Consider the following 57671-nt stretch of genomic DNA (forward strand, 5'->3'; position numbering starts at 1 on the left):
TCGTTGCTGCGGCTGGGGGAGCGCCGCTACCGGCTGCTGCTGACGGGTCATCACATTCTGTGGGACGGCTGGTCGGTGCCGGTGCTGGTGGAGGAGCTGTTCCGGCTGTATGCGGCCGGGGGTGAGGGGGATGCGGGTCTGCCGGCGGTGACTCCGTACCGGGAGTATCTGGCGTGGCTGGGCCGGCAGGACCGGGAGGCGGCCGGGCAGGCGTGGGCCGCGGCGCTGGAAGGACTCGCCGAGCCGACCCTCGTCGCCCCCGACACCACCCACGATCACAGCCCCGTCCAGGACATGGTCCGTACGGAGATACCCAAGGAACTGGACGAGGCGCTGACGGCGACCGGGCGCCGGTACGGGGTGACGCTGAACACGGTGGTCCAGGGTGTGTGGGGGCTGCTGCTGGCGCGGCAGACCGGCCGGGAGGACGTGGTCTTCGGTGCCACGGTCTCGGGGCGTCCGCCGGAGCTGGAGGGCGTCGAGCGGATGCTCGGCCTGTTCATCAACACGCTGCCGGTACGCGTACGCCTGCGTCCGGAGGAGTCGGTGATCGGGCTGCTGAGGCGGCTCCAGGAGGAGCAGTCGGCGCTGATCCCGCACCACCACTACGGCCTGTCCGACATCCAGCGCAGGACCGGCTTCGGCACCCTCTTCGACACCACCACGGTGCTGACGAACTACCCCCTGGACCCATCGGTCCTCGACACGGTCCTCGGCGACCTCGAAGTGGTCGGCATCGACAACGAGGACGCCACCCACTACCCCCTGCGGATGGCCGTCGTGCCGGACGGGAGCAACCTCGGCCTGCGGTTGGGATACCTGCCGGACCTGTACACGCGCGAGGAGGCACAGAAGATGCTCGACCGCGTCCTGCACCTGCTGGAGACCCTGGCCGCGGACCCCGAGCGCTCGGTGAGCAGCATCGATCTCCTCACCCAGGAGGAGCGTCACCAACTCCTCGTGGAGTGGGGCGGTTACTGAACACGGCCTGGCACTTTCCTGCCACCGTCAGAAGTGGCCATGGATTTCTCTGGCGGCCCGCGGAATTGCGCTGAAAGAATCAATCACACGGCCGCACCACGAAGTTCCGCGAGGCAAGGGAACAAGAACCGGTGCGGTCTAAACGAGGGAACAAAAAGCCAACAAGAAAGGTACGTTGTGAAGGGCCTGAGACGACTGAAGCTCGTTCTGCTGATGCCGATTGTCGCCGTTCTGACCGCGATGGGGGCGACGACGGCGGTGGCCGCCTCGCCCATGACCGGTCACCAGGCCGGCCAGGTGGACGTGCTCGGTGAAGAGGGGGCGTCGGCCCGCCCGGAGAACACCTGGGGACCGTGATCCGCGGCGGCGCGTCGCTCCCCGGCGGGTCGTCAGCTGCGGAGCCAATTCCGCGCGACGGCCAGCACACCGGCCTGGAAGCGACTGCCCGCGTTCAGACGGGTCATCAGGCTGGCCGTCATGCGGCGCACGGTACGTACGGAGACAGCCAGCTTGCGGGCGATCATCTCGTCCGTGAAACCCCGGGCCAGGAGCTCCAGTACGGCACGCTCCTGGGCCGTGAGCCCGTGTGCGTCGCGCGCACGGTCCTCGCCCAGCGGTGAGGCCTGTTCCCATGTCCGCTCGAAGAGGGCCTGAAGGGCGCTGACCACGCCCAGGTCCTCGAGCGCGATCACGGCAGCGTCAGCGACCTGCGGATTCACGGGGACGATCGCCAAAGCGCGGTCATAGATGAGAAGTCGGGTCGGCAGGTGCGGCACCGTCCGCACCTGCCCGCCCTCCTGGGTCAGCCACTGGGCGTACTCCGTGGTGGCACCGTCGTTGCGGACACTGTCCAGGTACACGTAGCGCACTCGCACGCCCCGTTCCAGGACCGCGGAGTCGAGCGGCTTGGCCGCGTCCAGGCTCTCCGTCGGCTGGCCTCCCCCGGGGGCGAAGACGGCGACCTCGGACGTGCACGTCCCGGCCATGGTCCGGATCAGGGACTGGATGGCCTCCATGCCCTCCAGCCGCCGGGTCTGCCCGTGGTGGTCGGCCGCGTCGGTCTCGGCGTACTCGGCGAGCAGCTGGAAGATCACCTGACGGCTGGTGGCGATCTCCTTCTGGCGGCGCATCAGCTCCTCTTCCTGCCGGTCGAGGAACGAGATGAGGCTGCGTCTTATACGGGCGATCCTGCTTTTGGACGTCTCGTCTCCCGGACCCAGGGAAGCGAGGTGGATCAGTTTGTTGAAAGCTGCGGACACCCTTTCAGGAGGCCAGCCGAGAGTGTCGGAAAGAGCGGCCACGCTGAGATTCGGTTTTTCCAGCAGCACTTCGTAAACGAATTCTTCGTCCTGGCCCATTTCCAGGCTTTTCGACATGACGTTCCCCCTGTTGCTCTGGTCCCGCACGCGTCCGCGTGGCGTGCCGACCGGTTATTCTGCTCGACGCAGAGCGGGCAGAATGGGAATTACCTGGCCCCCTTCGGCTCGGCCGCCGTGCGTGGTGTGCCGCTCTCGGAGTCGGGCGGCAGCACCCAGCCGCGGTTCGCCGCCAGCACCCCCGCCTGGAAGCGGCTGCGGGCGCCGAGGCGGCTCATGAGCCCCGAGGTGAGGCGCCGGCCGGTGCGCACCGACACGCCGAGCTTGCGCGCGATCACCTCGTCGGTGTTGCCCGCGCAGAGCAGTTCGAGCAGGGTGCGCTCCTGGTCGGTGAACTCGTCCCGGTCGTCGTCCGTCGCGGAGCCCAGTGGCGTGGCCTGCTCCCAGACCTTGTCGAAGAGGGTCAGGAGAGCCGTGACGGCGCCCGTGCCCTGGATCGCCACGGCCTCCGCGTCCGGCTGTGCCGGGTCGATGGGCACGATGGCCGAGTAGCGGTCGAAGATGGTCACCGGGGGCGGCAGGTGCCGTGCCGTACGTACCTGTCCGCCCCGGGCGGTCAGCCGGTCGGCGTACCGGACGGTTGCCGCGTCGCGGCACGCCCCGTCGGGATAGACGCGGCGGACGTCGACCCTGCGGGCCAGCATCGTCGTGTCGAGCCGCTCGGCGGCCTCCAGACGCTCGGCCGACCGGCAGTCGTTGACCTCCAGCGTCGCGATCTCCACCTCGCAGGCCGCCGCGAACTGGTCGATCCTGTCCTGCACCGCCTCCGGGCCCGGCAGCCGTACGACGTCGGGGCGGTCCTCCGGAGCGCTGTACGCGGCGATCACCTGGGTGACCGCGGTACTGCTGGTGGCCACTCGTCTGCGGTGGTCGAGCAGGGCGGCCTCCTCGTCGAGGAGCAATGCGGCCAGGGCCAGTTCGGGCCGCACGAGGACCGGTCGGCCGGGGCTTTCCGGGGGCAGTTGCACGAGCGAGCGCCGGGTCAGACGGTCGATCGCGGCGGTGACTCTGCCGGTGGGCCAGCCCAGGTGCGCGGCGAGTTCGGTCACGCTCATATGGGCGTTCGTCAGCATGGCCCGGTACGCGGACTCCTCGTCCGGGTGTAAGCCGAGAGTGTTGGTGAACACCGGCGTCTCCAAACTGGCCCCGCGTGCTGGCCTTGTCGCTCACTGGTCTGCTGTGGGGGGCGTGCGTGACGGCGAGCGCCGGTGATTCCCCCTCCTGTGCCAGTTGTAGATCAATCGTGGATCAGTCGTAGATCTCTTGTGGATTGTAAAACAGTTAGTCTGATCATGTGACCTTAGATTTACAAATGCAACATTCCGTAAAATGATCCCTTAGAGAAATAAACTGCCCTTTTACGGGCCGGTCGATATGACGTCCGGGTCGGTGGCGGGAACGCGCCAGGCCAGGTCGGCGCCCACAGCGGCGGCAGCCCGGCCGAGTGCGGTGGCGGAAACGGGTGTGTCGACACAGAAGCCGGCCAGCGCGGTGGCCCCGGAGGCGTCCCGGGAGACCTGCATGGCGGCGATGTTGACGCCTTCCGCGGCGAACTCGCCGCCGATCACGCCGACAGACCCCGGGCGGTCCGGGTAACGCAGGAAGGAGAGGTCGCCCGACAGCGGCAGCTCCAGCTCGTGCCCGAGCGCCTCGACCAGCTTCTCCTGGAGGCGGACCCCGGCGAGTGTGCCGGTGACCGTGACGACGCGGCCGTCGGGGAAGATGCCCCGCAGGGTGACGGCGGAACGCTGGGTGCCGCCGTCCTGTGAGGTGGTGAGCCGCGAGGTCAGACCACGCTCCCTGGCGACCAGCGGGGCGTTCACATGACTCACCGCGCTCGTGGCGGTCCGTTCCAGCACGCCTTTGAGGGCGGCGAGTTCCAGCGCCCCGGCGGGCAGTCCGGCGATCTCGCCCTGCGGCAGGATCTCGAGCTGGACGGGGACTCCGTCGGCGGCTCGGGTGAAGACCTGGCCGAGCCGCTCGGTCAGCGGCAGCCACGGACCCAACGCCTCCGGCACCGGGCCGCCCTGGACGTTGACGGCGTCGGGCACGTGGCCGCCCGCGAGCGCGAGGCGTACCGAGCGGGCCGCGGCGACACCCGCCTTCTCCTGGGCCTCGTCGGTGGAAGCGCCCAAGTGGGGTGTGACCACCACGTTGTCGAGCGCGAACAGGGGCGAGTCGGTGCATGGCTCACTCGCGTACACGTCGAGTGCGGCGCCCGCGACGCGGCCCTCCTTGAGCGCCGCGTACAGCTCGTTCTCGTCCACGATGCCGCCGCGGGCCGCGTTCACGATGCGCACGGTCGGCTTCACCTTGCGCAGGGCGTCGAAACCGATCAGGCCCGTTGTCTCCGGGGTGCGCGGCAGATGGACGGTGAGGAAGTCGCACCGGGCGAGGACTTCGTCGAGGGAGAGCAGTCGCACCCCGGTGGCGGCCGCGTGGGCGGCGGACACGAACGGGTCGTAAGCCACCACGTCCATCCCGAAGGCGGCCATGCGCCGGGCGACGAGGCTGCCGATGCGGCCGAGGCCGACGACACCGAGGACCTTGCCGCTCAGCTCCACACCGGACCAACGGCCGCGCTGCCAGGAACCGTTCTTCAGCGCGGCGTCCGCCTGCGGGATGTTGCGCGCGGCGGCGAGCAGCAGACCTACGGCGAATTCCGCGGCGCTGGTCACGTTGGAGGCCGGTGCGTTGGCGACGAGGACACCGGCTTCGGTGGCGGCCGGGATGTCGACGTTGTCCAGGCCGACCCCGGCCCTGGCGATGACCTTCAGGCGAGGGGCGGCGGCGATCGCCTCCCGGTCCATCCGGGTGGCGCTGCGCACCAGCACGGCGTCGGCGTCCGAGAGGGCGGGCAGCAGGCCGGCGCGGTCGGAGCCGTCGACGTGGCGCACGTCGATGTCGGCGCCGAGGGCCTCGACGGTGGCCGGGGAGAGTTCCTCGGCGATCAGGACGACGGGATGACGGGTCACGGGATGACGGGTGACGGGATGACGGGTCACGGAAGCTGCCCTCTCTGCGAAGGCCGGGCGGGCCCGCCCGGCGGGAAGTCGGTACGAGACGCTCGCCGGGCGCGAGCGCACCACGGCGTGGTCCGAAGCCGGAACGGGGGCAGCGGGGCCAGGACCGGTGAGGTGGCGTACCGGCCCTGGCCCCGCTGAGGGGATGGAATCGGGGTGTGGTCAGTCCGACATGGCGACCAGGACCCGCCGCGGCCCGGTGAACGGGCGGCGGCCGTGCCCGACCAGCAGGTTGTCGATGACCAGCAGATCGCCCTCGTGCCAGTCGACGTCCACCGCGTGCTCCAGGCCCCGGTCGCGCACCTGGAGCACATACGCGTCCGGGATCGGGCTGCCGTCCGCGAAGGTCACGTACTGAGGCAGCTCGTCCGGCGGCATGATCTGGGCCAGGGCCTTGGCCGTCTCGTCACCGAGTGAGGCCGGGTGCCACTGGTCGGACTGGTTGAACCAGACCTCGGCCCCGGTGTGCGGGTGGCGGACGGTGGCGTGACGCACCTGGCTGATCTTCAGGCTGTTGTCCGGCCCCCAGCTCCAGTCGGCCTGCGCCTCTTTGAGGAAGGCGTCGACCTCGCCGCGGTCATCCGTCTCGAAGGTGTCCTGCCAGCTCTTGCCGAGCCCTCTGCCGCCGTGCAGGTTCTGCGTGTAGCGCACGCCGCCCGCGAAGGCCTCGCGCACCTCGTCGTCCAGGGACTCCAGCCACAGGGCCGCGTCCACGACCGGGGTGGCGCCGCCGGTCGCGGGCGCGACCGCGCAGTAGAAGGCGAGGCGGGTGGGCCACGCGTGGGCGTACGACATCTCGTTGTGCATCGAGATGGTGTACTCCTGCGGGTACTCCGTGGAGGTGTACACGTTCGAACCCACCTTGGTGCGCGGCGAGTTGCCGTGCACATAGGCGAGGCGGCGCGGCAGCAGGCGGTCGAGCACCGGGTCGAGGCCGTCGGCGGGCACCTTGAACCCGCGGAAGACCACGGCCTTCTCCCGGACGAGCAGTGCGTCCAGGCCTGCGGAGTCGTCGGCGGAGTCCAGATACTCGACGAGTGCCTCGGGGGTGGCCTCGGCGCCGATGTGACCCGGCGTCACCTCGAACGGCGCCCAGCCGTTGCGGTCGCTCATGGATCGGTTCCTCTCGTGTGGGGCGCGTGGATCAGCCGGTGGTCGGCGGGGCGAGCCGGGACAGGTAGGCGTTGTAGCGGAACACGACACCGTCGCCCTGGCTGGAAGCGGCATACAGCGAGCCGTCACTGCCGGTGGCCAGCTGGTCGACCGTGTTGCCCTTGGTGAGCGAGGTGTCGGCCTGCCAGGCGGTGCCGGTCCAGCGGTTCAGCTTCGGGTGGCTGCCGAACGACCTGACACCGACGTAGACCTGACCGCCGTAGGAGCTGAACGACACCGCGGCCTGGGGTGCGGCGGAGATGTCATGGCGCGTCCAGGTCTTTCCGTCCCAGTGGCTCATCTGCTCGCCGGAGTTGATCCACACGTCGTTCGGCCCGTTGCTGAACACCTCGCGCAGGGAGTCCATGTTGGAGGTCCCGGTGAGGGGCACCTCGCGCCAGGTGGTGCCGTCATAGTGCATGGCGAGTGGCTGGTCGTCGCCGTGTCCAACGGCCCAGATGTCGTTCTCGTTCCGTACATCGAGGGCGACCAGGTTGCCCTCCATATCAGCGAACTTGGTGGTCTTCCAGCTCTGGCCGTCCCAGTGGCTGACCGCGGGGACCCACTTGGTCGGGGCGCCGGCGACCCGGACACTGCCCGCGCCCCACACGCTGTTCCTGCCGACCGCCTCGGCGTCATAGAGTTCCAGGCTCTTGGGATCGGGGTTGAGGTTCGCGGACCACGTGCTGCCGTTGTAGTGGTGGATGCGGTTACTGCCGTTGGACGCCCACCTGGTGCCGATGACCCACAGGTCATCGGTGGCGGTGCCGGCCATGGTGTCGACCGCGGCCTCGGCGGGCGGGGTCAGCTCCTTGTACGTGGTGCCGGTCTTCTGCCACAGCCTCACGGTGGGCGTGCACTCGGAGGCGTCGAAGCAGATGCTCTCGCTCCTGGCGAAGAGGTTCTGGCCGCTGACGGGCAGGACCGAGACCTTCTGGGTGGTGATCGGCACGGTCAGCGATTCCCAGGACGTCGCGGCGCTCGCGGGCGACGCGACGAGTCCGACGCCGACAACCGCGGCCGCGGCCGCGGCGAGGACCGTGGCGGCGCGCCACTTGTGGAAGACGCTCTCGGTCATGTGTGCTCCCATGTCGTTTCCGGCGGAGTTGCGTACGGTCGTGATGTGTCGTGTCACGGCAGGAAGCCCTCGACTTCCACACCGAGTCCCTGGACGCGGGCGGCGGCGAGGACGGAATCGGCCAGGGCGATGTCCAGGACACCGAGCCCGAACGGCGCGTAGACGACCGTGCGGTCCCGCTCCGGGGTGAACGCGCCGTCGGCGCCTTCGTCGAGGAGCAGCCGACCGATCGTCGGATCGATGAACTCGCGGTGGCCCGCCGCCCGCACGGCCAGGTCGAGCGAGGTGCGCTCGCGGACCGCGTGATCGACGTCGTCGACGATGTTGTGCGCGTCGAGCAGTGACTCGGGCAGCAGGTCGCGCAGTGAGATGTGCAGCACGACCGTGCCCGGCACGGCCGCCTTCAGGTCCAGGTGAGGTTCGACGGCGGACGTGGCGATGGAGACCAGGCCGTGCGCCGCGAGCGCCCGCTCCGCGCTGTCGAGCACGACCACCTCGGCTCCCGGGAGCACCATGGCGGCCCGGGCGGCGAACTCGGTGGCCCGCCGCGGCGAACTGTCGTACAGCGACAGCGTCTTCAGACCGGGCAGTGCCGCCCGCACATGGCGCAGGATCTCCAGGTTGATGACTCCGCAGCCGATCAGCGCAAGGCCGTCCGGGCGACGGTCGCGGGTGAGCAGCTCGGCGGCGAGCGCGGCGCTGGCGGCGGTGCGCGTGGCGGAGATGAGCGAGCCCTCGACCAGGGCCTCGGGCCGGCCGGTCGCCAGCGAGTTGAGGATGATCGCTGCGCTGGCCCGCTCGATGCCCCGCTCGATGTTGGCCGGGAAGGACGCGATCCACTTCATGCCCGCGGCCGGCTGCTGCCCGCCCCGGTAGGCGGGCAGGCCGATGATGCGGTTGCGCGGCTGCCCGGGGAAGCGGAGGAACACGGAGTGCGGCACCGCGGTGTCGCCCTGCGCATGGATGCGATAGGTGTCGGCCACGGTCCGGATGTTGTCGAGTTCACGGCCGTCGAGGATCTGCGCGACCTCCGAGTGCCGCAGGATGAGCATGACGGGATTCAGTCCTTCCACAGGTGCGCGACGGCGCGGGAACACAGCCGGCGCCGACGCGTCGGAACGGAACGTGTCGAGGTCGAGAGCGCGATCACTGCCACGCGGCCCGGGAGGCGGAGACAGCCGGACCGGGGGTCTCCCTCAAGCACCGGAATTCCCCGCACGGATCACCGGGCACGACGGTCACCTCCCGCTCGATCCTGCGGGGAGCCCCTATCAAGGGCCTATACCGCCGGTATGCCGTCGTCTTCCGGCGCGGCGACCGTGAGGACGGTGCGGCGGCCGCCCCAGCTGTCCGGGACACCCCGCCCGCCAATGTCCTTCGAATATTGCTCCCGGATTGAACGGCTAGAGACGACCACGGTGGCCTTGTGGGAACAGCGGCGACGAGGTTTCTTGGCCGGCCGCAATTCCGGACTCGTCACATCACCACAAACTGGGGAGACTTGTGAGACGTACGAATGGTGCAACTCGCCTGCTGCTTTCGGCGGCACTGATGGCGACGGTGGTCGGTACCGCGGCGCCCACCGCCACCGCCGCTGCCAGCGCCACCGCCGCTGAACGGGCGGCCTGCGTGTGGACACCGGCCATCCTGCCGCTGCCCACCGGAGCGCTTACCGGGGACGTGGTCGCGACTGACGGAAGTGGTGGTTACGCGGGCACGATTTCGTACGGCGCGGATTCCGAAGAGGGCGGTCGCGCCGTGCTGTGGAAGAACGGAAAATTCACCGACTACGGCAACCTGGCCGATCCCGAATACCAGAACTGGATCACCGTCGACGGGGTGAACGACGCCGGGACGGTCGTCGGAGCCGCCTACCGGCAGGATGACGGATTGCCGACCGCCCTCCGCTCGCGCAACGGCAAGATGGAGCGCCTGCCCGAACTGCCCGGTGCCGACGCTTCCGTGGCGGAAGGCATCAACGACCACGGGGACATCGTCGGCGCCGTCGAGGCGACGGTCGACGGCGAGTGGTACTACCACCCGGTCATCTGGCCTGCCGACAAGCCCGGAACAGTGGTGAAGCTGACCGGTCTGCCCGACGGGGAGGCTTTTGCCACCGGTATCGACCAGGACGGCACCGTGCTGGTAGAGGTGGACAACGGCTTCGGCCGAGTGCCGTATCTGTGGAAGGACGGCGAGGCGCGCCCACTGTCCCTCCCCGATGGGGCTTATGACGTCATCGCGCGCGGAATATCGAACGGCCGTGTAATCGGCCAGGTCTCCTACGATTCGATGGAGTCGCGAAGCGTGCTGTGGGATCGCGACGGCAAACCGCGCGTCATGGCGCGGGGCGACGATGTCCAGGGCATCAACCGTGACGGTCAGATCGTCGGTCGCACTGATGATCCCAGCTGGCGGGAACACGGTGTGTGGCAGCTGACGACACTCGGTTCCACGTTGAGCTACGGCCCCAACCGCGGGCTCGAACTCGCTGTTTCCAGTGACGACGGCACGATCGCCGGCCGGAGCTGGACGTTCCCTGGCGGCCGCGACGAGCCGACCGTCTGGACCTGCCGCTGACTGACTTCGTAGGCCGCGCCCAGGTCCTCCTGGGCGCAGCCTCCCGGTCGGCTTCGGACGGGCGGGGCTGTCGGGTGAGTTGGTGCGGGCGGGTTCCAGTAGGCGCTGGTCGCCGCTGTACGCCTACCCCGGGAGACGGCCCCGTGCGCGCGATAGCGGAGCAGCGCAGCGTGCGGGGAGGCGTTGGACAACGTCGTGGTGAACCGTTGGCCAACGCCATATGATCACTGATCAATCAAAGACTCCCGGGGGGGGACGTCCATGCGCACAACCGCGCGCCTTGCCCTGCTCGGCACCAGCCTCGCGCTGGTCGCCACGGCAATCGGTGCCACTGCCGCCCAGGCGGAGGACGGTGGCACGGGCAACATCACGATCGACAAGGTCGTCGTCAACGGCGGCAAGCCGGTCGTGGTCGGTACGACAAAGGTGGTGTCCGCCAAAGTCTCCGTCACCGCGTCGGACGATTCGGGCATCGCCAAGACCACGTACATCAGCGCCTTCGGACCGACTCCCAACTACGCGCAAATCTGGGAGGATGACGGCGACATCACGTGCGTCAAGGCGAGCGCCACCACGTCGACCTGCACGGGCACGCTGACGTTCGACCCGCAGGCGTCGACCGGCTTCGTCGGCAACAGCGCGGCGGCCACCTGGAACCTCGGCACGCTGGTCTCCGCCAACGACTACGACTACTTCCACCGGGACGCGGCCACCAGGTTCAAGGTGCAGCGCTACTCGCGGCTCACCACCAACGCCTCGCCCGAGCCCGTCAAGAAGGGCAAGACCATCACGGTCACCGGTCTGCTGTCCCGGGCCAACTGGGACACCAACAAGTACATGGGGTACACCCAGCAGAAGGTGACACTCCAGTACCGCAAGAAGACCTCCAGCACGTACACCGACGTCAAGACGGTCACGTCGTCCTCGACGGGCTCCTTGAAAACGACGGTCACCGCGTCCGTGGACGGCTACTTCCGCTACAAGTTCGCCGGCACCTCGACCACTCCGGCCGTGACCTCCACCAGCGACTTCGTGGACGTCCGATAGCCACGTACTGCACGTACTGCACGGTCGATGTCGACGGCCATGTCGCGAACAATCAGCTCACCACGCCGGTTCGCCCCCACGGGGAGTACGTGCGCAGGACTGGACCTTTGCCGCACTGTCCGCCATGATGACGCCGCCATGACAAATCCGTCTCCTGGATGGTGACCGTGCGCGGATCCTTAGTCAGGGCTACGTTGGCCGCCGTCTTCCTGCTGGTGCCCCTGGCGCCCGCCCCCGCGGCCGCACAGGATCCGGCCCCCGAGACCGCCACTCCATCCGAAAAGTCCGCGTCTGCCGCGTCTGCCGCGTCTGCCGCGTCCGCTGCGGCCGACTGGACGGCACCGCTCAGCACGCGAGGCCGCTGGATCGTCGACGCGGACGGAGACCGCTTCAAGCTGCGGTCCGGCAACTGGCATGGTGCCAGCGGCACTTGGAACGGTTCAGGAAGCGCGGACGAGGACGCCAACCACCACGCGGGCGAGAACTCCGGCCGGATCCCGCTCGGCCTGGACCGCGCGCCCATGGCCGAGATCATCGCCGGTTTCCGGGAGATCGGGATCAACAGCATCCGGCTGCCCTTCTCCAACGAGATGATCCACGACAGCGTCCCCGTCAAGGACGACGCCGTAGCCGCCAACCCCTCCCTACGCGGCAAGACGCCACTCCAGGTATACGACGCCGTCGTCCGCGAACTCACCGCCGCCGGCCTCGCCGTGATCCTCAACAACCACACCAACATCACCCGCTGGTGCTGCGGAGTCGACGGCAACGAACGCTGGAACGCGAGCCGGTCCACCCAGACCTGGGAGAACGACTGGCTCTTCATGGCCCGCCGCTACAAGGACAACAAGCGCGTCGTCGGCGCCGACCTCTACAACGAGGTGCGCCGCGACATCTGGAACGACCCCAACTGGGGCATCGGTGACAACCACGACTGGTTCACCGCCTCGCAGCGCGTGGGCGACCGCATCCTGACGGAGGCCAACCGGGATCTGCTGATCATCGTCGAGGGCATCAACTGGACCGGCATCCCCGTCGACGGCCTGCCGCACGAGCGTCCCACCCTGGAACCCGTACGCCGCCTCTCGCACACGCTCGTCGACTCCGGCAAGCTCGTGTACTCCGCCCACTTCTACGACTACACCGGCCCCAACCACAGCGGCGCCACCGGAACGGGCGAGACCACCGACCCCCGCTACCGCGACCTGACCCCCACCGAACTGATCGACGTACTGAACCGCCAGGCGTTCTTCGTCACCGGCGAGCAGGACCGGCACTTCACCGCCCCCGTCTGGATCAGCGAGTTCGGTGTCGGGGGCCGCGCGGAGACCGGCGCCCGGCAGCGCGCCTGGTTCCAGAACTTCGTCGACCACCTGATCCGCACCGACGCCGACTTCGCGTACTGGCCACTCGTCGGCTGGCACGAGAACCGCACCGGCAACGGCTGGGCCCTGCTGCACTGGGACGCGGCGGGCAACCGTATGGGCCCGTACGACGGTGATGACTGGCGTGCCACCGCCTGGCGGCGGCTCATCGGGGCCCAGGGCCGCACCGGCCGCATAGCCCCGGTGACGGACTGGTCGATGCTCAGCCCCGACCACGGCGACTTCGTCCAGTCGCGGCGGATGCGTGCCCTGCCCGACTGGGACTCCGGAGCCCGCAAAGCCGTCTGCCCCGACGGCCAGCGCCTCCTCGGCCTCAGCCACACCGGCAACCGCGGCCTGTGCTCGGACGTGTCCGCCGGTCCCGTGTGGGGCCCGGCCGCCGGACACAAGGTGGTCGTCGACGAGCGGTACGTCGCACCGGGCCGGGACTGGGCGACCGGATACACCAAACTCCAGTGCCCGGACGGCCACTTCCTGACCGGCTACAGCGTCCGTGGCGCCGCCGTCTCCGCCGTCCTGTGCGCAGCCGCAGCGCCCGGCTCGATCGTCGGCACGAGCGGCCGCACCGTCTGGTTCGACCGCGGCGACAACAGGGGCTCGGCCCCCAAGGGCGGCGACTTCGCGGCCGGCCACTACAAGGGCCAGTGCGCGGACGACGAGTACGCGGCCGGGATCGCCCTCACGGGCCGGGTGGGTTCCTCGCGCACCCCCGACGCGCTGTACTGCCGACAGCGGAGCTGATCCGCTGCACACCTCGCCTCATGCCTTGATGATCTCGCCCGGACGGCATGTCCGTCCCTCGGCCGGACAGCCGATTCGGCGCGGCGCAGCTCGGCCATTCGGCCGACCCGCCGGTCGGCCGTTCTTCTCTACCCTTCGACCGTGAACACCAAAACACCGTTCCCCGCAGGGCGTGCTCGGGCCCGGCGTCTCCAACTGAACCTGCCGATCGTCTCGTTGGCGACCTACGCCGGCCTCGCCCTGCTGTGGCTGCTCGACCTGTGGAACTGGTCGGCATGGCACGCCCCGGCCGCGGCCGCGGGCACGGACTCCGAGTTGGACCGGCTCGGTCTCGTGCCCCTGTGCAGTGGGCTCGTGGCGGCCCTGATCCTGCTCCTGCCCGCCCGCTGGATACGTCTGGACGTCCGGGCCTGGATCACCGGCCTCCTCTCACTGGCCCTGACCGTCTTCGCTGTCACGACCCACCTGCTGCCGGAGGAGTGGAGCTTCCTCGAGCTCGCCTGCATGCTGATCCTGCTGGTGCGCGTCTGCCGTACGACGACGCCACCCGCCGTCGTGGTGGCGCTGGTCGTGACGCTCGGCGCCGCGGTGATCGTCCTTCCCTACCGGTGGTGGGGCGACCCGCTCTGGCCGGGCAACTTCGCCATGTTCTTGACGTTGGCCGCCGGCGGGGCGGTCGCGCTGGGCTGCTATCTGCGGTCGCTGGACGCCCGCCGCGCCCGCGCGATCGTCGCCGTGCGTGACGGCGAGCGGATGGAACTGGCCCGGGATCTGCACGACTTCATCGCCCACCACGTCACGGGGATCGTGGTCCAGGCGGACGCCGCCCGCACCGTACTGCCCATCGCCCCCGACCAGATCGACCCGATCCTCGAGAACATCCGCAAGGCCGGAATGGAGACGCTGGACTCGATGCGCCGTCTGGTGCGCGTGCTGCGCGAGGAGGAGAACCGCACGCTGCGGCCCGGCGAACTCGTCCCCCAACTCGCCAGGATGGTCTCCGACTTCTCCTCGGGCGGCGAGCAGGACGCGAGCCTGCACCTCGGGACGGCGGCCCGCGCCACGAAACTCGCGCCCGAGGTGGAGACCTCCGTGCAGCGCGTCGTGCAGGAGGCGCTGACCAACGTGCGCCGGCACGCCCCCGGTGCCACGGTCGCGGTCCGCGTCGACGCCGAGGACGAGCGGCTGCGGGTGGAGGTACGCAACTCCGCCCCCCGCGAACGGTCCACCGTCCCGGCCGGGGGGCGAGGCGGGTTCGGCATCGTCGGCCTGCGCGAACGCGTCGAAGCGGTCGAGGGCACGCTGGAGACGGGGAGCACGGCGGACGGCGGCTGGCGGGTCACCGCCGTCTTCCCCGTACTGGGCACCGCTGTGGAAGGATCACCGGCGTGAGCACCTCCGCGACCAGGGTCCTGATAGCCGACGACCAGGAGATGGTGCGCACCGGATTCCGCCTGATCCTGAACACTCAGCCCGGCATCGAGGTCGTCGGCGAGGCGGAGGACGGCGCCGAGTGCGTGGAAATGGCCCGTCGGCTGCGGCCCGACGTCTGCCTGGTCGACATCCGGATGCCGAAGCTGGACGGCCTGGACGTCACCCGGGCGCTGGCCGGCCCCGGAGTGCTGGACCCGCTGCGGGTCGTGGTGGTGACCACGTTCGACCAGGACGACTACGTCCACACCGCGCTGACCAACGGCGCCTGCGGCTTCCTGCTCAAGGACGCCGGTTCCGCGCTGCTCATCGAGGCGGTACGAGCCGCGGCGCGAGGCGACGCACTGGTCTCGCCCGCCGTGACCCTGCGCCTGCTGGAGCAACTGCAGGACCGGCGGCCGTCTTCGGTGGACGGCGGTGGCGCGGAGCCCCACCCGCTGACCGACCGTGAGATGGATGTCGTACGCCTCGTGGCGGTCGGCCGGACCAACCAGGAGATCCGCGCGGAACTGGTCCTGTCCCTGTCCACGGTGAAGACGCACCTCACGAACATCCAGACCAAACTGGGTGTGCGCAACCGCGTCGAGATCGCCGCCTGGGCCTGGGAGAACGGCGCGGTCCGACCCACCCGCTGAGGCCTGGCGGGTTTGCCCGTGACCGCGGCCGGGCGGTTTGATCAGCCGTGTACGCTGACGGCCATGGTGCGCCCGTTACTGCCGCAACCGTGGATGCACAGGGCCTACGACCTGGCACTCGCGGTGCTGGTGGCCTACACGACGTTGTTCTACGACACGGGCTACGACCAACTCATCGGGGTCTCCATGGCGTTGGCCGTGGTGTTCCGCCGTCGTGCTCCTCTGACCGTCATGGCGGTCGTCGCCGCCCTCGCCCTGACGCAGTATGTGCTGGCTGCTCTGGCCGAGCCGTTGGCGGGCGACCTCACCGGATACGACATCGCCCTCCTCATCGCGATGGTGACGGTGGTGATCCATGCCGAGGAGACGTGGAAGGTGTACGCCGCCGGTGGCATGGTCGTCGTGGGCAACGTGCTGGCCTTCGGCGGGATCTCCTCCCTCAGCTCGGCGGCCGACTGGGACGAGTTCAACGAGAACCTGACCTTCACCGGCGTCTGCGCGGCGGTGTGGCTGACCGCGTACGTGATGCGGACCCGTCGGCTGTTGGTGGCGGCATTGGAGGAGCGTGCCGCCGGCGCAGAGCGGGAGCGTGCCCACCTCATCCGGCTGGCCGCCGTCGAAGAACGCGCGGCGATCGCCCGTGAGCTGCACGACGTGGTGGCACACAGCCTGGCCGTGATGATCATCCAGGCGGACGGGGCCAGATACGCGATCGCCGCGGATCAGGACAAGGCCACCAAGGCGATGCAGGCGGTCGCGGGCACCGGCCGGGACGCGCTCGAGGACATGCGCAGCATCGTGGAGGTGCTGCGCGGTACGAAGAAGTCCGGCACCGACGGTGACGGCGGCGGTGAGGGCGCCGACGACCGCCGCCGGGTCGGGCTGGCCCATCTGGAACCGCTGGTGGAGCGGGCCCGCGCCGCCGGACTCCGAGTGGACCTGCGCGTGGACGGTGAGCCGCAGGGGCTCTCGACCGCCGAAGAGCTGACCCTCTTCCGGATCGCCCAGGAGAGCATGACCAACGCGTTGCGGCACGCCGGACCCGAGGCCCACGTCACCGTCACGCTGGAGTTCCGCGACGGCACCGCCGTGCTGGAGGTCATCGACGACGGGGCCGGGAAGCTGGCCGGCTCCGCTCCAGTGCTGCCCGGGTCGGGTGGCAACGGCCTGGTGGGCATGCGGGAGCGGGTCGATGTGCACGGCGGCCGGTTCACCGCGGGCCCCCGGCTCGGCCCGGGGTGGCAGATCAAGGTCGAACTTCCGGCGAGGGCGGCGGAACGAGCGGCGGTATGAACGGCGGCGTGAGCGGCGGGATGAACGGTTCGGATGCCGCGGCGAAGCCGATCCGGGTGCTGGTCGTGGACGACCAGCCGCTGGTACGCGCCGGTTTCGCCATGGTGCTGGACGCACAGCCCGACATCGAGGTCGTCGGAGAGGCGGGGGACGGGGCGGAGGCGCTGGCGCTGCTGGAGCGGACCACGGCCGATGTCGTCGTCATGGACATCCGTATGCCCGTCATGGACGGCGTGGAGGCCACCGAGCGGATCGGCGAGCGCCCGAACCCGCCCAAGATCCTCGTCCTCACCACGTTCGACACCGACAACGACGCGTTCGCCGCGCTCCAGGCCGGCGCGAGCGGCTATCTGCTCAAGGACGTGCCGCCCGAGGACTTCCTCGCCGCGATCCGCGTGGTGGCGGCGGGCGACTCCGTCGTGGCCCCCCGGGTGACCCGTCGGCTGCTCGAACGGTTCGCCGGACAACTGGTACCCGCCCCGGAGCAGCAGCAGGAGGACGACCGGCTCGCCGTCCTGACCGAGCGGGAGCGGGACGTGCTGGAACTGGTCGGCCACGGGCTGTCCAACTCCGAGATCGCCGCTCGCCTGTACGTCGCGGAGACGACCGTGAAGACGCACCTCGGGCGGATCCTCACCAAGCTGGAGCTGCGCGACCGGGTGCAGGCCGTGGTGCTGGCCTACCAGACCGGGCTGGTCCGGCCGGCCGGCTGATCCTTCCGCCCCTGCCCGAGGGGTCCTCCCGGTGTAGGACGCGGTCGCGCATCGGCGTACGACCCGGGTCGTACGAGCGGCTGCCCGGGGGTCGTATCCCGATCGGATGTGCGTCAAAGCCGCCCCCGCAAGGATTGTTGACGAAACGAAAGCACGTTTCACCGACAATTCTCCGGGGGCTTCCGATGGTTATCACCGTTCAGAGCGACAGCCGCAGCAAGAAAGCGCTGGTATTCGGGATCTCCCTCGCGGTCGTGGTGATGGCGGCCGTGGGAATCGGCGGCGCCTATTGGTGGCAGCAGCGCGATGAACCGAGCCAGGCATCGGCGGCCGACTGCGCTCTGGCCCAGAAGATCATCGACGAGGCGCAGGAGCTTCCCGAGGACAAGGCCGCGGTCGCGAAGTGGCGGAAGGCAACCCGTGACCTGCGCATCTCGGAGATGAAGGACGGCTACCTCGGGCTGCGGATCGCCACGTACGAGCAGTGGGCCGCCGACCGTGCGACGGGTACGGCCGAGGCACCGACGGACCAGGAACTGGCCGACATGACGAAGACGGCCAATTCGCACTGCACCGAGGCCGAACGCACCCTCGTGATCCCGCCGATCGCGTCCTGACGCATTTCACGCACACGCCCAGACATCCGAAACAGCCGCACAGTGGCAGTCGCACAGGGGAATCAGACCATGGGAATCCGCGCCGTCGCGCACAGAACTGAAAGCACTTCCCGCCACGCCGGCGATGACACCGCCGTCGGCGCGGAGGGCCTCGTCAAGGTCTACGGCGATGGCGACACCGGCGTACGAGCCCTGGACGGGGTGACCGTCGGCTTCGCACGCGCCTGCTTCACCGCCATCATGGGCCCCTCGGGTTCCGGCAAGTCCACCCTCATGCACTGCCTGGCCGGCCTCGAAACCGCCACCTCCGGGCGGGTGCTGATCGACGGTACGGACCTCACCGGCCTGTCCGAACGGGCGCTGACCACCGTACGGCGCGACCGGATCGGCTTTGTCTTCCAGTCGTTCAACCTGCTGCCGCAGCTGACCGCGAGGCAGAACATCACCCTGCCGCTCGACCTGGCCGGCCGACCCGTCGACCAGGAGCTGCTCGACCACCTCATCGGCGTCCTCGGGATCGGCGGCCGGATGACCCACCGGCCCGGTGAGCTGTCCGGCGGCCAGCAGCAGCGGGTCGCGCTGGCCCGCGCCCTGGTGGCACGGCCCGCCGTGGTCTTCGCCGACGAGCCCACCGGCAATCTCGACTCCCGCTCCGGCGCCGACGTGCTGGGCTTCCTGCGGGAGTCGGCGCGCGCCCTCGGGCAGACGGTCGTCATGGTGACCCACGACCCGGGCGCCGCCGCCTACGCCGACCGCGTCGTCGTCCTCGCCGACGGCCGCATCGTCGAGGACCTGGACACCCCCAGCCCGGCGTCGGTCACCCGCGCGCTGCAGAACCTGGCGGGCACCCGATGAGCCGGGAACCGCAGCCGAGTACGGTCCCGGGACCGCGTCCGGGACCGCTGGCCGCCGTGCTGCGCACCCAGCTCGCCGGGGCGCTGGCCCGGCCCGGCCGACTCCTCATGACCGGACTGTCGGTGCTCGTCGCCGCGTTCGTCGTGTTCGGCACCGTGATGGCCCAGCAGATCACCGAACAGACCACCGTCGACCGGTTCCGCGGCACCCCCGAGGCCGCCGACCTGGTCGTGCTGGGCGACGACGACGTCATCACCGACGCGCAGCTCAAGGCCGTCCAGGCGGTACCGGGAGTGGCCGAGGTCGCCACCCGTACGGAGAACGGGGTGTCACTCGCCGAGGTCTCCCGACGCTATCTGGAACTTCAGGGCGACCCCGGCAGCGGACCGCTGTCCCGGGTGCGGCTCGTGACGGGCGGCTACCCGGACGGTCCCCTCGAACTGGCCGTGAACCGGCAGGCCGCGCAGCGACTGGACATCGAGCCCGGCGAGCGGGTCGGCCTGCTCGTCCCGGTGGGCGGGGACGCCGAGGAGACCGGCGAGACCGGCGAGACCGGCGAGACCGGCGGGACACGGACGGTCACCGTGACCGTCACGGGCGTGGTCGAGGCGAACTCCGACCGGGAGGCCATCGGTTACGCCCCCGCCGCCGCCCTCAACGCGATGGGACACATCGAGGGCTATCCACGGATCGACGTCCGCGCGGAACCCGGTGTGTCCGCCGAGGCGCTGACCGAGCGGCTGTCCGCGGTGTTCCAGCGCACTTCCGGTGCGGAGTTCGATCTCGTTCCCGGTGACACCGTGCGCGGCGATGAGGCCCAGGCCGCGGTGGACCAGTACGCGGATGTCTTCCGGCTCATCGCGATGTTCCTGGCGATCGCCGTGGTGGCCGCCGCTCTCGTCGCGACCTCGACGTTCCGCGTCGTCTTCGCCCAGCGTCTGCGCCAACTGGCACTCCTGCGCACCATCGGCGCCCACCGCGGACAACTCGTCCGGGCGCTCGCCGTCGAGGGCGCACTGGTGGGCCTCATCGCCGGTACGGCCGGCGTCCTGCTGGCACTCGGCGCCGGATACGCCGCACCGGTGATCGCCGACGCGGCCGGAATGAGCCTCTCGGCGCCCGCGGTGCCCGTGGCCGCGGCTGTGGCGGTGGTGCTCGGCGCCGTACTGGTGACCGTCGGCGCGGTGCTCGCTCCCGCGTCGTCCGCCGCCGGGGTCTCCCCGCTGCAGACACTGCGCAGCGCCGGCACCCTGGCGGGCGAACGCGGCATCGGCCGTGCGCGCCTCGGCACCGGCCTGCTCCTCGCCGCCGGCGCCGCAGGACTGGCCGGTGTGCTCCTCGCCGACCTGCCCGAACCCGGCGACCTGAACTACGACTCGGTCGCGGGCCTGATGCTGACGGTCCTCTCGGGCACCCTGGCGTTCCTCGCACTGATCACCCTCGGGCCGCTGCTCGTACGCCCGCTGCTGGCGGCCGCCGGGTGGCCGCTGCGCCGGCTCGGGCCCACCGGGACACTCGCCGTCGGCGGCATCGGCGGCGCTCCGCGTCGCGCGGCGGCCGTGTCGGTCGTCGTCGCGCTCGGCGTCACCCTGGTCTCCGGCACCCTCGTCGGCATCGAGACCCTCCGGGGCCACATGGACCGGGAACTCGCCGTCCAGGCACCCGCGGACTTCGATGTGAGCAGCACCGTGAACGGCGACGGCGACGGGAACGGGAACGACAACGGCAACGCCACCGACAACGGCAACGCCGTCGACGGCGGCACGGTGAACGGCCTCAGCGCCGACCTCGTACGCCGGCTCAAGGCCGTACCCCAGCTCGCCGACGTGACCGAATACCGGCAGACCGATGTCTCCGTCGACGGCATGGAGGCGTCCGCCGTCGACCTGGACCCGACCGCTCTGCCCTCCTCACGGCTGCTTCGCCCGGTGAGCGGCTCACTGAGCGATCTCGGTCCGGGTGAAGTGATCGTGAGCAGCAGATTCGCCAGGGGACTCGGCATGGCGGCCGGCGACAGCATCACCTTCACCACGGCGAAGAAGGGCACCCTGCGGATGTCCGTCGCGGCCACGCTGCCCGACGAAGGACCCCTGGGCGCCGACGCGATCGTCACGCCGGGCGACCTGGACAAGATGGGCGCCTCGCCGCTGCCGGCCGGTGTCCTCGCGAACGCCGCCGAGTCAGGACAGACGGCCCGCAACGCGGCGGAGCAGGCGATTCGCAAGACCGTCGGCCCGGACAGCGCGATGGAGCTGAGGATCCTCGCGGAGGACCGCGACGACAGCGCCGCCGACATCGAGATGATGGCCATCTTGTCGCTGGGTCTGCTCGGGCTCACCGTACTCATCGCCGTCGTCGGCGTCGGCACCACGACCGGCCTCACCGTGCTGGAACGCACCCGCGAGTCAGGACTGCTGCGTGCGCTGGGCCTCGGCCGGTCCGGGCTCCGCTTCCTGATCGGCATGGAGGCCGCCCTGTACGGCGTCCTCGGCGGCGTCCTCGGTCTGGCTCTCGGCGTGCCCTACGCCTGGCTGGCGGTCCGGCTGCTGAACCTCGGGGCGCCGCTGGCACTGCCGTACGGAGAACTGCTGGCGGTCTTCCTGGGACTGGTGCTCGTCACCGCGCTCGCCGGGCTGCTGCCCGCCCGCCGCGCGGCCCGGGTCAGCCCGGTGGTGGCGCTGGGCACCACCGAATGAGCGCGGAGCCGGAGAGACCGGAAGAGAAACGAACCCATGCCGACGAGCGAACTCAGCCACTGGATCCAGTACGCGATGGATCTCCTGGGAATCTTCGCCTTCGCGCTCTCCGGAGCACTTCTCTCCGTCCGCAAGGACTTCGACATCTTCGGAACGATCGCTCTCGCCGAGGCGGCCGGCCTGGGCGGCGGACTCTTCCGCGACCTCGTCATCGGTGTCACACCCGTGGCGTTCGCCGACCTCGGCTACTGCCTGGCGCCGCTCGGCGCGGCCCTGATCATCTTCTTCGGCGCGACCATCCACCACGACAGCTCCATGTTCGACGGGTTCGACGCGGCGGCACTGGGACTGTTCAGCGTCACAGGGACGATCAAGGCCCTCACCCATGGCTTCGGCCTCACCGCCGCGACCACGCTCGGGGTGGCCACGGCCGTCGGCGGCGGTGTCCTCAGCAGCCTGCTGGCGCTCGAAGTGCCACCCCTCCTCCGCTGGAACCGTGATCTGTACGCACTGCCCGCCCTCGTCGGCGCCGGCGCCGTGGCACTGCTGCACGCCGTCGAGGTGCTGAACGTCCTCACCGCGGTCGGTGCCGCCCTGGCGGCCTTCCTCCTGAGACTGCTCGCCCTTCGCCGCCACTGGCGCACCCCCCGCTCGCGTATGTGGCGCGATCCCTTCACCGGGATGCGACAGCAGGCGGGCTCCGGGCAGTCGTCCGTGCGGCCATCCGGGCAGTCGTCCGTGCGTTCATCCGTGCGGTCGGAGGGTGCGGCCGCCGTCCACGGTCAGTACCCGCCGATGGAGGACACCCTCCGCATCCGGCTCCCCGACCGGCACACGCGGTCAAGGCCGAAGTGATCAGAACCGGATTCGCCCGCCAGGCAGAACGGCCGAGCGGTGGGTCGGCCGAATGGCCGAGGTGCGGTGGGCGGAATCGGCTCCCGGGCCGAGGGGAGGACCTGCCGCCGGGCGAGATCGTCAAGGCATGCAGATACTCAACGTGATCCAGATCAGCATCGCCGTCCTCGCCGGGCTCTGCCTCCTCGTCGCCGGAGTGTTCTCCGTCCTGACCTCCCTCAGCGGTGCGGGTACGGAGGAACTCGTCGCGGGACGTGGGGCCAGGGCCCCGGAACCGTACCTCTCCACACGTCGGCGGGATGCCGACCGGCGTGACCGAGTGCCGCCCCGCTGAGAAGACCCGCCCCCGCTGAGAAGACCCGTCGCGCCGGAGAAGAACGAAGAGACAGAGACATGGAAGAACACGGAGGTGTCATGCGGTCTGCCACGGTGATCTCCCTCGACCGGGCGCGCAGCGGGCCACTGTTGCGCGAGGCGCGCAGAACTCAGCTGCTCCCTCCAGTGATCCACCCCTGGGGCGCACTCCACGCCTACGCGGAACTGCTGACCGGACGGCCGCGACCGCTGGCCGTTCTCGACGTGCCCGACGTGCCGGACGAGAGATGCGCGTACGTTCTCGGACACCGCGTCGCGCTGCTGCGGCGGCTGGCACCCGTGACCGTCCTCGTGCCCGAGGACACCTGCCCTGCCGCGCTGCTCGAAGCGGGTGCCACCAACGTTCTCGCGCGCAGCATGCCGGTCGATGAACTGGCCGCCCGGCTGGTGGCGGATCAGCGCTGGCTGGCCAGGAAGGAAGCACGCACGCCCCGATACGAGGGGCAGGGGCAGGGGCAGGGGCAAGCGCAGGCGCAGGTGCAGGGCCGGGAGCTGTCGCCTTCCTACCTGCCCGCCCACCAGGTTTCGCAGAAGGTTCTTCTCGGTCTCTTTCTCGCCGGTCCCCAGCCCTGGTGCTGCCACGATCTGACGCGTCTGCTGGGATCGGCCGAACAGCCGCTGTCCCGGGCCGCCCTCCGCGCCCGGATGCTGCGGCTGACCCCTCTCCTCGACCGCCTGGGACTGGCTCTGTGCAGGACCGGCCGCTGGGGGCGCTTCTCCTACACGGTCGTGTCCTCGGCCAGGCTCAGCCAGGAGACGCAACGCGCGGCCTGAAGCGCCAAGACCTACTGGACCTATGCCCCCGCACGTTCCTGGTCGGCGCGTTCCGCGGTCCAGGTGATGTGTGGGGGCTCGACGCGTGCGCAAAGGGGCCCGCCCTGTGCGTCGGTCAGGCCGAGGCGCCCGACCAGCAGCCCGTCGCGTGCGGCGGCGGCGAGTACGTCGGCGGGGATGACGTCGAGCAGCAGCTTGGCGCGGCGGAACATCGTGAAGGTGCCCGACTCGTCGACCGTGCCCCACGACAGGTAGATGAACCGTCGGCCCAGACGGTCCTGCACGTAGGGGCCTTTGACCTCGGTGCCGGTCGGCGAGACGTTCGCGGTGCACTCCAGGGTCCAGGTCGCGGACGGTGCGTCACCGGGCTGCGGATCGAGGAGTTCGGCCGGACGGTCACGGCGTTGCACGGCGACGTGGATGTTGCCGTACGCGGGGGTTTTGCCGTCGACAGGGGCCGGGCAGGTGAGGCCGGGCAGGTCGACGGCGTCGATGCGGATGCGCATGCCGGCCATCATCCCGCCATCATCCGCCCAGAGGTCAGCCGACCTCGAACCGGGGTGGGCCGCACCGCGCCGGCGTCCGGCGCGGTGCGTTGCGGTCGGCCTGCGGCTCAGTGGTCGTCGCGGATGGTGGTCGCGATGCCGTTGCTGATCACGACCTCGGCGGAGAAGCCCTTCTTGGCGGCCGTCTCCAGTTCGGCCTCGGTGCACTCGATACCGCCCTGGCCGCCCTCGCCCGTGTTCGTGTCACCGCAGATGTCGCCGTAACCCCAGATCTCGGTGTCCTCGGCGACGAGGAACTGCTGCTCGACGCCCTTCATGTCGGAGACCGTGTACTTGCCCGGCGCCAGGTAGGAGACGTTGCCGAACCAGGTTCCGTTGACACCCTTGCCCTCGTCGATGCCCTCGACGACGGTCTCGCCGGAGCCGGAGCCGGAGCCGGAGCCGGAGCCGGAGCCGGAGCCGGAGCCGGAGCCGGAGCCGGAGCCGGAGCCGGAGCCGGCGTCCTGCTGCGGGGCACGCCGCTCGGTCACCAGGGCCGCGATACCGTCCTTCATCTCCACGTCGGCGCTCACGGCGACCTTCTTGGTGGCCGCCTCCAGCTGATCCAGCGTGCACGGCGCGTCCACCTTGGACCCCGCCTCGCCGCATATCGTGCCTACGCCGTAGACCTCGGTGTCGTCGGACACCAGGAACTGCTGGTCGCCCTTGCCCGGCACGGACACGATGTACTTGCCCGGGGCGAGATAGGTGACCTTGCCGTTCTTGAACGAGCCGCTGACGCCGTTGGAGTTCTTGGCGTCCGATGCCTTCTCCGCGACCGCCGCCGGGCTGGTCCCGCTCGAGCCGGACGAGCTGTCGTCGGTGCCGTTCTGGCACGCCGTCATCAGCACCCCGGCGGTGAGCGCGGCGGTGACGACGACGGCCTTGCGCAGGTGACGGTTCATCACGGGAAGTTCCTTCCGAAGTGGGGAGTAGCAGGCGCCCGGCGGCGTTTCCGCCGGTTCCCGCCCTGTGCTCACTATGAGGAGTCCCAGAGGCCTCAGGTCACGCCCGTCTTCCCTTCAGGACACCGCCGTGGCACAGCCGTGACACAGCAACACATCGGCTCGGGGCCGCAGGCCGTGATGCCTGCGGCCCCGCTCGGGTGTTGGGGTCAGGACGGGTCGCCGTACTGCAGGCCGCGTCCGTTGGTGCCGACATAGACGCGCCCGTAGGTGTCGGGGTCGCCGGTGACGACGCCGGTGCCGCCGATGCTGCCCCACTGGTGGGCGTCGTCGTTGACGCGGAGCCAGGTGGCGCCCTTGTCGGTGGAGCGGAAGACGCCGGTGACGTCCTTGACGGTGCCGATCAGGTACAGGGCCTGGTAGGCGGCGCCCGGCGCGGCCTTGCCGAAGCCGAGGGCGGAGGCGGACTGCACCGTCCCGAGCGTGGTGAAGGTGCGGCCGCCGTCGGTGGAGTGCAGCAGCCCCTTGGCGCCGCCGGCGATCCACAGGTCCCCGGCGATACCGGGGACGGCCGCGAGCCGGCCGGCGGGCAGGTTGGTGGCGCGGGCGGTGAAGGTCGCCCCGCCGTCGGTGCTGGCGTGGAGCGTGCCGCCGGACAGTGAGTAGAAGGTCCTGTCCGAGGAGCGGTCGGCGACGACCACGGCGCCGTTGCCCAGGCCGCTGACCTGCGACCAGCTCGCCCCCTTGTCGGTCGAGCGGTACGGGGCCTGACCCTCCTCGGTCCAGACGATGGCGGAGCCGTCGGCCGCGAGCGCGACCTGGCCGCTGTCGGCGCTGCTCACCGGCTCAGCCTTGAAGCCGCTCCAGCTGCTGCCGCCGTCGGTGGAGTAGGCGCCGTCCTGATCGCCGCCACGGCCGACGCGGACCATCACCGACGGGTTGGACTGGGCGAAATCGATGTCGGTGCTGGTGATCATCATCGGGTTCTTCAGCCGCCCGGCGGGCACCTCGGCCAGGGAGCTGGAGGAGCCGTAGCGGAAACCGCCCAGGTCACCCATGGAGGAGATGACGGTGGCACCGCCGGGCGGGGCGATCACGTCCAGCACCGCGGTCTCCTCCAGCCCTCGGGCCCCCACGGTCCAGTGGCTGGTGCCGCCGCTGTCGGTGGCGCTGGCGTCCTTGCTGCGCCAGATGCCGCTGCCGGTGCCGTACAGCACGTGCCCGGAGTCGAAGGGATCGATGGCCAGGGCGGTCATCCAGTGCCCGGTGCCGGTACCGACGTAAGGAGCGCCGGAGGCGTCCCGCTCCGACTTCGAGGCCAGGGCCTTCCAGGTCGTGCCGCCGTCGGTGGTCCGGTAGATCTCGTCCTCGGGCCACCAGCGGTCGAGGGTGGTGACCATCACCGTGGACGGCTTCTGCGGGTCGACGGCCAGACCGGAGAACCCGTAACTGCCCTGGGACGGCGAGACGTTCTTCCACGCCCCGCCGGCCGGCGTGTACTTCCACACCGAACCCGCGGTCACGCCGTTGGGTCCGACGACGTCGGTGTACGTCAGGTACAGCGAGCCGTCACCGGAGAGCACGCCGTGCTGCGGCATCTGCCCGGTGGGCTGCCCGGAGACGGCCTGCCAGGTGCTGCCGCCGTCGGTGGAGCGGTACAGGGAGGTGGACTTGTCGGCGACGCCGGCATAGACCGTCTTGCTTCCGGCCGGTCCGTACGCCACGAAGGAGATGCCCGCGCCGCTGCTCGCCCCGTCCTTGACGGGGAAGGAGGAGACCTGACTCCATGTCACGCCATGGTCGGTGCTGCGCCACAGGCCGTTCTTGCGGGTGCCGAGGAGCAGGGTGCCGTTGTCCGAGGGGTTGATCGCCAGCCGTTCGCCCGCCCCGCGGCCGTCCTCGTTGGCGCCCAGCTTGAACGGCAGGTCGGTGCGCTGGAAGGTGCGGCCACGGTCCGTGGAGCGCAGGATCGCGCCGTTGCCCGCCCAGCTGTTGGTGTAGGTGCCCGCCCCGAGGTAGAGCCGGTTGGGTTCGACGGGGTCGGTGGCCACCGAGTCGATGCCGAGCAGGTTCCAGTCCTTCTCGCCGGCCCAGTCGGTCAGCGGGATCCACTGCTCGGCCGCGACATCCCAGCGGTAGGCGCCGCCCATGTCGGTGCGCGCGTACAGCAGGCCCTTCTCCCGCGGGTTGAACACCAGCCCGGTGACGTAACCACCGCCCACCACCTGGGCGTTCTTCCACGCATACGGTCCGGCCGCGGCCGTGGTCTGCGCCCCGCCGGCCTCGGCCGCCTGGGTCTCGGCCGCTTGGTTCTCGGCCGTTTTCACCAGCTTCCACTGCTGGTTGGTGCTGCCCCTGCCGGGATACTGGATGACTGCCGCGCCCTGGGCCGTGGAGCCTCCGGAGACGTCCAGGACCTGGCCGCTCCTGCGGGAGGTGAAGGTGACGGCGTCAGAACCGCTCACCTCGTCGATCCGCCACTCCTGGGAGGTGGAGGAGCTGTCGGTCTGCTGCTCGGCGGCAGCTGCCTGGGCGGTCGAACCGCCCGCTATGCCCAGCACTTTGCCGCTGTTGCGGTTCACCAGCTCGTGGTAGCCGTCCCCGGCGGGTCTCAGCTTCCACTGCTGGTTGGCGGTGTCCTGGTCGGTCCACTGCTGGATGCGGGTGCCGTCGGCGGTGGAGAAGGCGTTGACGTCCATCACCTTGCCGCTGCGCACGGAAACCAGCCGGTAGTAGGCATCTCCGTCGACCGTCGCGGCCTGCGAGTCCTCCTGCGCGAACAGGAGGTACGGCACGAGGACGGCGGGTACGCCGAGCAGCAGGCCGGTGGCGGTCCAGCGACGGCGGTGACGCCCGCGGCGCCCGCCGTTCGTGGGGCTTTTCATGGGGAGGTGCTCTCCTTGCATGCCGTTCACCAGAGGACCAGAGGAATGGCGGATTCAGGCACCGAAATGGCCGGATCCGACTCCTTGTGGTCACAGGCTTCGCAAAGGGTTGCCTTGGGCCGGGAAGTTCTTCGAAGTCACCTCGTGGTGCGGCAGGCGTGCGGTAGGCGTTGATCAGCGTTCAGTTGACGCCGGCCCCCGTCGATCGACGGGGGCCGGTCGGCCGACCGGCGGGGCACCTCCCGAAGCCCGTCGGATGGTTGACCGCCCCCACGCCCCGGCAACGTCGTCCCAGTGACTGAGATCGAGACCGTCAAGAAGGCCCCTCCGCGTTCCCTATCCTCACCCGAGTCCGCCACGGCGACGGAACGGCCGGCGCCGATGGCGCGGCTGGTCGGGCTGGACCTCGCCCGTGCACTGGCCGTCTTCGGAATGTTCGCCGTGCACGTCGGCCCCTGCCGTGGCTGCGGCGGCCGGCAACTCCGATCATCGCCGTCGGCACCATGTCCCTGACCCTCTACGTGGGCCACATCCTGGTCATCCTCGCCCTGCCCGGTCCCGGTGCCGCTCCCCGCCCCGGCGTCACGGGCTCCAGGTCTGCCCTCGGAGGTGGCGCAGAGCTCGTGCGGCGGCGTGGGCTCCGCACATTCCGTGCGCGCCGGGGCCGGGCGGGGTGGCCGCGGAGCACAGGTAGTGGCCGGGCAGACCGGTGTCGTACGGGTGCGGGGTGGGCCGCGGGCCGAACAGCAGCTGGGGGATGTCCTTGGCGCCGGTCATGATGTTGCCGCCGACGTAGTTCGGGTTGTACGCGGCGAATCCGGGGGTGGTGCGCACCGAGGTGCCGACGATCCGGTCCCGGAATCCCGGGGCGAACCGCTCGATCTGGGCGGTGATCGCTCCTGTGGCGTCGCCGGACCAGTCGGCCGGTACGTGGGCGTAGGTCCACACGGGGTGCACGTCGCCGGCCGACCGCGAGGGATCGGCCAGATACTGCTGGCCGACCAGGACGAACGGCCGCTCGGGCATCCGTCCGGCGTGGATGTCCCGCTCCGTGGCCGCGATCTCGGGGTACGTGCCGCCGACGTGCACCGTGCCGGCCCGCCGCGCCGCTTCGGCGGTCCAGGGAACGCCGCCCTCGACCGCGAAGTCGACCTTGAACGCCCCCGGGCCGTACCGGAACCGCCGGTAGGCACGCGCGACCCTGGGCGGCAGCCGGTCGCCCAGGATGTCGGCCAGTGCGGTGGGCGCCACATCCCAGAGGGTCACGTCCGTGGGCGGCAGTTCGGAGGCCGACCGCACCCGCACACCCGTCTCGATCTTCCCGCCGAGGTCGGTCAGCAGCGCGGCCATGGCGTCGGTGATGCGGCGTGATCCGCCGACGGCCACGGCCCAGCCGTGCCGGTGCCCCGCGGTGAGGATGCCGAGTCCGATAGCGGCGCTCAGCGGCCGGTCGAGAGGGTGGAAGGCGTGTGCCGCCACCCCGCCCCACAGTGCCCGCGCCTCGTCGGTCGCGAAGGCCTTCGCCAGCAGCGACGCGGGGGCCAGCGCGGGGACGCCGAAGCGGGCGAGTCGCACTGGGTGCCGCGGGATGCGGAGCAGCGGGCCGAGGATGTCGGCGTCGAAGGTGTCGTACGCCGCCGACGGGCCGTCGAACAGCCACCGCCAGCGTCGGCCGTCGCCGCCGAGACCGGCCGCGGTCTCGGCGACCGAGCGGTGCAGCACCCCTGCGGTGCCGCTGTCCAGCGGATGTACGCAGTCGATCTCCGGCAGCGCCCACCGCAGCCCGTAGCGGTCCAGGCCGAGCTCGCGCAGGAACGGTGAGCCGACCGTCATCGGGTGGACGGCCGAGCAGTGGTCGTGCAGCAGCCCGGGAAGGATCGCCTCACCGGAGCGGGTGCCGCCCCCGATCTCGTCGGCCGCCTCGAGGACGGTGACCTGTACGCCCTCCCGGGCCAGGGCGATGGCGGCGGCCAGCCCGTTGGGGCCGGCCCCGACCACGATTGCCGTACTCATGTCGTCAAGCTTTCCACCGTGCCCTGCTGCCCCACCACCGGCGACGACTGCCCGCGGGTCCAGGTCACGTCGAGCGGGATCGGGCCGTTCGGCAGCCACGGCTGCTCCTTGACCGCGTCGGCGACCCTCCACGTACCCCGCTCGATGACCCCGAGCGCGGCGTCGATCACCTGGTAGTGCTGCACCTTGCGATGAATGGCCTGCGACTCCACCCATACGACGATCCACTCGCCCGGGGCGAACCCGACCTGGGACTGCACGGCGTTGACGAGGTCGATGTTGTGCAGGTGGCCGTCGCCGAAGTTGAACCCGATCAGCGAGTTGCACGCGAACTCGCCTTCGCGCACGGTCCGTTGGTCGAGGTCGGGAAGGTTCTTCATGAGGACGGAGAACAGGCCGCGGCCCTGGCTGTGCATCGACCGCCAGGCGATCGTCTGCTGCATGGTGATCTCGGCGACCGCCGGCGGGTAGCCCATCGCCTGGAGCTGGTCGACCTGGTTGGTGGTCGGGCGGTGCGGCAGGGAGTTCAGCTTCTGCTCCGCGTCCGGCGCGAAGACCCACAGTGCGGAGGCCCAGTTGCCCGCGTACTGGCGCATCGAGGGCAGGAACGACACCAGGTCCGGGCGCAGATTGCCCAGCACGGGAAAGAACAGAAGCGCGGCGGCGATCCCGGCGGTCAGCCACGGCGAGGACATGTCGCCGACGCCATAGCCGTCCTGGGCCGGGAAGCCGAGGAACAGGAAGACCGACAGGTACGCGAACAGGATGTTCCACTCCAGCGGCACCGCCAGCGGGAACGTCGAGACGATGAAGAGGTGGAAGACGACCATCAACGCCACGGCGGCGACGGTCAGCCAGTGGTTCGTGGAGAAGAGCAGCACCAGCGGGGTGATGATCTCGACGGTGGTGCCACCGACGTGTGCGATGAGGGTCGCGGCCTTCGACGGGCGGATGTCGTGGGGGAAGTCGCGGTAGTGGAGCCGCTTGATCCGCTTCGACGGGACGCAGGGGCTGTTGGAGACCATCGGCGACACGACATTGGTGAAGTGCAGCCCGAACTTCGACACCCCGGCGCCGATCCACACCACGCAGATCAGCAGCTTCGCCGCGACGATCATGTCGGTGAGGGGCAGAACGGCGAAGAACACCAGCGCGGGCAGGTACTGCTCGCCCCGGGCGGCCAGGAAGAGCGTCTTGTCCCGCAGGCCGCACGCGACGTACAGCACGATCGGCGCGATCAGCAGGGCCGGGCGCACGAGTCCGTCGGTGGAGTCGGTGGGTACGGCGACCGCTGTCAGAAGGGACGCCAGGAAGGCCAGATAGAGGACGACGTCGGCCACCGTACGGCGGTCGCCGTCGGTGAACGGCACTCGCTTCCAGGGGCGCAGCCGGATGGTGCCGGGCCGGGCCCAGAACAGGATGCCGCCGGTCATCGGCTTGAACTTGCCCGCGATCGGGCCCCAGGAGCCGGCCACGCCCACTGCCTCCAGGAAGACCGTCCAGAGCAGGAGCTTCTGATAGACGTCCGGCTGGTCCCACCAGTGGGCGACGTCCCAGAACGGTCCGGCGTCCGAGGTCCAGGTCACCAGGGCCGTACCGGCGAGGACGTACAGGAGGAGGACCTTGACCACGTACGTCGTCGGAATCATCTTCGGCGAGCCGAAACCGTACTCCACCCAGTGCAGGGCCAACGTTTTCATGCGTTCCTGAAGAGGCTTGTCCAGGAATGTCTCCGGATCGACCGGCGGGAAGTCACCTGTTTTGAACCCCATTGTTCTCGCCTTTCTCGTACCGATTTTCGGGCGTGCTGATCCACACCGGGAATGCACATGAAAATGTCCGGGTGATGTGGGGTGACGTGGAGCGATTGTGCTTTATGAGCTCGCGGTGAATGAGCGCAGTCGGGGTTTGTCGATCTTCCCCACCGGATTCTTCGGCAGCGACTCGGTGACCACGACCGACACCGGTACCTTGACGCGGGCCAGCGAGCCGCGACAGTGGTCGACGAGCTCCTCGGCCGTGGCGACGGCACCCGGCAGCAGCGCGACGTACGCGACCGGGACCTCACCGAGCACCGGTTCGGGCGCGCCGACCACCGCCGCTTCCAGCACCGCCGGGTGGGTGTGCAGGACCTTCTCGATCTCCTTCGGGTAGATGTTCTCCCCGCCGCGGATGATCATGTCCTTGATCCGGTCGACCAGAACGAGATGACCGTCCGCGTCGAAGCGCCCGACATCGCCGGTGTGCAGCCAGCCGTCGACGACGGTCCTGGCCGTCTCGTCCGGCAGGCCGAGATAGCCGCGCATGACGTTCGGGCCACGGACCACCACTTCGCCCACCGATCCGGCGTCGAGGAGGTGGCCCTCGGCGTCCATCACGGCGACCGTCTGCCCCGGCAGCGGGAGCCCGACCGTCCCCGGCTTGCGCGGCCCGGCGGGCGGGTTCAGCGTCGACGCGCAGGTGCCCTCGGACAGCCCGTAGCCCTCGACGACCGGCACCCCGAACCGGTTCTCGAACCGGGCGATCAGCTCGGCGGGCATCGGCGCGGCCCCGCAGATCGCCCGGCGCAGCGACGAGGTGTCCGGGCGTACGTCGTCCGGCAACGAGACGAGCATGGCGTAGATCGCCGGTACCGCCGAGAAGTACGTCGGCCGCGCGGCCTCGACCGAGGCGAAGAAGGCCGACGCCCGGAAGCGCCCCGCGATCGTCGCCCGCCCACCGGCCAGCAGAGGCGACAGCACGCTCACCACGATCCCGTTGACGTGGAACAACGGCAGAACCAGCAGGCTGTGATCGGTCTCGTCCAGACCGATGCCGTCGACGATCATCCGGCACATCGCGGCGATGTTGGCGTGGTCGAGCATGACGCCCTTCGGGCGGCCGGTGGTCCCGCTCGTGTAGATGATCAGGGCGAGGGCGTCGGAGGCGGGGGAGTTGGCGCCGGATGCGAGAGAGACGGCGTCCTGGGCCTGGGCCTCGGCCTGGGCAGCGGCGCCGGCGAACGCGGCCACGTCCAGGGTTCCCATGCCGCGGCCTTCGGTGATCACCACCTTGGCTCCGGAATCCTCGATCTGATGGCGGGCCTCGGCATCGGTCAGCCCGGGATTCACCGGCGTGACCGCGGCGCCCAGCCGCCATGCCGCGAACATGATGACGACGAGTTCCAGACGGTTCGGAAGAGCCACCGCGACCACGTCGCCGATACCGATTCCGTGAGTGCGGAGAACACTCGCCGCGGACCGGACCCGTTTCAGAAAAGCGTCATTGTCCAGCTGCTCGCGATCATCTGCGACACAGGATCCGGTGGGATTCCGGCCGGCCCGGACGTCCGGCAATTCGGCGATGTGCTGCACGATTTCCTCACCATTGAGTCGCACCGTGACGAAGGTAATAGGCTAAAAGGCCACAACTGAAAGGTAGGCAGGGGATACGCGTCCGGCCATGGGCTCGCGTCCCAGCCCGGACCCGCCTTTTTGTGCCGCCGTCACAAAACGGGAGGTGGACGTCTCGGGTACGGTCCGGCCATGAGCGCCGCGAGTGTCAACGTCGACATGATCGTGCGGGACGTCGCCAGGCGCACCCAGGCCGATCTCGAGAATCTCACCGCCGAGATGACCTCGATGTTCGTCGAGGTCATCCCCGAGTTCCGCCACGACGACGCCGTACGACGGCTGATGGTGGCCAGTACCGCGTCGAACCTGGCGGCGATCGTCGACATGCTGGCGCTGAACATCTCCCTCGACGACATCACCGTCCCACCGGCCGCGGCGGAGTACGCCCGCCGCTTCGCCCAGCACGGCCTGTCTCTGGAGGCGCTGCTGCGTGCCTACCGCCTCGGCGAGCACATGCTCGTCCAGCGGGCCATGACCACCCTCGGCCGTCTCGACCTGACCACGGACGCAGCCCTGGCCGCGGCCGGCCAGATCGCGCGACTGACGAACCGGTACATCGACCAGGTCATCGAGGGCCTCATCGCCATCTACGAGGACGAACGCAGCCGGTGGGACGCACGTTCCGACGCGGCACGCGCCGCGCAGGTCCGCGCGGTGCTCGACACCGAGGGGCTCGACCTCGCGTCGGCCGAGAAGATGCTGTCGACGTCCCTGCGCGGCTGGCACCTCGCCGCGATCATCTGGACGCGGCCCGGTTCACCCGACCCGGACGCGGCCCAACTGCGCACCGGTGCGGCCATGTTGTCCGCGGCCACCGGCAAGGCTCCACTGACGATCTCGGCGGACGAACGAACGCACTGGGCCTGGATCTCATCCAACGCCAAACCAGCCCTGGACGTACCCCTCCTCCAACACGAACTCGACAAGCACCCGGCACTGCGGATCGCCGTCGGCGACGACCCGTCCCCCGGACTCGACGGCTTCCGGCAGACCTTCAGGGACGCGCAGCGCGCCCGCACGGTCGCCGTCACCGCGGCCGACCCGCACCGCGCGCTCGTCCTCCACTCCCAGGTCGCGCTCGCCGGCCTCCTCGTCGATCACCTCGCCGACGTCAGGGCGTGGGCCGGACGCGTCCTCGGCGGCCTCATGCGCGACGACGTCGCCACGCTCCGCCTGCGCGAGACCGTGCAGGTGTTCCTGGACGCCCAGGGCAGTTTCACCGATGCCGCCGCACGCATGCACGTCCACAAGAACACCGTCCACTACCGCGTACGCAAGGCCGAGGAGATCCTCGGCCACCCCCTCACCGAGAACCGCCTGGACATCGAGGTGGCCCTGCTGACCTGCGCACAGCTCGGACTCGGAGGAGCCGTGTGATCTTTTCAGCCATCCGCGATGCACTCCGCAGCCGCGGCAAAGCGGAAGGAAACGGGTCGTACCGGTCGCGCACCCGCGTGGGACGCGGGCCGTGCGCCGGACTGTTACCGGCGTTCCGGGGTGATCTGTACAGGTTCTGAGGCACTATCCAGTGGTGCTCCTTCCGATATCCCGGCTGCCGGTGTCCGGAACGGGGGTACCGGATGCCGTACCGCAACCGCAGTGGCTGAAAACGTGTCTTTGGACGCGTGGCCGAAGCTCCGGGGCGGGTGAGTTTCCGGTAGCACGTGCGGCCTTGGGGGGCTGGGATGAACACATGGGGAGTGCCCGGATACACCGAGTCACTGGAGCTCGGATCAGGGGCGAGCGGGCGTGTCGTCCTGGCCGTGCACGAGGAGACCGGCGTGCCGGTCGCGGTGAAGTACCTCAGCGAGTCACTGCGCACGCGGCCGGGCTTCGTACGCGACTTCAGGGCGGAGGCGCGGCTGCTCGGCGGCCTGGAGAGCCCGTACGTCACCGGGTTGTACGAGTACGTCGAGAGCCCGGACGGCGCCGCCATCGTGATGGAGCTGGTGGACGGTGTCTCGCTGCGGACCCTGCTGGCCAGGGAGAGTCCGCTCGATCCCGAGGCCGCGCTCGTGGTCCTCAAGGGGTCGTTGCTCGGTCTGGCCGACGCGCACCGCATCGGCGTCGTCCACCGCGACTACAAACCGGCGAACGTCCTGGTCATGCCGGACGGATCGTCCAAGCTGGTCGACTTCGGGATCGCGGTGGACGCCGGCACCAGCGTCGGCGTGGCGGGAACCCCCGCCTACATGGCCCCGGAGCAGTGGACCGGCGCGCCCGCCTCTCCCGCCGCCGACGTGTACGCGGCCACGGCCACCTTCTTCGAGTGCCTGACGGGCCACAAGCCGTACTCGGGTGACAATCTCGCCGAACTCGCGCTGCAGCACGTCGACGCGCCCGTACCCGCCGAGGAGGCCCCCGAGGCGGTGCGGGAGCTGGTGCGGCGCGGTCTGGCCAAGGATCCGCGGGAACGGCCCACACACGCCGAGGAGTTCGTCACCGAACTGGAGGCGGTGGCCGGCGCCGCCTACGGGCCCGACTGGGAGGAACGCGGCCGCGGCCGGCTCGCCGCGCTGGTGGCCCTGCTGCCGCTACTGCTGCCCTCGGCCCGCAACGCCCCGCGTACCACGACGGACACCGCACGCACGGTCCTGAGCCGCGAACCGGGCCTCGGCCGGGCGCGGTCGTGGCGTCCCGGCCGACCAGGGATGCTGGTGGCCGGTGCGGCCGTGCTTCTGGCGGTGATCCTCACCTACGGCATCCAGCACACCCCGCTGGGAGCGGATCCGCAGCAGGCGGCGCAGGCCCTGGCTACCAGCAGAGCCCAGCCCGGTGTGGAGTCGGGAGAGCTCCTCGCTCCGCCGACCGCGTCGGCGAACTCGTCCACGCCGCCCCCGACGTCCACCGTGTCACCCAGCCTGTCGCCCTCAGGCTCGGCGACGGCCGGCACCGGCGAGCCCTCGGCATCCGCCGCCACCACGGACCCGGACCCTGATACGACGACACCCGGCGCGGCGACCACCGAGGCGACGCCGACGACTGCTGCCCCCACCGCGCCGGACGCCCCCACTGCGCCGGACGCACCCACCGCGCCGGCCGCTCCCGCCGTCAAGGACGTTGTGGTGTCGGGCTTCCGGCAGACGGGTCCGACGACCGCCTCGGCAACGATCGACATCACCACGGACGGCACCCAACCGTTCTCCATCACCGTCTCGTGGTCCACGGGCGACACCGGGGGACAGCCCGGCACCCCGGACGGTGCGTCCCAGACGTTCGAGCGCAGCGGCGCCACCCAGTACACGCTCACCGTCGACCACACCTTCCAGGGCAACGGCTGTTACTGGACGGTGCAGGCCACGACCACTCCGGCCTCCGCCGACGGCGGCGCCTCGCAGCAGCTTCTGACCAGGGGGTGTGTCATCGGATGAGCGCTCACAACGACCGCACTCCCGCGTCTGGCGAGTACTGGGAGCCCACCCAGGTGCTCGGCTCAGCCGACGAAACCCGGCTGCTCGACCCGGCCGACGCCGACACCTCCACCCTCCACCTCGGCCCCACCGACGAACACGCCCCGAGCGACGAACTCGGCTCCGCCGACGCCGAGTACAGCGCCACGGTGCTGGCCAGCCACTGGATCCAGCGGCCCGAGCCGGACACCGCCCTCGTCGGGCCGCCCTCCACGGGGATCCTGCCGCCGCCGACGCTGCCCGACCGTGCCGAAGGCACCGTGTTGCGTTTCGGCCCGGGGGTGACAGCCGCCGTCGCGCACCGTACCCACAGGACGTTGCCCGTGGTGCCGCCGCCTCGCGTGCCCGCGCGCCGACGTCTGCGAAGACACGCTCTGCCCGCGCTCGTGCTGATCGCCGTCATCGCCTTCCTCGCCTGGCAGCGCCTCGGGCCCTCCGTCGCGGTGCGTACGGCGGCGGTCACGGCCCGGCCGACGGATCTGGGATGCGACGGCACAGCGGACATAGTCGCCCTCGTCGCCACGAACGGCCGGCCGGGCACGCTCTCCTACCGCTGGATCCGAAGTGACGGCACCGCCTCGGGCGTCCTGCGCGAAGTGGTGGTCCGGGGCCAGAGACAGGCACGTCTGCACCTGCTGTGGACCTTCCAGGGCAAGGGCCACTACACGGCAGGGGCCGAACTACGGATCCAGTCCCCCGCCCACCGCACGGTCACCACCCACTTCACGTACGACTGCCCCTGAAGAGACGCGGCATGGCGCAGGTCGGCTGCCGGTCCGTGCAGATGCCTTGCCGCCGAGCTGCTGACCGCTGTCCGGCTACGACCCGAAGTCCTGGGTCCAGTAGTTGCCCGGCTGCGCCAGGCCCACACCGAGCTCCTTGAAGCCACAGTTGAGGATGTTGGCCTTGTGGCCGGAGCTGGACATCCAGCCGGCCATGACGCTTTCGGGAGTGCCGTATCCGGCGGCGACGTTCTCGCCCGCCGACCTGAAGCTGTACCCGGCACGGGCGAGCCGGTCGCTCATGGACGAACCGTCGGAACCGGTGTGAGACATGTTCTTGTGATCGGCCATGTCCTGGCTGTGGTCCTGAGCGGCCTTGGCGAGCTTGGCGTTCTCGGTCAACGGCGCGCAACCTGCCTTTTCGCGTTCGGCGTTGACCAGAACCAGCACACGATCTGTGGGACCGGACTCCGCACCGCCGGCGGAGGCGCGGGGAATACTGCTGGAACGCGTGGCCTTCGGAGTGTTCGGAGCATTCGGAGTGTTCGAAGGCGAAGCAGACTTGTCCGGCGCGCTGGAAGTACGCGTAGGGGTCGGGCGCTTGGACGCCGAGGGAGACGCACTCGGGGTTCTGGAAGGGGTGGCAGTGTCAAAGGTGTCCGCGGCGGAGGTGGTCGGGGACGCGCTTGGCGTCCGCGTGGGCGTCGGGTCGGTTACTGGATCCGATGCGTCCTGTCCCCACCAGGGGAACGCCACACTGCGCCAGTCTCCCGGCCCGCTGCCGCTCGCCAGCACGACCGAAGGAATACCCACGGCGCCCACAGCCACCACAATGACTGCGGTACGGGATATCTTCCCGCGCTTCCTTTTCTGGCGATGCTTGTTCATACGTGACCTCACTCGCCGGTCCGACATTGGGCAGAAAAGTAGCGCCTTTCCCTTTCCGTGAGAGTGAGTGCAGTGCACACAGCATCCGGTCAGCCTTGCCCTCGTGAGCCCGGTCATTATGGGGATCGGCGAGCCCACCGGGCAACGAACACCCGTACTGCTGCTGGGGGGTGCCGACGAGTTCGCCCGGGCCGCGAGACGTATGGATCCAGCTTGTCGGCACACAATCTCTACCGCCCGCACACACCGGTGACCAGGCCGAAGAGGCTTTCCCGCAGCCGCGGTCGTCAAATTCACCGATCGAGAAAATCAGTTGAATTGCCACTTGCCGTGGAAAATGTCCGATTGGGATTCAAAAGAACGGAGCCGTCGCCAGTATTAACCGGTCAATCCCTCCCATTGGGCAAAATTCTGGCGTGACACATATCACTCTGATTTGAGGTGTGGGAATTACTGATCCGGAACGGTGGAGTTGCCTGCGTGTCAGCCGGGTGTGATCGAGGTTGAGGGCGCGCGTCGGCTGTCGTCGGGCACGGAGAGCCGTCGCCGGCCGTCGCAACCCGGACTGCGACATGTGACCTCTTCGTCCCGAAGCAACTGGGGCGAGGGTGCTGCCTTGGGACGGTGTTGGCTGTGTTATCCGTCCACGACCTCCCGAGACAGCGCGACCAGCAGGCAGGATGGCCTCATGACAAAACTGTCCGTACGGTCGATCCGTCGTGCCTCCTCTGGTTCAGTGCTGTCGCTGTGGTCACAGGACTCCGTGTTGTCGATCGGCTCAGTGGGATCGGTGCTGTCCGTGGGGTCCGTCGGTTCGGCCTTGTCAGTCGGTTCGATCGGAAGCGCCCTGTCGGTCGGCTCGATCGGTTCCTCCCTGTCGCTGATCTCAACCGGGTCGTGGCTGAGCACGGGATCGTTGTTTTCCGCGCAGTCGCGGTGGTCGGTGCTGTCCTGGCGTTCCTCTCACGGTTTCCTGGCCGCGGGAGCGGTAGGGGCAGCGACCGGAGGCGCCGTGCTGTTGGCCCAGCTGCTGCACAAGGCCGAAACCCGCACCGAATAACTTCGATCAGACACGCTGTGGGCACGGGCGTCATCAGCAGCCGGGCCATGCGCGCGCACGACGCTTGCGCCGACCGGACCGCATCATCTCTCGGGCCGATCTGGAGTCCGTCGTGACTGCGCATACCGGGATCCGGCACTCAGATGATCCCGGCAACGCACACACCCCAGGCCGCTCACCTGGGGTGTGGCCCTGGTGAGAGAAGGGCCCTCTCGCGCAGGCCCTCTCGCGCAGGGCCTCTCGAGCAGGGATCCGAAGTCGAGTACGCGACGACGGATCACCTGCGTCAGCCCATGGCCGTCTCCGGCTCCGGGGCCGGCAGCTCGTCGAAGCTCTCGGTACGGGCGGCCGTGTGCTCCACCGGCCGTCGGGGCGTCTTGTCGAGCAGGAGCCGGGTGACGTCGGGGCGGGAGTAGTGGCCGACGGGATCGGCCGCGGCCTTGGCGACGGTGATGGCGGACAGGTCGATGTCGGCGTACAGGATGCCTTCGGCGTCCTCGGGAAGGGGCTCGGCCAGGGGGCTGCCGTCGGGGCCGTAGATTCGGGCGAAGCCGCCGCCGCGCTGCAGCAGTTGCCGCTTGACGGGATCGTCCCCGCAGAACAGGTCGAGGGCGGCCTCGCCGACGATCGCGCACGGGGCCAGGACGAAGACCTGGCCTTCGGCGGCGTAGAGCTGGGAAGCGGCGGTGTTGACCTCGGGGCCGAGAGCGTACGCGGCGCCCTTGTAGACGGAGAAGCTCGGCCAGGCGGCCACGTGGATCTGCTCGTGCTGGCTGAACATGGCGTACTTGGTCAGCGGCTGCAGATGCTCCCAGCAGCACAGCCCGCCGATGCGGCCCAGCGGGGTGTCGTGGACGGCCAGGTCGGTGCCGTCACCCTCGCCGAACACGGTGCGTTCCACATGGGTGGGCTTCAACTTGCGCCGGGCGTAGACCAGTTCACCGTCCGCTGAGATCAGCGCCTGGCCCATGTAGAGACTGCCGCCGCTGCGCTCGCTGTAGCCGGCCATCACGGCGATGCCGTTGGTGCGGGCGGCTTCCAGCAGGCGCTGGAAGCCTGGGCCGTCCAAGGTGAGGGAGTTCTCGTGGTAGCGGCCGAAGAAGGCGAAGCCCGCGGCGGGCGAGTCCAGCCACAGCCACCAGGGGTAGCCGGGGATGAACGTCTCCGGGAAGGCGATGAGCTGGGCGCCCGCCCCGGCGGCCTCCTCGATCAGGGCGATGCTCTTGTCGATCGTGGCGTCGGCGTCGAGCCATACCGGCTCGGCCTGGACGGCGGCGGCCTTGAAAGCGCCCGTGTACTCGACCATGGGGTTACTCCTTGTAGTCAGGGTTGTCAGACGGTGGTGGTGGCGGCTCGGGCGGGCAGGGGCAGGAACCCGGTGCGCGGGTGGCAGTTGACGTACTCGGCGGTGACCGACCCGCTGGGCAGCACCGACACTTCGTGCCAGAACGCGACGTCGAGCGGGCCTTCGCCCCCGCCGACCATCTGGAAGAAGCTCGCGTAGATCTCCAGGTGGGTGCGGTGCGACCGGCACCAGGTCATGAGGTGGTCCAGCGAGGCGAACCAGGCGACCGTGCACGCCCGGTCCAGGGCTGTGCCGTCGGCAGCCTCTTCGACGAGGTTGCGGGCCGCGATGCATCCGGAGTCCGGGTTGGCGGCAAGGAAGTCGACGCCCCGGTCTTTCACCGGTTTGACGTCGGCCAGGTACTTCTCGCGGTAGAGGGCGCTCGCGGACCAGTCCTGCGCGGTGCGGATGAGGGTGACGTTCCCCGGTACCTCGACGGTGACGCGCCGGCCCAGGCTGCCGCCGGGGGCGCGCGGTACGAAGCCCGGTAGCTCGGGCTTCAGCGTCTCGGTGGCCGAGGCGGCGATACGGTCGCGGGCGGCGCCCCAGTAGTCGTGCACCTGAGTCTGAGGCAGTCCGACCGCCGCGTACTGCGAAAGGCCACTGGTGGCGTAGTCCTCGCGGTGGTGGGTGTGCAGGGTCTCGTTGCGCTCGACCGGGATGACACACACCTCGCGCCAGTGGCCGACGGGCCCGTCGTCGGGCAGTCGCTCCCAGGCCGTACCGACGGCGTCCGACTTCTGCCACCGGTCGTACGCGGAGGGGTCGTACCAGTAAGCGAGCCACACCACGTTGTGCGCCCCGGCCGTGTCGGTGAACGACCCGCGGTCCAGCACATCCGGCCGATCCGGTCCGGCGAACAGCCCCGCGAGCGCGGCGGCGGCCCGTACGGTCTCCTCCTCCGACGTCGCCTGACAGCCGATCTGCGCGAACACGAACGCTTCGGTGCCTCGCGGGAACCGGGCACTGTAAGCGGTGAAGCGGGGGGTGTGCCCTGGGGGTGCGGTTCCGGCCATGTCGCCTCGTCTCTCGTGTCCTCCTGCGGTGCTGTGGATCGGAGGCTAGAAGCGGCGTACGGCCGGTCTTGACCGTCCGCGTCCGGAAAATTGACCGGGAACGACAGGACGGCAGGAAGGCAGGAAGGCACGCCGGGTGACCGGGGTCGACGGAAACCCGTCGTCCGCCGGGCGGCGCGTCACGCCCAGTCCACCGGACGGCGCGTCACGGTGCCGAAACGCAGGCGTGACGTCAGGCGAGCGAGTGGCTGGTTATGGTGCCTCCCTGGCCGGCGTGAGAGGGGAGTGAGGCGCGATGGCTGTCATCCTCTCCACCGAATCCGTGGCGCCCACCGACCGGCTGGCCTACTGGCACGACGCCGTGTGGAAGACCTTCGTGCCGCTGGATGTCACCGCTTCCAAGGACCAGCCCTTCTCCGGGAGCGTGGCCACGGAGCGCCTCGGCCATCTGCGGATCTCCACGGTCGACGCAGACGGGGAACGGGTCCGACGCAGCAGGAGCCTGATCGCCGAGTCCGCAGACGAATACCTGCTGCTCGGCCTGCAGACCCGCGGAACGGGCGTGGTCGTCCAGGACGGACGCACGGCGGTCCTGGGTCCGGGGGAGTTCGCCCTGTACGACACGACCCGGCCGTACACCCTGGACTTCCCGGACCGCTTCGAGACGGTGGTCTTCCAGCTGCCGCGCCGGGCACCGGGGCTGTCCGAATCGGACCTGCGGCACATCACCGGTGTGACGATCGGCGCCGACCAGGGTCTGGCCGCGCTCCTGGTGCCGTTCCTGTCCAGGCTGGCCGCCGAGGCCGGCACATACCGCCCCGAGGTCGGCGACATGCTCGCCCGCAACGCCGGGGACCTGCTCGCCACCGTCGTCATCGAACGGCTCGGCCGGGGCACCACTCGCACGGACGCCGCCCAGCAGTCACTGCTCCTGCGGATCCGCACCTTCATCGACGCGCACCTCGCCGATCCGGCTCTCTCACCCGAGGCGATCGCCGCCGCCCACCACATCTCCGTACGCCACCTTCAGCGCCTCTTCCAGGCGGAAGGCGCGACGGTCGGCGGATGGATCCGCCGCCGCCGGCTGGAGGAATGCCGCCGGGAACTCGGCCGCCCCCGCCGCGCCCGACCGACCGTGGCCGCCGTCGCGCACCGCTGGGGTTTCGTCAGCCCGGCCCATTTCAGCCGAGCGTTCCGCGCCGCCTACGGTATGTCCCCGCGCGAATGGCAGGCGCCGGCGGACGAGACCGGCGCATAGGAAGCCGGAGCGGACGCACAGCTGATCATCGCCGGCACATCCGGCACATCCGGCACCTCCTGACCGCCCTCGACTCGGCTCACCCGAACCGGAGCACGGTGCGGCGAACGGAGCGATCACGGCCGCAGGGCTCCTTTCCAGGTCGTCACATGGGACTTGGGTCGGCTGCCGCCTCCGTGGCGCACGAGAACGCCGTTCAATCCCGCCGAAGGAACGGCAGGCCAAGGGCCCCGGCAACACATCAGCCCCAGGCCGCTGACCTGGGGCTTTGGCAAGAGCGGGTGACGAATCAGTTGGCGCGCTTGCTACCTGAGGTGAGGCTTGTGCCGTCTGCCCCGAGGTGGGCGGAGGTCCGCACGACCCCTTCCGGGACCGTGCGGACCGCTGTCGGCGGTTGTCATCTGTCCGTCGGCATTGGCCTCGTGGCGGGGATCGGACGTCAGACGGGGCCGAGGGCCTGATGCCCGTCTCGCCCGCCAAGTAGTTCGTCACTCGCGTCGCCCCCGGTTCCATGCTGCGCACGTCGGCGGTGACGGACCAGAGCAAAGGCCCGGGCGGTGACGACTGCGGTGGAGGCGAGGGCCCCGGCTGCCGCGCATACGACAAGGGCCGGCCAGGCGTAGGTGGTCTGCGCCAGGGTTCCGGAGCGGTTCATCAACAGGCCGAGCAGCGAGGCGAGTTGAGTGAGGAGGAGGATCGGGAGAGTCTGGGGCAGCAACCGCATGGCCGTTCGCCACCATGGTCGCCGTGCGGTGTGCCGCGCCCATCGGGGCGCGCGCAGGACACCGCGGATGCCGAGGCCCGTCGCCAGCAGGGTCAGTGCCGCCAGGACCCAGTCGGCCGTCATCGAGAAGGGCCTCGCCACCTCGGGGTTCTTGCCCCGCGCGAGGTCGACCAGGCTCTGCGATATCTGGGCGGCGTCGTCTCCGGCGATCAGGCCGGTATTGGTGACGACCGCGATGCCGATCCTGCTGCCGGGCAGCAGTGTGGCCATGGAGTTGTGGGTCAGGAGTTGGCCGCTGTGCTGGATCTGCTCGGTCCCGCTGCCTTGCTGGTTCCGCCACCAACCCATCGCGTAGTCCGTGTCCTTCGGAGCCTTCGGTGGGGTGTGCGTGAGCTCGATGGTGCGTGCGGTGGCGATACGGCGGCCGTCGGCGGACACGCCCTGGTTGTTCTGTGCGATGAGCCACTGGGAGAGGTCGTCGGCCGTGGTGACGACACCGTGGCCGCCCGCGGTGAACCAGCGGGGGTGCGGACGGGAGAACACCGTGCCGTAGGCGCGGACGTAGCCGCGGGCCCGGTCGGGCATCTCGGTGGTCGTGTCGACGGATGCGGTGTGCGTCATGCGCAGCGGATCGAAGAGCTTGGCGGAGAGGTAGTCGGCGAAGGGCTGTCCGTTGACCACCTCGACCAGGCGTGCCGCGACGAAGTAGTTGGGGTTGTGGTAGCGGTGCTGGGTGCCCGGCGCGGTGGCGAGGGGCGCCTCGCGCATCGCGGCGACGGCCTCTTTAAGGGTGTGGGGTTGGGCGCGGGTCAGATCCGGGTAGGCGGAGTCGGCCATACCGGAGGTCTGGGTCAGGATCTGCCGGACGGTGATCTCCTGAGAGCGCCGGTCGGCCAGGGTGAACTCGGGCAGGTAGCGGTGCACGGGCTGGTCCAGGTCGACTTTGCCCGCCTCGACCAGTTGCATGACGGCGAGTGCGGTCATGGACTTCGACAGTGACGCCACGGGCAGGCGCGTCCGCTCCGTCATGTCCTGCCCGGACGCGCTGTGCCCGTACCCCGCGGTGTGGACGACCCGGTCGCCCTTGGTCACGGCGACCACCGCGCCCGGCAGACGGGTCTGCTCCAGGTAGTCGCTTACGAATCGGTCGATCGAGGCCGGATCCAGGGCGGCGGTGGACCGCGGGGCCGAGGAGGCCGGTACGGCGGTGGCCGCGACCGCGATACCGAGCGCGGCCAGCACGGTTCCGAGTCTGCGACGCGTGCCGGGAGGGACGGTGATCAGCTTCATGGAACCCAGTGCACCGGTCCCTCCCCCGCCGGCGCACTGGCACACACACGAGTTCAGAGGTAGTGCACGCACTACTGCCCCAAGATCCCCGGCTCGGTACGTTCGAGGAATGCGACATCGGACCGCCTGGCAGGCGCTCGGTCAGAACCCGCTGAAGGTGCTCGGCTCCAGCTGGCCCTGGCGGTCCTTCGCCTATCTGCTGTCCGGTGTCGTCTTCGGCGCCGTCGCCGGCGCGGTCCTTGTGGTCGCGCTCGTCGCGGGAGTCGTCTCGCTGGTGGTGTTGGTGGGGGTGCCGATCCTGCTCGGTGTGGCACTGTCCGGTGTCGCCGTCACCCGCTTCGAGCGGTGGCGCCTGCGCCTGGTGGACCTTGACCCGGTGCCGGACCCGCACCGGACCCCCGAACGCCCGGGATTCGCCGGATGGGTGCGAACCCGGCTGCGAGAGCCTGCGACCTGGCGTGAGCTGGGCTTCACTGCGGTGTCGGCGACCGCTCTGTGGTGGATGGACTTCCTCGTCCTGGGCTTCGCCCTCGTCGTCCCCGCGCTGGTGATCATGTCGCCCCTCGATGATCCCGGGGCCTGGCCGTTGGTGATCGTCGGTCTCTGCCTGCTCGCCGCCGCGCCGTACAGCATCACTGCCTGGGCCGGCGCCAGGGCGGCCGTCACACGTCTCATGCTGGCGCCGCGCGACAGCGAACTGGGCCGTGAGCTCACCGACGTACGGGCCTCCAGGGTGCGGCTGGTCGATGCCTTCGACGCGGAGCGGCGCCGGATCGAGCGGGACCTTCACGACGGGGCGCAGCAGCGGCTGGTCTCCCTCAATGTGATGCTCGGGCTGGCCGCCCTCGACACCGAGCCGGACTCACCGCTGGCCGGGCAACTCACCAAGGCACAGGAACAGGTCGGGCTCGCTGTCGACGAACTGCGTGAGCTCAGCCGCGGCGTCCACCCGAAGGCCCTCACCGACCACGGTTTGGCCGCCGCGGTCGAGAACCTGGCGGGGCGGTCCGCTTTGCCCGTCACGGTCGACATCCGCCTGCCTCGTCGTCTGCCGCTCCCTGTGGAGACCGCGGCGTACTTCGTGGTCGCCGAGGCTTTGACCAACGCCGTCAAGCACAGCAGGGCAACCCGAGTCGAGGTACACGCCCGCCTGCACACAGACGTTCTGGCTCTGTCGGTCAGCGACGACGGCATCGGCGGCGCCGCACCGGAAGCGGGTACCGGCCTCATCGGCCTGGCCGACCGTGTCGCCGTGGCGGACGGCAGACTCCGCATCTCCAGCCCTCAGGGCGGTCCTACCCTGATGCACGTGGAGCTGCCATGCCATTGACCGTCGTACTCGCCGAGGACTCCCCGCTGATGCGGGACGGCCTGGTCGGCGTGCTCACTCGCTTCGGCCACCAGGTGCTCGCCGCCGTCGGCGATGCGGACACCCTGATCCCGGCGGTCCGGGAACACGCTCCCGACATCGTCGTCACCGACGTCCGCATGCCACCGGACAACACCGACGACGGCCTGCGCGCCGCCGTCGCCCTGCGCCAGGAGCGCCCCAGCCTGCCGGTTCTGGTGCTCAGCCAGTACATCGAGCAGTCCTACGCTGCCCATCTGCTCGACCTGGGCAGCGACACCGGGGTCGGCTACCTCCTCAAGGACCGCGTCAGCGCCGTCAGCGAGTTCGTCGACGCGGTCGCCCAGGTCGCCGCGGGCGCGACGGTCGTCGATCCCGAGGTGGTCCGCCAACTCCTCAACCGCCGCCGCGATCCCCTGCAACGCCTTACCCCCCGAGAGCGCGAGGTCCTCGCCCTGATGGCCGAGGGACGCACCAACGCCGCCATCGCCCGCGAGCTGTACGTCACCGAGGCCGCAGTCAACAAGCACGTCAGCAACATCCTTCAGAAACTCGAGCTCCACCTCGACGGCCAGGCACACCGCCGCGTCCTCGCCGTCCTCACTTACCTCCGCGCATGACCGGCGATGGGCTGCCTCGCCGGCTGATCTGGAGTGTCCCTTGCCACTCCTGGGTAGTGATGCGGCGTCCTCAAACCACGGATTCGTCGTGTGGGTGCGGTCGCACAGGCTCGGTCGCACCGCTGTTGGCCGTGGTTGTCCGCTCTGCGACGGCGGCCTCGGTGACGACGAGGCGGCGGGCGAGCAGCTGGCGTACGACTTCGGGGTCGACGACCGTGGATCCGGAGGCGACGCGGGTTACGGCGTCGGCGAACTCCTCGACGTCACCGATGCGTTCCTTGAGCAGGTAGCCCGTTCCGACGCTGTCGCGGCGGTCGTCCAGCAGTTCCTCGGCGAAGGTCTGCTCGACGTACTGGCTGAGGACGAGGACCGCGAGCCCGGGCTGCTCGGACTGGAGTCGGCGGGTGGCCCGCAGCCCCTCGTCCGTCTGGCCGGGTGGCATACGGACGTCGGTGATGACCAGGTCCGGCCGGTGTTCCCGGGCCGCGGTGAGCAGGGAAGGGCCATGTCGCCCCACTCACCTTCGAGGACGGCCGTACGCGGCGGTTGCGCGTGACGGCCGTGATGGCCGAGTCGATGCCGTACCAGGTCTTCCTCCCGCGCGACCTGGTACGCGACCACGACCCTTCCGCACTGGCGGACGTCGCTTGCCGCACAACCCCCGGCCCCACGCGCCTCCTGGCCGGGCTCAGGGCCGACGAGATCTCCGTGCAGGCGTACGCGGCCTCGGACGACGCCGAGGAGGACCGGCTTGTGTGGATCTTCACTCTGATGCTCGTCGCCGTATCGGCGGGCTACACGGCGATCGCCGTCGCCTCCACCTTGCTGACGGCTACCGCGGGCCGGGTGCGCGACTTCCGCGTGCTGCGCCTGTCTGGTGCGACGCCGCGCCAGGTGCTGCTGGCCCTTACAGCCGAAACGTGCTGCGTCGTGACCCTGGGCGCGGCCCTGGGCCTGACGGTGGCCGCCCCGGCCCTGTTCACGCGACCGCTGATCACGCCGGACAGCAAAAAGGCCCGGGTCTCTGACCTGGGCCTTCTCCATGGAGCGGGTGACGAGAATCGAACTCGCGCTCTCAGCTTGGGAAGCTGATGTTCTACCATTAAACTACACCCGCGTGAGACGCCGATCGGGCTGTTCGGACCGGTGTCGGAAACGCGGATTCACTGTACCTCATGCCAGGCCCCCGGCGCCGAAGCCGTGGGGCCTGTGGTGGTTTCGGAGAGTGGACGGGGCTGCGGGGCGCGGGAGTTGGGGCGTACGGTGAAGGGGCGGGAGAGGGTCCGGGAGGGATCGGAGTGCCGCCTGGAGGGCCGTCTCGTTCGTCCCGTAATGTGGCGTTTCACGTCAGTCAGACGCGGCTCTTGGGGAAGGGACTCTGAGGACTTGATGGAACGCAGCACCGTCGTCCGTTGTGCCGAAGGGCACGTGTTCAGCACCGCTTCGCTTCCGATGCAGCAGGCCGAGCGGCTCGGCCCCGGACGGCTGATCCGCTGTCCGCGCTGTGCCCGGCTCCGGAATGTCGTGCCGGTGGCGATGGAGAAGCGGTAGCCGGACAACAAGCGATAGCCGGCCGGCAAGCGGTAAGCGGCCGGCAAGGGGTAAGCGGCAACCACGGCTACGGCTACACCCTGTGCGGGCCCGTCACGGTCTTCGGATCGTGGCGGGCCCGTCACCGTCTTCCGATTGTGGCGGGTCCGTCGCCGTCTTCCGATTGTGGTGGGCCCGTACGCGATGCGTATCCTCAGGGCGTGCTTCTCTCAGACAAGGACATCCGGGCCGAGATCGACTCCGGACGGGTCCGGATCGATCCGTACGACGAATCCATGGTGCAGCCGTCGAGCATCGACGTGCGGCTCGACCGCTACTTCCGGGTGTTCGAGAATCACCGCTACCCGCACATCGACCCCTCCATCGAGCAGGCCGACCTCACGCGCCTCGTCGAACCCAACGGGGACGAGCCGTTCATCCTGCACCCCGGGGAGTTCGTGCTGGCGAGTTCGTACGAGGTGATCAGCCTCCCCGACGATCTCGCCTCGCGGCTCGAAGGGAAGAGTTCGCTGGGGCGGCTGGGGCTTGTCACTCATTCCACCGCCGGGTTCATCGACCCCGGCTTCTCCGGGCACGTCACCCTTGAGCTGTCCAATCTCGCCACGCTGCCCATCAAGCTGTGGCCTGGCATGAAGATCGGCCAGCTGTGCATGTTCCGGCTCAGCTCGCCCGCCGAATCCCCTTACGGCTCCGAGCGCTACGGCTCCCGCTACCAGGGCCAGCGCGGGCCCACCGCCTCGCGGTCCTTCCTCAACTTCCATCGGACCCAGGTGTGAGGGCAGGGCCGGCATGAGCGACATACGCGAGAATCTCAGCTACGAGCAGTTCGGCGGCGCCGTTCGTGAGCTGGCGCAGACGATCGCCGATGACGGGTACGAACCCGATGTCGTCCTTTCCATTGCCCGCGGAGGCGTTTTTGTCGCGGGCGGGCTCGCCTACGCGCTCGACTGCAAAAATCTCCATCTGGTCAATGTGGAGTTTTATACGGGCGTCGGGACCACTCTCGAGATGCCCGTCATGCTCGCACCCGTTCCGAATGTCGTCGACTTCACCAACAAGAAAGTGCTCATCGCCGACGACGTCGCGGACACCGGCAAGACACTGAAGCTCGTGTACGACTTCTGCCTCGCGCATGTCGCCGAGGTGCGGTCCGCCGTGATCTACGAGAAGTCGCAGTCGCTGGTGAAGTGCGAGTACGTGTGGAAGCGGACCGATGAGTGGATCAACTTCCCGTGGAGTGTGCAGGAACCGGTGGTGAGGCGGGCGGGGCAGGTGCTCGACTCCTGATCGGCTACTCGGCGATCTCCGTTCGCTCCCACCATTCGTAGACCGGGAGTTTCCCCTCAGGCGTGTCCTGGGTGCGTGGCGTCGGGCGGAAGTGTTCGTATCCGCCGCGGTGCGGGATCTTCAGGTCCTCGCCGGCGGGAGCCGTGGCGGGGACGATCCTCTCGGGCAGGTCGTTGGGGCCGCCTTCGAGGGCCGCCTTGATCGCCTTGCCTGCTGCATTACCTGCTGTTTTGGCTGCTGCGTTGCCTGTCTTGGTGGCCATGTTTCCAGTCTTTCCAGCTCGTGTGGCTCGCGCATTTCAGACGGGTTCAGTCGCCCTCCGGCAGGCAGACCGCGGTGATCCGCTGGACCAGGTTGTTGCCGAAGCCGCCGCGGTTCCAGGGCTGGGCCAGGGGTTGGGCGTGGCCCGCGGCGTCGGTTGCGCGGGCGGTCAGTACGTGGGTGCCGGGTGCGGCCGTCCATGTCGTACGCCAGGTCCGCCAGGCCCATGCGCGCCCTTCGGACGCGTGAAGCTCGGCCTCGTCCCAGGTGTGTCCGTCGTCCGTGCTCACCTCGACCTTGGTCACCGGGGCGTGGCCCGACCAGGCGCGGCCCTCCAAGGTCACCGGGCCGGGGCGTACGACGCGGGTGCGGGACATGAAGTCGGGGAAGCCCGGCGGGATCATCAGCGCTCGCGGGGCGATCCTGGTGACCGGTTCGCCGGGGTCGTCGGGGGACTGACGGTAGCGATAGGCGACCGACTGCTGGAATCCCGTGAAGGGCGTGCTGGTCAGGGCGATTTCGCGGAGCCATTTCACATGGGCCATGCCGTACCAGCCGGGCACCACAAGCCGTACGGGGTGGCCGTGCTGCGGTGGCAGCGGGGCGCCGTTCATCTCGTACGCCACCAGCACCTCGGGATCGTCGGCGGTGGCGTCCGCGAGCGTGAGGCTGCGCTGGTAGTCCTGCTCGACGCCGCGCTCGACACCGTGGTCGGCGCCGGTGAAGACGGCCTCGACGGCGTCCGGCTCGACTCCGGCCTCGGCGAGCAGGGTCCGGAGCGGGACTCCGGTCCAGTCGGCGGTGCCGACCGCCTCCACCAGCCAGGGCTGGCTCACCGGTCGCGGCGCGAGCCGGGCCCGGCCGTTGCCCGCGCACTCCATCGTCACCCGGTGGGTCACCGCCGGGAACGAGCGCAGGGTCGCCATGTCCAGGCTCAGCGGGGTGCGTACCCGGCCGCGTACGGCGAGCGTCCAGTCGGCGGCTTGGGCGGCGGGGATGTCGTAGTGGACGAGTACGTAGTGCAGTCCGGGCGGCGTGACGTCATACCGCAGGGCCTCCAGCGGCAGCCCGTGGTTGCGGGCCGCGAGCGCGACTTCCTCCGGGCTGATCCCCTCGGCGGGCCCGGCGACGCGTGCTGGTGCACTGACGGCTCGTATGTCTGTTATGTCTGTGCTCGTGCCGGCGTCTATGTCTGTGCTCGTGCCGGCGTCCGCGTTCGCAGCCGTGCCGGTGTGCGTGTCCAGGGCCCTGTCCATCCCCCCATGGTGCGCTCGGGATCCGCGTCGCGCGAGGCCGTGGACGAGCCCGTCGGCGGGCCGATTGCGAGACTCCCCGTACGGGGAGACGCTGGAGAGGTCAGCCCTGCGGCACCGGTTGTGTTCTGCGCTGTTCTGCGACTCGTGTTCTGCGACCTGTGTTCTGCGATGTTCTGCGACCCAGGAGTTGTCTCTCTGCGAGGAGATCGTCATGGCCGGCATGGACGAAACGACCCTGGAGGCGATGCGGACCGTGCTGCGCGGTCCGGTCGTCGCCCCGCGCGACCCGGAGTACAACGAGACCCGCAAGATCTACAACGCGATGATCGACCGCAGGCCGGCCGCCATCGTGGCCTGCAGAGACGCCGCGGACGTGATGAACGCGGTCGACTTCATCCGCGACCACGGTCTCGAACTCGCCGTCCGCGGCGGTGGGCACAGCGGCCCGGGACTGTGTCTGGTGGACGACGGCGTCACCATCGACCTCTCACCGATGCGCTGGGTACGCGTCGATCCGGCGACGAGGACCGCACAGGTCGGCGGCGGCAGCGTGCTCGCCGACCTGGACCATGCCGCCCACGCCTTCGGCCTCGCCACTCCCGCCGGGATCATGTCGACGACGGGCGTCGGTGGCCTCACCCTCGGCGGCGGACACGGCCACCTCACCCGCAAGTACGGCCTGACGGTGGACAACCTGCTGTCCGCGGACGTCGTACTGGCCGACGGCAGCTTCGTCACCGCCAACGAGAAGGAGCACGCGGATCTCTTCTGGGCGCTGCGTGGCGGCGGCGGGAACTTCGGGATCGTCACGTCCTTCACCTTCCAACTGCACCCCGTGCACACCGTGGCCGCCGGGGTCACGCTGTGGCCCCTCGACCACATCCGCGAGGTGCTGCAGTGGTACCGCGACTTCCTGCCCCAGGCGCCCGAGGACCTGAACGGCTTCTTCGCGTCGCTCGTCGTGCCGCCCGGACCGCCGTTCCCGGAAGCGATCCACGGGCAGAAGATGTGCGGCGTCGTGTGGTGCTGGACAGGGGATCTGGACCGCGTCGACGAGGCCTTCGCGCCGGTGAACGAGCCCGCCGTACCGGCTCTCCAGTTCATCGCGCCGATGCCGTATCCCGCGCTCCAGACGATGTTCGACGAGCTGATCCCGCGCGGCCTCCAGTGGTACTGGCGCGGCGACTTCTTCGACCGCATCACGGACGACGCCATCGCCGTACACGCCAGGTACGCGGAGGGCATCCCCACCGACCTGTCGACGATGCACCTGTATCCGGTCGGCGGGGCGGCCCACCGTGTGGGACGGGAGGACACGGCGTGGGCGTACCGGCACGCCAACTGGTCCGGCATCATCGGCGGCGTCGATCCCGACCCGGCCAACGCCGGGACGGTCAAGCAGTGGTGCGTTGACTACTGGGACGAACTGCACCCCCACTCCATGGGCGGCGCCTACGTGAACTTCATCGGCGACGGTGAGTCCCACGACCGGGTCAGGGCCACCTACGGCGACCACTACGACCGGCTGGCGCGCATCAAGCGGAGCTACGACCCGCACAACCTCTTCCACGCCAACCAGAACATCGAGCCGGCCCCGGCCCCGGGGAACTGACCCCCGGGGAACTGATCGCGTACTAGAACGTGCCCAGCTTGATGATCGACAGCAACGCGATCAGCTGGATCGCGGAGGCGCCCAGGGCCTTCGGCCACGGCAGATCGTGGGACTTCTTGACCATGAGGGTGAACAGGGCGGCGGCCGCCAGCCATGTCGCCCAGCCCAGGATCTGGACGAAGGGCGCGTCGCCGCCCATGAAGAGGGCCACGACCAGGCGCGGGGCGTCCGTGAGGGACATGATCAGCATGGAGAGGCCGACCGTGGGCTGCCAGGCGCCGTCGCCGCCGAGCTGGCGGGCGAGGGTGTGGGTGACCACGCCCAGCATGAACGAGCTGATGACGATCGCCACGGCCGTCGTCAGGACGATGGGCACCGCTGACGAGAGGGTCGCGTTGATGGCGTCCTCCCGGGCTCCGGAGAAGCCGAAGACCGCCAGCAGGCCGTACAGGAACGCCACGATGAGGGCCGGGCCCCACATCGTGTAGTCGCGCATCTGCAGGAAGGTCTGGTTGGGGCGCATGATGACGCCGCTCAGCAGTTCCTTCCAGTGCAGGCGCGGGCCCACCGGGGGCGCCGGCGCCTGGCCGGCGCGGTAGGTCCCGCCCTGGTTGTACGGGTCCTCGCCGATCCCGAACGCCTGCGTGTGGCCCGGGTTGTTGGCCGCGTACGGGTCCGGGCCCTGGGCGTGGTGATCGTGGTCACCGAAGTACTCCGGCTCGCCGTGGCCGCCCGGCGGGGGCCACTGCTGCCCGCCGTTGCCGTACTGCTGCGCCTGCGGCGGGTACGGCCCCGGCGCAGGTGGGTAGCCGTACGACGGGCCGCCCTGGGGCGCCTGCTGTCCGTACGGTTGCTGCCGCGGGTGTTGTTGCGGAGGTGCTTGCCGGGTGCGGTTGTCCCGGCCGCGTCCGATCCTGAATCCAGCCACGTAATCGAACGTACCTGGTCCCGCAGAGTGGCGTGCCGGGCCCGGGGCAACGGGCCCGGCTTTGACGCTGACCTGTGACATCCCCTAAGGGGTTGTCCAGCCGATTTTCCGTGGCTGCTCAGGGTCGGTTCAGGGTTTTGCGGTACCGGGAGGGACGTCAGGACCAGAAGTCGTTGCTCTTGTCGATGTCCTCGATGCATTCGTCGAGATCGGTGATCTTGTCCCCGACGATCCGGAAGACGATGGCGCCGTTCTCGTCGAGCCGCTTCCCGTTGCGCTCGGCCGTGAAGCGGTGCACGGTCACCGCGTGGCCCCTGCCGTCGACGAGCACATGGCGCAGTTCGACCTGCATGGTCCCATTCGTCTCCTCGGCGAGCCGACGGTACATGTCGATGATCGCGTCCTGGCCCTTGAAGTCGCCGGACAGAGGGTGATTGCCGGGTGTGTGGTGCGTGGCGTCCCCCGAAATCAGCCCGCGCATGGTGTCCATGTCACCACGTACGAAGGCGTCATAGCCCTTGCGGACGAGGGTTGCGTGCGGGTGCTCAGCCATGTTGATCGTCACCTTCCTGCGGATTGGGTGATATGCGGCTTACGCAGTCAATTGTTCGCCTCTGTCGCCGCGTGAGCCACTGGAGGCGTCAGGAGCCCTCGCACGTCCTGCGGTAGGGGATGTCCGGGAGGTACGTCTTCCAGTCCGGCTCCGAAAGACCGGAACCCGTGCGGGCGCACAGTCGGCGGATCACGTGGTCCGGGTCGAAGTCGTACGTCTGGAGCGGGACGTGGCTGCCGGCGACGTACAGGGCGGTGCCGTTCCCGGCGAAGGCCAGCGCGAGGGGCCGGTCGCCGGGGCCGGGGACGGCGGAGCCCAGCGGTCGGCTGGAGGGGACGTCCCAGAGCCGGACCGTGCCGGAGTCGTCGGCGACCGCCAGGGTGTCGCCGTCGGGGGAGAAGGCGAGGGTGCTGACGAACTCGGTCGCCTCCGTGTCGGCCAGGATGCCGAGGCGGCTGTCTATCTCGCCGTCCCACACCGTGACGCGGCCGTCGCTGTCGCCCGCCGCGAAGTACCGGCCGTCGGGACTGAAGGTCACCGTGCTGATGCCCGTGTCGCCCAAAGTGCGGTAGGCCACCCGTCCCGAGCGGAGGTCGGCGACCTCGTCGTTGGAGGACGCCAGGGTGCGCAGGTCGCCGCGGACTGCCAGGACTTCCGCGCTGATGTTCTTCAGCGTCCGGGTCCGTTCGTTCCGGCGTACGTCCCACACTTCGACCGTGTTCTCCGCCGCCCGGGAGACCAGCAGGGTGCGCCCGTCGGCGCTGAGGGCGAGGCCGTCGACGTCGGCGAAGTCCTCCGGTCCGAAGCGGATGGCGATCGTCGCCCGCTTGCGGTGGGCCGTGACGTCCCACACCGTGATCGACTGCTGTGTGACGGAGTCGCTCATGTCGGCGCTCTGCAGGTAAGCGAAGGTGCGGCCGTCGGCGCTGAGCGCCATCAGGTCGGAGCACACGCCCTCCTCCACCTCGGCCGCGGGGCACGGCTTGTGCGGCACCGTGAAGGCGCTCTTCGCGCCGCGGGTGTCTTTCAGGCGGATGCCCGCCGCGGCACCGGTGGAGCGCACGGTGACCAGGGTCCGGCCGTTCTGGCTGAGCAGCGCGCCCTGGGCGGTCTCTTGCTGCCAGCGCGAGGTCGTCGCCGGGCCGAGACCCAGGGAGCGTACGGCGCTGGCGGACCCGTTGAGATAGCGCAACTGGCCTGCCGCGAAGTCGAGTTCGTACGAGAGGAACTCTTCGGTGGCCAGCGTGTGGCGGAACACCGGCTCGCCGGGGGAGGAGAGCCGCCACATCCGGATGCCGTCCGGGCCGGCCGCGACGAGGAACTTGGCGTCCGCGCTGAACCGCACCGACTTCAGCGACTTTCCCGTCAGCCGGCCGATGACCCGCCCCGAGCGGATGTCCCGGACCTGGATTCCGGTACCGGAGGCGAGCGCGATGGCGCGGCCGTCGGGCGAGAAGGCGAACTCGCCGTCCTCGTCCTTGCACAGGTCGCGGTCCAGCCCCGCCGTCCACGGCAGGGACAGTGTGCGGCGACGGGCGATGTCCCAGATCTCCAGCGGTGTTTCGTTCGAGCATGTCGCCAGCAGTCGCTCGTCGTCGCTGATGACCGCGTACTGCGTGACGGGGTCGTCGTTCTCGTTCCGCAGGGGGACCTTCAGCAGCAGTCGGCGCGTTCGCGTGTCCCAGACCTGGGGGGAGGAGTCGGAGGCGGACATCACGATGGTGCGCCCGCCGCGGCCGAAGTGCGACACCGTGGTCTCACCGCCGGGGAGGCGCCCGGTGACGCGGCCGGTCCGGACATCCCACAGGGGGGTGGTGGACGACCAGTCCCCACCGGGTGCCGAACCCAGGGCGAGGGTCCGGCCGTCCGGGCTGATGATCAGGTCCCCGTCCTCGGACAGCAGTTTGCCCGGTCCCGGATACGTTCCCGTACGGCGATGGGTGCGCAGGTCCCAGGTGCGTACATGTTCGCGGGAGACCGACACCAGGGTTCGTCCGTCGGACGTCAGCCGGCGGACCGTGGTGCGGTCGTCGCGTTCCGGGACGGTGAAGGCGTCCTGTTCGCTGCGGTTCTGTGCGGACAGCAGGGCCGAGCGGGTCTCGACGGTCGGCGCGAGCTCCCAGGCCGCGACGCTCAGCCGGGCCGCCGTCACCGGGTCGGCGGCCCGCATGCTGTCCGCCACCGCCGCGATCCGCCGGGCCTCGGCCTCGTGGTGCCTGCGGTCGCTCGTACGGGACTGCTGCCAGGCGGTGATGCCCGCGATGAGGGCGAGGACGAGAAGGGCGGCGAGGGTGGTGAACAGCCCGCGGCGGCGCCGGAGTTCGCTGCTGCGGGAGGTGCGGGCGGCGGTGAGGAAGGCCTCCTCCAGCGGGGTCAGGGGCTGGTCCGCGAGGTGTTCGTCCGCGGTGGCGAGGCGGGTGCCGCGGTAGAGGGCGCCCGGATCGCGGCCCAGCTCGTCCCAGGTGCGGGCCGCCTCGGTCAGCCGGCGATGGGTACGGAGGCGTTCGCGGGCCTCCTCGATCCAGGCGGACAGCCGGGGCCAGGACGTGATCAGGGCCTCGTGCGCCAGATCGACCGTGTCGTCGTCGAGGGTGAGGAGACGGGAGCGGGCCAGGCGGTCGAGAACCAGGGCCACTTCGCCGGACGGGGCGAAGTCGAGTTCCGCGCGGTCCACGGGGCGACGGGTGTCCTGGGAACCCTCGCCGGGGGTGATCAGCCGCAGCAGGATCTGGCGGGCCAGGACCGCCTGCTCGCCGGACAGCGTCCCGTACGCGTCCTCCGCCGTCTGCGCGATCGCACCGCGTACGCCGCCTGCCGCCTCGTACCCCGCCATCGTGAGCGCCCGCCCCCGGCGGCGTCGCCAGGTCTCGCGCAGGGCGTGGGACAGGAGAGGGAGGCCGCCGGGTTCGCCGTCCACCTCCTCGACGAGATGCGCGGTCAGTTCGCGTTCGACGATCAGGCCCGCGGACTGGGCCGGACGGATCACCGCTTCCCGCAGTTCGGCCGGGGTCATGGGGCCCACCAGGAGGCTTGCCTCGCTCAACGCGTCGGCCAGGGCACGGTGTTCGGCACAGCGGGCGTAGAAGTCGGCCCGTACGGCGATGATGACGCGCAGCCGGCTGGCCGGTTCCCGTGCCGTGAGCAGGCGGTCGATGAACCCCGTGCGTTCCGCCGGTTCGCGGCAGAGCGTGAACA

Annotated in this window: 46 protein-coding genes, 1 tRNA gene and 2 pseudogenes (1 of these 49 running past the window's edge); 26 read left to right on the forward strand and 23 right to left on the reverse strand. The window is 69.9% G+C overall.

Annotated features, from left to right (window positions below; genetic code table 11):
* Both G5C60_RS07860 and G5C60_RS07865 read left to right on the forward strand, forming a co-directional pair.
* Positions 1-981 (forward strand): condensation domain-containing protein (locus G5C60_RS07860; protein ID WP_241266587.1); only part of this gene is annotated, 981 nt, incomplete at its 5' end.
* Positions 982-1158: 177 nt separating this feature from the next.
* A complete protein-coding gene (locus G5C60_RS07865; RefSeq protein ID WP_165256137.1) occupies positions 1159-1338 on the forward strand; it encodes a hypothetical protein in 180 nt (59 codons plus the stop codon).
* A gap of 32 nt (positions 1339-1370) precedes the next feature.
* Here the strand turns inward: G5C60_RS07865 and G5C60_RS07870 are convergent, their stop codons facing one another.
* From G5C60_RS07870 to sbnB, 6 genes are all read right to left on the reverse strand, one after another.
* Positions 1371-2357: a helix-turn-helix transcriptional regulator gene (locus G5C60_RS07870; RefSeq protein ID WP_165256139.1), complete on the reverse strand. Its 987-nt coding sequence runs from the start codon at positions 2355-2357 to the stop codon at positions 1371-1373.
* A gap of 89 nt (positions 2358-2446) precedes the next feature.
* The gene (locus G5C60_RS07875; RefSeq protein ID WP_165256141.1) at positions 2447-3484 is read right to left on the reverse strand and encodes a LuxR C-terminal-related transcriptional regulator; all 1038 of its coding nucleotides are present in this window, start codon (positions 3482-3484) and stop codon (positions 2447-2449) included.
* A 231-nt stretch (positions 3485-3715) separates the two neighbouring features.
* A complete protein-coding gene (gene serA, locus G5C60_RS07880; protein WP_165256143.1) occupies positions 3716-5332 on the reverse strand; it encodes a phosphoglycerate dehydrogenase in 1617 nt (538 codons plus the stop codon).
* A 210-nt stretch (positions 5333-5542) separates the two neighbouring features.
* Entirely contained in the window at positions 5543-6493 is a 951-nt protein-coding gene (locus tag G5C60_RS07885; protein WP_165256145.1) for a TauD/TfdA family dioxygenase, read from the reverse strand.
* A 31-nt stretch (positions 6494-6524) separates the two neighbouring features.
* The gene (locus G5C60_RS07890) at positions 6525-7610 is read right to left on the reverse strand and encodes a hypothetical protein (RefSeq protein ID WP_165256147.1); all 1086 of its coding nucleotides are present in this window, start codon (positions 7608-7610) and stop codon (positions 6525-6527) included.
* 53 nt (positions 7611-7663) lie between these two features.
* Positions 7664-8662, reverse strand: coding sequence for a 2,3-diaminopropionate biosynthesis protein SbnB (gene sbnB, locus G5C60_RS07895; RefSeq protein ID WP_165256149.1), 999 nt, complete (start codon positions 8660-8662; stop codon positions 7664-7666).
* 499 nt (positions 8663-9161) lie between these two features.
* On the opposite strand from sbnB, the gene G5C60_RS07900 reads away from it, so the two are divergent.
* From G5C60_RS07900 to G5C60_RS07960, 13 genes and pseudogenes are all read left to right on the forward strand, one after another.
* On the forward strand, positions 9162-10190 hold the full coding sequence (locus tag G5C60_RS07900; RefSeq protein ID WP_165256151.1) for a hypothetical protein: 1029 nt from the start codon (positions 9162-9164) through the stop codon (positions 10188-10190).
* Positions 10191-10451: 261 nt separating this feature from the next.
* Positions 10452-11237, forward strand: a complete 786-nt coding sequence (locus G5C60_RS07905) for a calcium-binding protein (RefSeq protein WP_165256153.1) — start codon at positions 10452-10454, stop codon at positions 11235-11237.
* A gap of 158 nt (positions 11238-11395) precedes the next feature.
* Entirely contained in the window at positions 11396-13363 is a 1968-nt protein-coding gene (locus tag G5C60_RS07910) for a glycoside hydrolase family 5 protein (protein WP_165256155.1), read from the forward strand.
* Between the two features lie 141 nt (positions 13364-13504).
* Positions 13505-14755: a sensor histidine kinase gene (locus G5C60_RS07915; protein WP_338145732.1), complete on the forward strand. Its 1251-nt coding sequence runs from the start codon at positions 13505-13507 to the stop codon at positions 14753-14755.
* Positions 14752-15429 carry a response regulator gene (locus G5C60_RS07920; protein WP_165256157.1) on the forward strand — a complete coding sequence of 226 codons (678 nt, stop codon included), beginning with the start codon at positions 14752-14754 and terminating at the stop codon, positions 15427-15429. Before G5C60_RS07915 ends, G5C60_RS07920 begins: the two co-directional genes overlap by 4 nt.
* A 63-nt stretch (positions 15430-15492) precedes the next feature.
* Positions 15493-16722 (forward strand): sensor histidine kinase, encoded by a 1230-nt coding sequence (locus tag G5C60_RS07925; RefSeq protein WP_165256159.1) that lies wholly within the window; start codon positions 15493-15495, stop codon positions 16720-16722.
* Positions 16719-17435: a response regulator gene (locus G5C60_RS07930; protein ID WP_241266588.1), complete on the forward strand. Its 717-nt coding sequence runs from the start codon at positions 16719-16721 to the stop codon at positions 17433-17435. Before G5C60_RS07925 ends, G5C60_RS07930 begins: the two co-directional genes overlap by 4 nt.
* A 185-nt stretch (positions 17436-17620) precedes the next feature.
* The gene (locus tag G5C60_RS07935) at positions 17621-18052 is read left to right on the forward strand and encodes a flagellar basal body-associated FliL family protein (protein ID WP_165256161.1); all 432 of its coding nucleotides are present in this window, start codon (positions 17621-17623) and stop codon (positions 18050-18052) included.
* 69 nt (positions 18053-18121) lie between these two features.
* On the forward strand, positions 18122-18907 hold the full coding sequence (locus tag G5C60_RS07940) for an ABC transporter ATP-binding protein (protein WP_165256163.1): 786 nt from the start codon (positions 18122-18124) through the stop codon (positions 18905-18907).
* Positions 18904-21603 (forward strand): FtsX-like permease family protein, encoded by a 2700-nt coding sequence (locus tag G5C60_RS07945; protein WP_165256165.1) that lies wholly within the window; start codon positions 18904-18906, stop codon positions 21601-21603. Before G5C60_RS07940 ends, G5C60_RS07945 begins: the two co-directional genes overlap by 4 nt.
* Positions 21604-21639: 36 nt before the next feature.
* Positions 21640-22257 (forward strand): annotated as a pseudogene (locus G5C60_RS07950) (trimeric intracellular cation channel family protein); the annotation flags it as partial.
* A 328-nt stretch (positions 22258-22585) separates the two neighbouring features.
* Positions 22586-22792, forward strand: coding sequence for a hypothetical protein (locus G5C60_RS07955; RefSeq protein WP_165256169.1), 207 nt, complete (start codon positions 22586-22588; stop codon positions 22790-22792).
* An 80-nt stretch (positions 22793-22872) separates the two neighbouring features.
* Positions 22873-23607, forward strand: a complete 735-nt coding sequence (locus tag G5C60_RS07960) for a hypothetical protein (RefSeq protein ID WP_165256171.1) — start codon at positions 22873-22875, stop codon at positions 23605-23607.
* A 20-nt stretch (positions 23608-23627) separates the two neighbouring features.
* Here G5C60_RS07960 and G5C60_RS07965 read toward each other — a convergent pair whose 3' ends face one another.
* The 6 genes from G5C60_RS07965 to G5C60_RS07995 all read right to left on the reverse strand — a co-directional run bounded on the left by G5C60_RS07965 (position 23628) and on the right by G5C60_RS07995 (position 33332).
* Positions 23628-24113, reverse strand: coding sequence for a DUF5990 family protein (locus tag G5C60_RS07965; RefSeq protein ID WP_241266589.1), 486 nt, complete (start codon positions 24111-24113; stop codon positions 23628-23630).
* Between the two features lie 107 nt (positions 24114-24220).
* Complete coding sequence (locus G5C60_RS50970) at positions 24221-25057, reverse strand: hypothetical protein (RefSeq protein ID WP_206439233.1); 837 nt, start codon at positions 25055-25057, stop codon at positions 24221-24223.
* A gap of 209 nt (positions 25058-25266) precedes the next feature.
* Positions 25267-27942 (reverse strand): RICIN domain-containing protein, encoded by a 2676-nt coding sequence (locus tag G5C60_RS07980; RefSeq protein WP_165256179.1) that lies wholly within the window; start codon positions 27940-27942, stop codon positions 25267-25269.
* 582 nt (positions 27943-28524) lie between these two features.
* On the reverse strand, positions 28525-29955 hold the full coding sequence (locus G5C60_RS07985) for a phytoene desaturase family protein (RefSeq protein WP_165256181.1): 1431 nt from the start codon (positions 29953-29955) through the stop codon (positions 28525-28527).
* Positions 29952-31727: a DUF3556 domain-containing protein gene (locus G5C60_RS07990; protein WP_165256183.1), complete on the reverse strand. Its 1776-nt coding sequence runs from the start codon at positions 31725-31727 to the stop codon at positions 29952-29954. Before G5C60_RS07990 ends, G5C60_RS07985 begins: the two co-directional genes overlap by 4 nt.
* A 102-nt stretch (positions 31728-31829) precedes the next feature.
* On the reverse strand, positions 31830-33332 hold the full coding sequence (locus G5C60_RS07995) for a class I adenylate-forming enzyme family protein (RefSeq protein ID WP_338145733.1): 1503 nt from the start codon (positions 33330-33332) through the stop codon (positions 31830-31832).
* 147 nt (positions 33333-33479) lie between these two features.
* Here G5C60_RS07995 and G5C60_RS08000 point away from each other — a divergent pair, with 147 nt between their 5' ends.
* The 3 genes from G5C60_RS08000 to G5C60_RS08010 all read left to right on the forward strand — a co-directional run bounded on the left by G5C60_RS08000 (position 33480) and on the right by G5C60_RS08010 (position 37500).
* Positions 33480-34724, forward strand: a complete 1245-nt coding sequence (locus G5C60_RS08000; protein WP_165256185.1) for an RsbRD N-terminal domain-containing protein — start codon at positions 33480-33482, stop codon at positions 34722-34724.
* A 308-nt stretch (positions 34725-35032) separates the two neighbouring features.
* The gene (locus G5C60_RS08005) at positions 35033-36718 is read left to right on the forward strand and encodes a serine/threonine-protein kinase (RefSeq protein ID WP_165256187.1); all 1686 of its coding nucleotides are present in this window, start codon (positions 35033-35035) and stop codon (positions 36716-36718) included.
* Positions 36715-37500, forward strand: coding sequence for a hypothetical protein (locus G5C60_RS08010; protein WP_165256189.1), 786 nt, complete (start codon positions 36715-36717; stop codon positions 37498-37500). The genes G5C60_RS08005 and G5C60_RS08010 overlap by 4 nt, the downstream gene beginning before the upstream one ends.
* Positions 37501-37575: 75 nt before the next feature.
* Here G5C60_RS08010 and G5C60_RS08015 read toward each other — a convergent pair whose 3' ends face one another.
* Entirely contained in the window at positions 37576-38484 is a 909-nt protein-coding gene (locus G5C60_RS08015; protein WP_338145734.1) for a CAP domain-containing protein, read from the reverse strand.
* A gap of 571 nt (positions 38485-39055) precedes the next feature.
* Here G5C60_RS08015 and G5C60_RS08020 point away from each other — a divergent pair.
* Entirely contained in the window at positions 39056-39427 is a 372-nt protein-coding gene (locus tag G5C60_RS08020; protein ID WP_165256193.1) for a hypothetical protein, read from the forward strand.
* 286 nt (positions 39428-39713) lie between these two features.
* Here G5C60_RS08020 and G5C60_RS08025 read toward each other — a convergent pair whose 3' ends face one another.
* Together G5C60_RS08025 and G5C60_RS08030 are read right to left on the reverse strand one after the other, a co-directional pair.
* Complete coding sequence (locus G5C60_RS08025) at positions 39714-40733, reverse strand: carbon-nitrogen hydrolase family protein (protein ID WP_165256195.1); 1020 nt, start codon at positions 40731-40733, stop codon at positions 39714-39716.
* A gap of 26 nt (positions 40734-40759) precedes the next feature.
* A complete protein-coding gene (locus G5C60_RS08030) occupies positions 40760-41707 on the reverse strand; it encodes a phenylacetaldoxime dehydratase family protein (protein WP_338145735.1) in 948 nt (315 codons plus the stop codon).
* A gap of 376 nt (positions 41708-42083) precedes the next feature.
* Between G5C60_RS08030 and G5C60_RS08035 the strand changes: the two genes are divergently transcribed.
* Positions 42084-43046: an AraC-like ligand-binding domain-containing protein gene (locus G5C60_RS08035; protein WP_165256199.1), complete on the forward strand. Its 963-nt coding sequence runs from the start codon at positions 42084-42086 to the stop codon at positions 43044-43046.
* 439 nt (positions 43047-43485) lie between these two features.
* Here the strand turns inward: G5C60_RS08035 and G5C60_RS08040 are convergent, their stop codons facing one another.
* The gene (locus G5C60_RS08040; protein WP_165256201.1) at positions 43486-45060 is read right to left on the reverse strand and encodes a serine hydrolase domain-containing protein; all 1575 of its coding nucleotides are present in this window, start codon (positions 45058-45060) and stop codon (positions 43486-43488) included.
* Positions 45061-45169: 109 nt separating this feature from the next.
* On the opposite strand from G5C60_RS08040, the gene G5C60_RS08045 reads away from it, so the two are divergent.
* Entirely contained in the window at positions 45170-46390 is a 1221-nt protein-coding gene (locus G5C60_RS08045) for a sensor histidine kinase (protein WP_165256203.1), read from the forward strand.
* The gene (locus tag G5C60_RS08050) at positions 46381-47028 is read left to right on the forward strand and encodes a response regulator (RefSeq protein WP_165256205.1); all 648 of its coding nucleotides are present in this window, start codon (positions 46381-46383) and stop codon (positions 47026-47028) included. The genes G5C60_RS08045 and G5C60_RS08050 overlap by 10 nt, the downstream gene beginning before the upstream one ends.
* A 172-nt stretch (positions 47029-47200) precedes the next feature.
* On the opposite strand, the pseudogene G5C60_RS08055 reads toward G5C60_RS08050, so the two are convergent.
* A pseudogene (locus G5C60_RS08055) lies at positions 47201-47527 on the reverse strand (response regulator); the annotation flags it as partial.
* Between the two features lie 544 nt (positions 47528-48071).
* A tRNA-Gly gene (locus tag G5C60_RS08060) sits at positions 48072-48145 on the reverse strand.
* A 272-nt stretch (positions 48146-48417) separates the two neighbouring features.
* Here G5C60_RS08060 and G5C60_RS08065 point away from each other — a divergent pair.
* From G5C60_RS08065 to G5C60_RS08075, 3 genes are all read left to right on the forward strand, one after another.
* Positions 48418-48579, forward strand: coding sequence for a hypothetical protein (locus G5C60_RS08065; protein ID WP_165256207.1), 162 nt, complete (start codon positions 48418-48420; stop codon positions 48577-48579).
* Between the two features lie 200 nt (positions 48580-48779).
* A complete protein-coding gene (gene dcd, locus G5C60_RS08070) occupies positions 48780-49355 on the forward strand; it encodes a dCTP deaminase (RefSeq protein WP_165256209.1) in 576 nt (191 codons plus the stop codon).
* A 13-nt stretch (positions 49356-49368) separates the two neighbouring features.
* Entirely contained in the window at positions 49369-49866 is a 498-nt protein-coding gene (locus G5C60_RS08075) for a phosphoribosyltransferase (protein WP_165256211.1), read from the forward strand.
* A 4-nt stretch (positions 49867-49870) separates the two neighbouring features.
* On the opposite strand, the gene G5C60_RS08080 is transcribed toward G5C60_RS08075, so the two are convergent.
* Positions 49871-50128, reverse strand: a complete 258-nt coding sequence (locus G5C60_RS08080; RefSeq protein WP_206439236.1) for a DUF5988 family protein — start codon at positions 50126-50128, stop codon at positions 49871-49873.
* A gap of 46 nt (positions 50129-50174) precedes the next feature.
* A complete protein-coding gene (locus G5C60_RS08085; protein WP_165256213.1) occupies positions 50175-51383 on the reverse strand; it encodes a sulfite oxidase in 1209 nt (402 codons plus the stop codon).
* 220 nt (positions 51384-51603) lie between these two features.
* Here G5C60_RS08085 and G5C60_RS08090 point away from each other — a divergent pair, with 220 nt between their 5' ends.
* Positions 51604-52995 carry an FAD-binding oxidoreductase gene (locus tag G5C60_RS08090; RefSeq protein WP_165256273.1) on the forward strand — a complete coding sequence of 464 codons (1392 nt, stop codon included), beginning with the start codon at positions 51604-51606 and terminating at the stop codon, positions 52993-52995.
* A gap of 22 nt (positions 52996-53017) precedes the next feature.
* Here the strand turns inward: G5C60_RS08090 and G5C60_RS08095 are convergent, their stop codons facing one another.
* The 3 genes from G5C60_RS08095 to G5C60_RS08105 all read right to left on the reverse strand — a co-directional run.
* Positions 53018-54004: a Yip1 family protein gene (locus tag G5C60_RS08095; protein ID WP_165256215.1), complete on the reverse strand. Its 987-nt coding sequence runs from the start codon at positions 54002-54004 to the stop codon at positions 53018-53020.
* Between the two features lie 76 nt (positions 54005-54080).
* Positions 54081-54476, reverse strand: a complete 396-nt coding sequence (locus tag G5C60_RS08100) for a nuclear transport factor 2 family protein (RefSeq protein WP_165256217.1) — start codon at positions 54474-54476, stop codon at positions 54081-54083.
* Positions 54477-54564: 88 nt separating this feature from the next.
* Positions 54565-57671, reverse strand: the 3' portion of a protein-coding gene (locus tag G5C60_RS08105) for an nSTAND1 domain-containing NTPase (protein WP_165256219.1). 622 nt of this gene lie beyond the right edge of the window; the window shows 3107 of its 3729 coding nt (coding positions 623-3729); the start codon falls outside the window, past its right edge — the gene reads right to left on this strand; it ends in the stop codon at positions 54565-54567.

The organism is Streptomyces scabichelini, from assembly GCF_011045015.1.
Lineage (GTDB): Bacteria > Actinomycetota > Actinomycetes > Streptomycetales > Streptomycetaceae > Streptomyces > Streptomyces scabichelini.

Bases quoted from the DNA above. Each gene is read 5' to 3' on its own strand.
- G5C60_RS07870 (WP_165256139.1), bottom strand. From the start codon at position 2,357: ATGTCGAAAAGCCTGGAAATGGGCCAGGACGAAGAATTCGTTTACGAA.
- G5C60_RS07885 (WP_165256145.1), bottom strand. From the start codon at position 6,493: ATGAGCGACCGCAACGGCTGGGCGCCGTTCGAGGTGACGCCGGGTCAC.
- G5C60_RS07890 (WP_165256147.1), bottom strand. From the start codon at position 7,610: ATGACCGAGAGCGTCTTCCACAAGTGGCGCGCCGCCACGGTCCTCGCC.
- sbnB (WP_165256149.1), bottom strand. From the start codon at position 8,662: ATGCTCATCCTGCGGCACTCGGAGGTCGCGCAGATCCTCGACGGCCGT.
- G5C60_RS07900 (WP_165256151.1), top strand. From the start codon at position 9,162: ATGGCGACGGTGGTCGGTACCGCGGCGCCCACCGCCACCGCCGCTGCC.
- G5C60_RS07905 (WP_165256153.1), top strand. From the start codon at position 10,452: ATGCGCACAACCGCGCGCCTTGCCCTGCTCGGCACCAGCCTCGCGCTG.
- G5C60_RS07910 (WP_165256155.1), top strand. From the start codon at position 11,396: ATGGTGACCGTGCGCGGATCCTTAGTCAGGGCTACGTTGGCCGCCGTC.
- G5C60_RS07925 (WP_165256159.1), top strand. From the start codon at position 15,493: ATGGTGCGCCCGTTACTGCCGCAACCGTGGATGCACAGGGCCTACGAC.
- G5C60_RS07930 (WP_241266588.1), top strand. From the start codon at position 16,719: ATGAACGGCGGCGTGAGCGGCGGGATGAACGGTTCGGATGCCGCGGCG.
- G5C60_RS07935 (WP_165256161.1), top strand. From the start codon at position 17,621: ATGGTTATCACCGTTCAGAGCGACAGCCGCAGCAAGAAAGCGCTGGTA.
- G5C60_RS07940 (WP_165256163.1), top strand. From the start codon at position 18,122: ATGGGAATCCGCGCCGTCGCGCACAGAACTGAAAGCACTTCCCGCCAC.
- G5C60_RS07945 (WP_165256165.1), top strand. From the start codon at position 18,904: ATGAGCCGGGAACCGCAGCCGAGTACGGTCCCGGGACCGCGTCCGGGA.
- G5C60_RS07955 (WP_165256169.1), top strand. From the start codon at position 22,586: ATGCAGATACTCAACGTGATCCAGATCAGCATCGCCGTCCTCGCCGGG.
- G5C60_RS07960 (WP_165256171.1), top strand. From the start codon at position 22,873: ATGCGGTCTGCCACGGTGATCTCCCTCGACCGGGCGCGCAGCGGGCCA.
- G5C60_RS07965 (WP_241266589.1), bottom strand. From the start codon at position 24,113: ATGCGCATCCGCATCGACGCCGTCGACCTGCCCGGCCTCACCTGCCCG.
- G5C60_RS50970 (WP_206439233.1), bottom strand. From the start codon at position 25,057: ATGAACCGTCACCTGCGCAAGGCCGTCGTCGTCACCGCCGCGCTCACC.
- G5C60_RS07980 (WP_165256179.1), bottom strand. From the start codon at position 27,942: ATGAAAAGCCCCACGAACGGCGGGCGCCGCGGGCGTCACCGCCGTCGC.
- G5C60_RS07985 (WP_165256181.1), bottom strand. From the start codon at position 29,955: ATGAGTACGGCAATCGTGGTCGGGGCCGGCCCCAACGGGCTGGCCGCC.
- G5C60_RS07990 (WP_165256183.1), bottom strand. From the start codon at position 31,727: ATGGGGTTCAAAACAGGTGACTTCCCGCCGGTCGATCCGGAGACATTC.
- G5C60_RS08000 (WP_165256185.1), top strand. From the start codon at position 33,480: ATGAGCGCCGCGAGTGTCAACGTCGACATGATCGTGCGGGACGTCGCC.
- G5C60_RS08005 (WP_165256187.1), top strand. From the start codon at position 35,033: ATGAACACATGGGGAGTGCCCGGATACACCGAGTCACTGGAGCTCGGA.
- G5C60_RS08010 (WP_165256189.1), top strand. From the start codon at position 36,715: ATGAGCGCTCACAACGACCGCACTCCCGCGTCTGGCGAGTACTGGGAG.
- G5C60_RS08015 (WP_338145734.1), bottom strand. From the start codon at position 38,484: ATGACCGGGCTCACGAGGGCAAGGCTGACCGGATGCTGTGTGCACTGC.
- G5C60_RS08020 (WP_165256193.1), top strand. From the start codon at position 39,056: ATGACAAAACTGTCCGTACGGTCGATCCGTCGTGCCTCCTCTGGTTCA.
- G5C60_RS08025 (WP_165256195.1), bottom strand. From the start codon at position 40,733: ATGGTCGAGTACACGGGCGCTTTCAAGGCCGCCGCCGTCCAGGCCGAG.
- G5C60_RS08035 (WP_165256199.1), top strand. From the start codon at position 42,084: ATGGCTGTCATCCTCTCCACCGAATCCGTGGCGCCCACCGACCGGCTG.
- G5C60_RS08040 (WP_165256201.1), bottom strand. From the start codon at position 45,060: ATGAAGCTGATCACCGTCCCTCCCGGCACGCGTCGCAGACTCGGAACC.
- G5C60_RS08045 (WP_165256203.1), top strand. From the start codon at position 45,170: ATGCGACATCGGACCGCCTGGCAGGCGCTCGGTCAGAACCCGCTGAAG.
- G5C60_RS08050 (WP_165256205.1), top strand. From the start codon at position 46,381: ATGCCATTGACCGTCGTACTCGCCGAGGACTCCCCGCTGATGCGGGAC.
- G5C60_RS08065 (WP_165256207.1), top strand. From the start codon at position 48,418: ATGGAACGCAGCACCGTCGTCCGTTGTGCCGAAGGGCACGTGTTCAGC.
- G5C60_RS08075 (WP_165256211.1), top strand. From the start codon at position 49,369: ATGAGCGACATACGCGAGAATCTCAGCTACGAGCAGTTCGGCGGCGCC.
- G5C60_RS08080 (WP_206439236.1), bottom strand. From the start codon at position 50,128: ATGGCCACCAAGACAGGCAACGCAGCAGCCAAAACAGCAGGTAATGCA.
- G5C60_RS08085 (WP_165256213.1), bottom strand. From the start codon at position 51,383: ATGGACAGGGCCCTGGACACGCACACCGGCACGGCTGCGAACGCGGAC.
- G5C60_RS08090 (WP_165256273.1), top strand. From the start codon at position 51,604: ATGGACGAAACGACCCTGGAGGCGATGCGGACCGTGCTGCGCGGTCCG.
- G5C60_RS08095 (WP_165256215.1), bottom strand. From the start codon at position 54,004: ATGTCACAGGTCAGCGTCAAAGCCGGGCCCGTTGCCCCGGGCCCGGCA.
- G5C60_RS08100 (WP_165256217.1), bottom strand. From the start codon at position 54,476: ATGGCTGAGCACCCGCACGCAACCCTCGTCCGCAAGGGCTATGACGCC.